At 72.8% G+C, this 57,671-nt stretch carries 34 protein-coding genes (2 of these 34 running past the window's edge); 16 read left to right on the top strand and 18 right to left on the bottom strand.

What is annotated here, in order from left to right:
- Together WMF19_RS14295 and WMF19_RS14290 are read right to left on the bottom strand one after the other, a co-directional pair.
- Positions 1 to 183, bottom strand: the 5' portion of a protein-coding gene (locus tag WMF19_RS14295; protein WP_437899628.1) for a hypothetical protein. 672 nt of this gene lie to the left of the window's left edge; 183 of the gene's 855 nt are visible here — the first part of the coding sequence; its start codon is at positions 181 to 183; its stop codon lies beyond the left edge, outside the window.
- A complete protein-coding gene (locus WMF19_RS14290) occupies positions 180 to 842 on the bottom strand; it encodes an RNA polymerase sigma factor (protein WP_272103245.1) in 663 nt (220 codons plus the stop codon). Before WMF19_RS14290 ends, WMF19_RS14295 begins: the two co-directional genes overlap by 4 nt.
- Before the next feature lie 322 nt (positions 843 to 1,164).
- Here WMF19_RS14290 and WMF19_RS14285 point away from each other — a divergent pair, with 322 nt between their 5' ends.
- The 3 genes from WMF19_RS14285 to WMF19_RS14275 all read left to right on the top strand — a co-directional run bounded on the left by WMF19_RS14285 (position 1,165) and on the right by WMF19_RS14275 (position 4,396).
- The gene (locus WMF19_RS14285) at positions 1,165 to 2,169 is read left to right on the top strand and encodes a rhomboid family intramembrane serine protease (RefSeq protein WP_437899627.1); all 1,005 of its coding nucleotides are present in this window, start codon (positions 1,165 to 1,167) and stop codon (positions 2,167 to 2,169) included.
- 93 nt (positions 2,170 to 2,262) lie between these two features.
- Positions 2,263 to 2,964 (top strand): PA14 domain-containing protein, encoded by a 702-nt coding sequence (locus WMF19_RS14280; protein ID WP_437329140.1) that lies wholly within the window; start codon positions 2,263 to 2,265, stop codon positions 2,962 to 2,964.
- Positions 2,965 to 3,094: 130 nt separating this feature from the next.
- Positions 3,095 to 4,396 (top strand): GTP-binding protein, encoded by a 1,302-nt coding sequence (locus tag WMF19_RS14275; protein ID WP_437899625.1) that lies wholly within the window; start codon positions 3,095 to 3,097, stop codon positions 4,394 to 4,396.
- A 21-nt stretch (positions 4,397 to 4,417) separates the two neighbouring features.
- On the opposite strand, the gene rodA is transcribed toward WMF19_RS14275, so the two are convergent.
- The 8 genes from rodA to WMF19_RS14235 form a co-directional block, all read right to left on the bottom strand.
- A complete protein-coding gene (gene rodA, locus WMF19_RS14270; protein WP_437899624.1) occupies positions 4,418 to 5,554 on the bottom strand; it encodes a rod shape-determining protein RodA in 1,137 nt (378 codons plus the stop codon).
- Complete coding sequence (gene mrdA / locus WMF19_RS14265; RefSeq protein WP_437899623.1) at positions 5,551 to 7,506, bottom strand: penicillin-binding protein 2; 1,956 nt, start codon at positions 7,504 to 7,506, stop codon at positions 5,551 to 5,553. Before mrdA ends, rodA begins: the two co-directional genes overlap by 4 nt.
- A complete protein-coding gene (locus WMF19_RS14260) occupies positions 7,503 to 8,027 on the bottom strand; it encodes a hypothetical protein (RefSeq protein ID WP_272103239.1) in 525 nt (174 codons plus the stop codon). The genes mrdA and WMF19_RS14260 overlap by 4 nt, the downstream gene beginning before the upstream one ends.
- Before the next feature lie 4 nt (positions 8,028 to 8,031).
- The gene (mreC, locus tag WMF19_RS14255; RefSeq protein ID WP_437899622.1) at positions 8,032 to 8,889 is read right to left on the bottom strand and encodes a rod shape-determining protein MreC; all 858 of its coding nucleotides are present in this window, start codon (positions 8,887 to 8,889) and stop codon (positions 8,032 to 8,034) included.
- A gap of 149 nt (positions 8,890 to 9,038) precedes the next feature.
- Positions 9,039 to 10,073, bottom strand: a complete 1,035-nt coding sequence (locus WMF19_RS14250; protein WP_276598056.1) for a rod shape-determining protein — start codon at positions 10,071 to 10,073, stop codon at positions 9,039 to 9,041.
- 113 nt (positions 10,074 to 10,186) lie between these two features.
- Entirely contained in the window at positions 10,187 to 10,348 is a 162-nt protein-coding gene (gene rpmG / locus WMF19_RS14245; RefSeq protein WP_012235039.1) for a 50S ribosomal protein L33, read from the bottom strand.
- 195 nt (positions 10,349 to 10,543) lie between these two features.
- Complete coding sequence (locus WMF19_RS14240; protein WP_437899621.1) at positions 10,544 to 11,476, bottom strand: RNA recognition motif domain-containing protein; 933 nt, start codon at positions 11,474 to 11,476, stop codon at positions 10,544 to 10,546.
- Between the two features lie 519 nt (positions 11,477 to 11,995).
- Positions 11,996 to 12,949: a prolipoprotein diacylglyceryl transferase gene (locus tag WMF19_RS14235; RefSeq protein ID WP_437899620.1), complete on the bottom strand. Its 954-nt coding sequence runs from the start codon at positions 12,947 to 12,949 to the stop codon at positions 11,996 to 11,998.
- Positions 12,950 to 13,204: 255 nt separating this feature from the next.
- On the opposite strand from WMF19_RS14235, the gene WMF19_RS14230 reads away from it, so the two are divergent.
- From WMF19_RS14230 to carB, 5 genes are all read left to right on the top strand, one after another.
- Positions 13,205 to 13,741 carry a MogA/MoaB family molybdenum cofactor biosynthesis protein gene (locus WMF19_RS14230; RefSeq protein WP_437899619.1) on the top strand — a complete coding sequence of 179 codons (537 nt, stop codon included), beginning with the start codon at positions 13,205 to 13,207 and terminating at the stop codon, positions 13,739 to 13,741.
- Complete coding sequence (locus WMF19_RS14225; protein WP_437899618.1) at positions 13,738 to 14,955, top strand: molybdopterin molybdotransferase MoeA; 1,218 nt, start codon at positions 13,738 to 13,740, stop codon at positions 14,953 to 14,955. Before WMF19_RS14230 ends, WMF19_RS14225 begins: the two co-directional genes overlap by 4 nt.
- 183 nt (positions 14,956 to 15,138) lie before the next feature.
- Positions 15,139 to 16,857: a carbamoyltransferase family protein gene (locus WMF19_RS14220; protein ID WP_437899617.1), complete on the top strand. Its 1,719-nt coding sequence runs from the start codon at positions 15,139 to 15,141 to the stop codon at positions 16,855 to 16,857.
- A gap of 367 nt (positions 16,858 to 17,224) precedes the next feature.
- Positions 17,225 to 18,391 carry a glutamine-hydrolyzing carbamoyl-phosphate synthase small subunit gene (carA, locus tag WMF19_RS14215; protein ID WP_437329132.1) on the top strand — a complete coding sequence of 389 codons (1,167 nt, stop codon included), beginning with the start codon at positions 17,225 to 17,227 and terminating at the stop codon, positions 18,389 to 18,391.
- A 2-nt stretch (positions 18,392 to 18,393) separates the two neighbouring features.
- The gene (gene carB / locus WMF19_RS14210; RefSeq protein ID WP_437899616.1) at positions 18,394 to 21,660 is read left to right on the top strand and encodes a carbamoyl-phosphate synthase (glutamine-hydrolyzing) large subunit; all 3,267 of its coding nucleotides are present in this window, start codon (positions 18,394 to 18,396) and stop codon (positions 21,658 to 21,660) included.
- A gap of 292 nt (positions 21,661 to 21,952) precedes the next feature.
- Here the strand turns inward: carB and WMF19_RS14205 are convergent, their stop codons facing one another.
- The gene (locus WMF19_RS14205; RefSeq protein ID WP_437899615.1) at positions 21,953 to 23,251 is read right to left on the bottom strand and encodes a collagen-like protein; all 1,299 of its coding nucleotides are present in this window, start codon (positions 23,249 to 23,251) and stop codon (positions 21,953 to 21,955) included.
- A gap of 760 nt (positions 23,252 to 24,011) precedes the next feature.
- Between WMF19_RS14205 and WMF19_RS14200 the strand changes: the two genes are divergently transcribed.
- A complete protein-coding gene (locus WMF19_RS14200; protein ID WP_437899614.1) occupies positions 24,012 to 24,164 on the top strand; it encodes a hypothetical protein in 153 nt (50 codons plus the stop codon).
- Between the two features lie 186 nt (positions 24,165 to 24,350).
- Here WMF19_RS14200 and WMF19_RS14195 read toward each other — a convergent pair whose 3' ends face one another.
- From WMF19_RS14195 to treY, 7 genes are all read right to left on the bottom strand, one after another.
- Entirely contained in the window at positions 24,351 to 24,962 is a 612-nt protein-coding gene (locus tag WMF19_RS14195; protein ID WP_437899613.1) for an HMA2 domain-containing protein, read from the bottom strand.
- Positions 24,959 to 25,243, bottom strand: a complete 285-nt coding sequence (locus WMF19_RS14190; RefSeq protein ID WP_437899612.1) for a hypothetical protein — start codon at positions 25,241 to 25,243, stop codon at positions 24,959 to 24,961. The genes WMF19_RS14195 and WMF19_RS14190 overlap by 4 nt, the downstream gene beginning before the upstream one ends.
- Positions 25,240 to 28,671, bottom strand: coding sequence for an HAD-IC family P-type ATPase (locus tag WMF19_RS14185; RefSeq protein WP_437899611.1), 3,432 nt, complete (start codon positions 28,669 to 28,671; stop codon positions 25,240 to 25,242). Before WMF19_RS14185 ends, WMF19_RS14190 begins: the two co-directional genes overlap by 4 nt.
- A 114-nt stretch (positions 28,672 to 28,785) precedes the next feature.
- On the bottom strand, positions 28,786 to 31,167 hold the full coding sequence (locus tag WMF19_RS14180; RefSeq protein WP_437899610.1) for a PAS domain S-box protein: 2,382 nt from the start codon (positions 31,165 to 31,167) through the stop codon (positions 28,786 to 28,788).
- A gap of 235 nt (positions 31,168 to 31,402) precedes the next feature.
- Positions 31,403 to 32,212 carry a tRNA (N6-threonylcarbamoyladenosine(37)-N6)-methyltransferase TrmO gene (gene tsaA / locus WMF19_RS14175; RefSeq protein WP_437899609.1) on the bottom strand — a complete coding sequence of 270 codons (810 nt, stop codon included), beginning with the start codon at positions 32,210 to 32,212 and terminating at the stop codon, positions 31,403 to 31,405.
- Positions 32,206 to 34,050, bottom strand: coding sequence for a malto-oligosyltrehalose trehalohydrolase (treZ, locus tag WMF19_RS14170; RefSeq protein ID WP_437899608.1), 1,845 nt, complete (start codon positions 34,048 to 34,050; stop codon positions 32,206 to 32,208). Before treZ ends, tsaA begins: the two co-directional genes overlap by 7 nt.
- A 1-nt stretch (position 34,051) precedes the next feature.
- Positions 34,052 to 37,246, bottom strand: a complete 3,195-nt coding sequence (treY, locus tag WMF19_RS14165; protein ID WP_437899607.1) for a malto-oligosyltrehalose synthase — start codon at positions 37,244 to 37,246, stop codon at positions 34,052 to 34,054.
- A gap of 602 nt (positions 37,247 to 37,848) precedes the next feature.
- On the opposite strand from treY, the gene WMF19_RS14160 reads away from it, so the two are divergent.
- The 7 genes from WMF19_RS14160 to WMF19_RS14130 all read left to right on the top strand — a co-directional run.
- On the top strand, positions 37,849 to 38,913 hold the full coding sequence (locus WMF19_RS14160) for a sigma 54-interacting transcriptional regulator (protein ID WP_437899606.1): 1,065 nt from the start codon (positions 37,849 to 37,851) through the stop codon (positions 38,911 to 38,913).
- 132 nt (positions 38,914 to 39,045) lie between these two features.
- The gene (locus tag WMF19_RS14155) at positions 39,046 to 41,019 is read left to right on the top strand and encodes a carbamoyltransferase C-terminal domain-containing protein (protein WP_437899604.1); all 1,974 of its coding nucleotides are present in this window, start codon (positions 39,046 to 39,048) and stop codon (positions 41,017 to 41,019) included.
- Between the two features lie 171 nt (positions 41,020 to 41,190).
- Entirely contained in the window at positions 41,191 to 42,432 is a 1,242-nt protein-coding gene (locus tag WMF19_RS14150) for an acyl-CoA dehydrogenase family protein (protein WP_437329119.1), read from the top strand.
- On the top strand, positions 42,426 to 44,429 hold the full coding sequence (locus WMF19_RS14145; protein ID WP_437899603.1) for a carbamoyltransferase family protein: 2,004 nt from the start codon (positions 42,426 to 42,428) through the stop codon (positions 44,427 to 44,429). Before WMF19_RS14150 ends, WMF19_RS14145 begins: the two co-directional genes overlap by 7 nt.
- Before the next feature lie 102 nt (positions 44,430 to 44,531).
- Positions 44,532 to 45,497, top strand: coding sequence for a 2,3-diaminopropionate biosynthesis protein SbnA (gene sbnA / locus WMF19_RS14140; protein WP_437329117.1), 966 nt, complete (start codon positions 44,532 to 44,534; stop codon positions 45,495 to 45,497).
- A gap of 15 nt (positions 45,498 to 45,512) precedes the next feature.
- The gene (gene sbnB, locus WMF19_RS14135) at positions 45,513 to 46,502 is read left to right on the top strand and encodes a 2,3-diaminopropionate biosynthesis protein SbnB (RefSeq protein ID WP_437899602.1); all 990 of its coding nucleotides are present in this window, start codon (positions 45,513 to 45,515) and stop codon (positions 46,500 to 46,502) included.
- 46 nt (positions 46,503 to 46,548) lie between these two features.
- Positions 46,549 to 57,671 carry the 5' portion of an amino acid adenylation domain-containing protein gene (locus WMF19_RS14130; RefSeq protein ID WP_437899601.1) on the top strand. Its footprint extends 1,423 nt past the window's final position, so 11,123 of the gene's 12,546 nt are visible here — the first part of the coding sequence; its start codon is at positions 46,549 to 46,551; the stop codon falls past the right edge of the window.

The following is a 57,671-nucleotide window of genomic DNA, read 5'->3' as shown; positions in this document are numbered from 1 at the left end:
GCGATCGAGCGCCTCCGCGAGCTCGCGCGCCGCGCGCAGCTCGTCGTCGGACGCAGGCGCGAAGGGCTCCGCGGCAGGCGCGACGAGCGCGAGCCGCCGGCCGCGATCCGCGCCGGCGCGGCGCTCCAGGGGGCCGTCGCCGGTCGGCGGCGAGCGCGGATCCGAGGGCGGCCGCGGCTTCATCGCGCTCCTTCCTTGCGCTCCGCGCGCGGCGCGGCGAGCGCCTTCTTCAGCGCGGTCATGGCGCGGTGCAGGACGACATCGAACGTCGCCACGCTGACGCCGAGCGCGAGGGCCACCTCGTCGCGGGGCCGCTCGTCGAGCACCCGTAGCCGGATGGCCTCGGCGTAACGGGGGTTGAGGCGCCCGAGCGCGTCCTCGACACGCGCCCGCGCGTCGGCGAGATCGCGCTTCTCGCAGAGCTCGGCCTCTCCACGCGCGGTGAGGTCGGTCTCCGCGGCGTCGATCTCGCGCTGAAGATCCTCGGGCTCGAAGAGCGCCTCGCGGCGGCGCGCGCGGAGCATGTCGAGCGCGATGCGCAGCGCGATGACGCGGAGCCAGGGATAGATGCCGCAGCTCTGCCACTGGAACTGGTAGAACCGCTCGATCACGCGCGCGTACGTCTCGGCCAGAGCGTCCTGCGCGGCCGCGTCGGAGCCGAGGCGGGGCAACAGCACCGCGCGGTACAGCGCCGGCCCGTACTTGCGGAGCAGCTGCCCGAGCGCGAGGCGATCGCCCTGCGCGGCGCGCTCGCACAGCAGGCGCTCCGCCTCGAGATCGGGCCTCGCTGCTGCCACCGCCGTCACAGCGGCGACGATACCCGGACGCAGAACGGAGCGCACCGGTGTCCGCCTCGCGCCCCTCTCGGGCCGGCGCGCCCCGCGGTCGAGGAGCCCCCGCGCGCCGCTGTCGGGCCGCCGCGCGCCCCCGGCGAGGAGGGCGCGCGCACCGGCAGGCGGAACCGCAGGCGAAACCGAGCGCGGGAGGGCCACGGCATTCACCCCTCGACAACGGCCCAAAGCCGTGGACCTTACGGCCAGGAGCCGCCACATTGTGCCGGCCTCCACGCGGAGCGTCCGACGTGAAAGGAGCCCAGGTGACCCTCGATACAGCGTTCAGGTCCCTCCAACACCCCGGCTTCGGGCAGCGCTTCGGGACCGCCCTGTGACGGCGGGTCCGTCCGGCGAACGGAGGCGCTCGCTGCACTGCGCGCGCTGCGGCGCCCTCAACGGCGGCGACTTCAGCCGATGCATCCGCTGCGGCGCGCCGCTCCTCGCGCGTCCTGCCCACGCCGCGCCGACCAGAGGACGCCTCGACGGGCGAAGCCTGCTCGCGACCAAGATCCTGGGCGGGCTCACGGCGTTCGTGTTCGTCGGCCAGCTGATGGCCGCGCACTCCCGCGATCTCGGCCTTCTCTCGCCGTGGGACGCGTCGAGCTACCTCCGCTTCGGCGCGCTCCTCCTCGTGCCCGGCGCGCCCTTCGAGCCGTTCCGGCTGCTCTCTGCGGTCTTCGTGCACATGGGCGTCCTCCACTTCGGCATGAACATGGTGACGCTCGGCATGCTCGCCCGCGCCGCCGAGCCCGCCGTCGGCTCGGCGCGGTTCGCGATCACCTACGTGCTCACGGGCCTGTGCGGCTTCGGCGCGAGCGCCGCATGGAACCTCGTCGTGCAGCCCGAGGTCGTGTGCACCGCGGGCGCGAGCGGCGCCGTGTTCGGCGTGATGGGCCTCCTGCTCGGCTGGCTGCTCCGCCGCCGCGACCCGCGATGGAAGGACCTCGCGCTCCAGGCCGTGTTTTACATCGTCCTCTTCGGCTTCGTCGTGAACGCATCGGGCACGGGCGTTCGCATCAACAACGCTGCGCACATCGGGGGCCTGGCCAGCGGCGCGCTGCTCGGGCTGGGCTACGCGGGCCCCGCGCGCGGCCGGTACGAGGGCGTGATGAACGCCGGCGCGCTCGCCAGCGTGCTCGCCTGCCTCGCCGCGCTCGTGCTCGCCCAGCGCTCGCCGGTCTGGCGCGCCGCGGAATCGCTCGACGGGAACGCGCGGCTGGAGGCGCCCGGGCCCGCGCTGCACGGCCAGTCCAAGCGGCCTCCCGAGGACGCGCTCGAGGCGCTCGGCCCTCGGCCGGCAGGCTCGCTCGCGCCGGGGGCCCCTGACGCGACGTGACGCTGATTGCGGCGCACGGCTCGAACGTCTAAGCGCCATCCTCGCATTCACGTGGGGACGGGCCAATCCGCCCGTTCCCTCCCAGGAGACGTCATGGTCCGAACCTCGTCGCACATCGCCTCGTGCGTGCTTGCCGCGTCTCTCCTCAGCGGCTGCCATGTCACCATCCAGAGCGGCAACACGCCGGCAGAGGCCTCGCCGCCGCCCCCGCCGCCCGCGAAGAAAGCCTCCCGGTCGCGCAAGCCGGCCAAGCCCGACCCGGAGCCGGAGCGCCGCAGGACCCAGAAGTGGCGCCTGCCCACGAACAACGCGCCGCGCATCACCGCCCCGAACGCGTTCGGCAACGGGGAAGGCGGCGCCTTCCGGGGGCTCGCCTACGTGCTCCCCGAGAACACCCAGAAGCTCCCGAGCTTCGACGGGCTCGTGCCGTTCGCTGTGCTGTACACGGACAAGTTCGAGGTGAAGTCGCAGGACTTCTCCGGCGGCTTCCCTGGCGCGCTCTCGCAGAACGAGTGGTTCGCGATCCGGTTCGAGGGCGAGTTCAAGGCGCCCCAGGAAGGCGTGTTCCAGCTCAGGCTCACCTCGGACGACGGCGCGATCCTCTACATCGACGACAAACGCGTGGTCGCGAACGACGGCGTCCACAGCGCGAAGACCGTGGACGGCGAGGCCCGCCTCACGGAGGGGACGCACCGGCTGCGGCTCGACTACTTCCAGGCGCAGCGGGGCCAGGTCGCGCTCTTGCTCCAGATCGGCCAGAAGGACAAGTTCGAGCCGCTCGTCGGGCTCCGCTGACGGAGCGCCGCGCGGGGCGCTCCGCCGGCGATCCGCCCTGGCGGGCACGCGGGGCGCGCGGCGGGCTTTCATGCGCCCGCGCACGCCCCAGCGCCCTCGTCCGCCTTTTCGTGTATCGTCGCCGGCGCCCATGGCGTCGGTGAACCCACTGTCGCGCGAGCTCGTCTTCAAGATCGTCTATTACGGGCCCGGCCTGGGCGGGAAGACGACCACGCTGGAGTACTTGCACGCCACGGCGAAGCCCGAGTACCGCGGCAAGCTCGTCTCCCTCGCGACGCCGGTCGATCGAACGCTCTACTTCGACTTCTTGCCGGTCCGGCTCCCGCAGCTGCGCGGGATGAACGTGAGGCTCCAGCTCTTCACGGTGCCAGGGCAGGTCTACTTCAACGCGACCCGAAAGCTGGTGCTCACGGGCGCCGACGGCATCGTGTTCGTCAGCGATTCGCAGGCCGTGCGCGCCGACGCCAACTTGGAGAGCATGGAGAACCTGCGCGAAAACCTCGCCGAGCAGGGGCGGGCGCTCGATCACGTCCCGCACATCTTCCAGCACAACAAGCGCGATTTGCCTGATTTGCTGCCGCTTTCGGAGCTCGACGCGATGTTGAACCCGTCGCGCGTCTCCTCGCTGGCCACCTCGGCGAAGACGGGGCTCGGCCTGTACGAGGGGCTCGAGGAGATCAGCGCCGCGGTCCTTCGCGCGTTCGAGAGCCGCCTGCCCGACGCGATGGGGAGCGGGCTGGGCGGGTTCGACGCGATCGAGGGCGGGCTCGCCACCGCCCTTCGCGACGCGTCGCCGCCGCCGTCGGCGCCGCTCGACGCGGTGATCTCGCGCCTCGCGCCGCCCAGCAAGCCGTGGTCGACGATGCCACCGGACTCGACGATCGGCGATCCGAGCGAGGGCGCGGCCGCGCCCGGCGCGAAGGCATCGCCTGGTGTCGAGCTCGCGCCGCGCAGCGCCGGCGTCAGGGATCCGGTGAGCCGCGGGCTCTCGTCGTCTCTGCAGCTCGCGGCCCGGAGGCTGGCCGCGCCGGCGGACGCTCCGGCGACCGCGCGCGCGGACGGCCCGTCCGCGGCGACGAAGCACCTCGCCCAGCCGGGCCTCTCGTTCGTCGCGCTCTGGCCAACCGCCGAGCGGGAGGCGATCGCGGAGATCGAGGCGGCGATCGCCGCGGAGGGGTATGCCGTGGCGATCGAGCGCTGCGACGCGCTCGTCGCGGCGATCTTCGACAAAGCGGCGGAGCTCGCGGGATCGAGCGGCACGGCGCGCGACCCCGCAACGGTGCCGGCGCTGCTCGGCCTGGACGGGCGCCGTTACCTCGGCTTTCGCGCCGTGGTCCGCAGAGCGCGCGCTGGCGGCGAGATCACCGAGCGCGACGCGCTCAAGGCCTTCGCGTTCGTCGTCGAAGCGCGGCTCGCCGAAAGCGCGATCTGACGCGGTCCGTACGGCGCGCCATCACAGCCGATCGAGCGAGGCGACGCCGGAGTAGCGGCGCATCGACACGCTCATGAGGAGCGCGATCGCCACCATCACCGTGGTCACGCTCGATCCGCCGTACGAGAACAGGGGCAGCCCGACGCCGACGACCGGCAGAACGCCCGAGGTCATGCCGAGGTTGATGACCGCGTGCCAGAAGATGATCGCCGCGCAGCCGACGCCGAGCACCGCGCCGAAGCGGTCCTTCGCCATCGACGCGATGCGGATCCCCCACACGACCAGGAACGCATACAGGCACACGAGCACCACGCCCCCGACGAACCCCCACTCCTCGGCGAAGACAGGGAACGGGAAGTCGGAGAACTGATCCGGCAGGAAGAGGAACTGGTTCTGCGTGCCCCGGAGGTACCCGTTGCCGAACAGACCGCCATTGCCGATCGCGACGCGCGAGTGGTGGGCGTGCCAGCCGCGGTGCAGGAGATCTTCCTCGGGGTGGAGGAACACGAGCACGCGCGCGCGCTGGTAGTCGAGCAGCACGTACTCCCAGACGATCGGGATCGCCACCGCGATGGACACGACGAACAGCGCGGCGCTCCTCCACCGCACGCGCGTGACCGCCGCGATCGTCAGGAAGACGAACACGAGGATGAGCGCCGTCCCCAGATCGGGCTGCTTGAGCACGAGGAGCGCAGGGACCGCCGTCAGCGCCGCCGGGATCGCCAGATCGCGGAGGGTGCGGCCCTCGTTGCGCGGATCGTCGTGCAGGAACTTCGCCAGCGCGATGACCAGGAACACCTTCATGAACTCGCTGGGCTGGAACCGGAACGCGCCGAACTCGATCCACCGGGCGGAGCCGCGCACGTCGCGCGCGAGCACGAAGACGAGCGCCAGCGAGAAGACGCCGAACGTGTAGAGCACGTAGCCGAGGCGCTCGAGGTGCCGGTAGTCGAGCGCGATCAGCACGCCGCCGATGATGCCGCCCACGAACAGCCAGTACACCTGGCTGATGTAGAGCTCCGCGCGCGCACCGGAGTAGACGCTCGTCGCGCTGTAGAGGTTGACGACGCCGAGCACCGCGATGGCCACCGCGGCGATGAAGAGCGGCCAGTCGAAATGATCGCGATCGCGCGAAGAGAGAGAGTCACCCCGGATCATGGCGCGCGCCCCGACGCGGCGGGCGCGCGGCCCGCGCTGCTCTTGCCCGCGCGCGGCCCCTCGTTCGGGCCGCCGCGGCGCTCCTTCGCGAGCTCCTGGTACGCGCGGACGACCTCGAAGGCGACCGGCGCCGCGTGCTTGCCGCCCGTGCCGCCGTGCTCGACGAGCACGACCACGGCGACCTCGGGCGAGCGCGCCGGCGCGTAGCCGGCGAACCAGGCGTGCTCGCGGTTGAAGTACCAGACCCGCTCGGCCTCGACGCCGCGGGTGAGCCGGTGCGAGACCTGCGCGGTCCCCGTCTTGCCCGCCATCTCCACGCCCGCGACGCGCGCCTTGAACGCCGTGCCGCCCTCCTCGTTCACGCCGGCGACCATCGCGCGGTGCACGAGGGAGAGGTTCTCCGGCCGGATGTCGATCTGGCGGCGCACGCGCGGCGTGAACTCCTGGACGACCGTGCCGGCGCTCGTCTCGACGGCCCGCACGATCTGCGGCTGGTACAGGGTACCGCCGTTCGCGAGCGCCGCGTACGCGAGCGCGAGCTGGAGCACCGTGACCGTCGTCGCGCCCTGGCCGATCGCCGCGTTCAGGCCGAACCCGAGGCGGAACTGGCCCTTGTTCCGGAGCGTCATCCACGCCCGGGTGGGCATCCTGCCCCCCGCCTCGGCGTTGATGCCGAGCCCCGTCCGCGCGCCGAGCCCGTAGCGCTGGCCCATCTCCGCGATGACGTCCATGCCGACGCCGTACTCCGCCGCGAGCCGGTAGAAGTAGACGTTGCACGACTCGGCGATCGCCTGCTGCATCGCGACCGGCCCGTGCACGTGCGTGCACCGGAAGGTGCGCTTGCCGAACGTCAGCGCGCCCCGGCACCGCGAGGACTGGCGGGGATCGATGAGCCCCTTCTCGAGCGCCGCCAGCGCGGTGAACGGCTTGAACGTCGAGCCGGGCGGGTACGCCCCGGACAGCGTCTTGTCGAGCGCGGGCTTCAGCGGATCGGAGTAGAGCCGCCGGAACGCGTCGCGGATGACCTGCTTCCCCGAGCCGCCGGAGAGCGCGTTCGGGTTGTAGCCGGGCTTCGAGTACAGCCCGAGGATCCGCCCGGTGCGCACGTCGATGACCGCGACGCCGCCGGCGAGCTCGCCGCGCATCGCCTTGTCGATCGCCTTCTGGATGTCGGCGTCGAGCGTCAGCCGGAGATCGCGGCCGGGGATCGGGTCCACCCGCCGCGGCTCCTCGATGATCCCGTCGCCGCCCGTCCTGCGCCGCCCCCTGGCGTCGACGAGCACCTTCTCCCAGCCGCGCGTGCCGCGCAGGTAGCTCTCCCAGGCGCGCTCGATGCCGGTGACGCCGATGCGATCGCCCTCGATGTACCCGATGCTGCGGAGCGACGGGAGCCGCTCGGCGTCCACCTCGGCCATGTAGCCGAGGACGTGCGAGCCGACCTCCTCGTATGGGTAGTAGCGCACCGGGACGGGCACCACGTCGACCCCCGGCAGCTCGGCGTCGTGCGTCGCCAAGGTCGCCACGGCGTCGCGCGAGATGTCCTCCTTGAGCAGGATCTGCTGGTTCTTGCGCGGGCCCTCGTCGGCGCGGATCGAGGTGATCAGCGCCTCGAGCCTCGCGCGCTCCTCGATCCCGACGCCGAGGTACTCGACGAGCTTCGGCCAGATCGTCTCCATGTCGAGGCGCCGCGGGACGACGTAGACGTTGTACGACGGCCGGCTCGCCGCGAGCACCTTGCCGTTCCTGTCCCGGATGATCCCGCGCGTGGTCGCGAGCGTCACGCGCCGGACGATGTTCTCGCGAGCGATGGCCTTGTTCTCGTCGACCTCGAGGACCTGCAGGTAGAACAGGCGCCCGAGGAGCACCATGAAGCCGACGACCATGCCGAGCGCGATCCACCGGAAGCGCCGGCGGAACTCGCTCACGTCGGAGCGCTGGACGAGCAGGCTCACCGCGGGCTCTCCCCTGGCCGCGGGACGTTGATCGTCGCCTGGTGCACGCGCTCGGCCAGCCGGAAGACGAACGGCGCGAACAGCGCCGTGGAGACAGCGTGCGGCGCGACGAGCCGGGCGAGCGCGCGGGTGCGCGCCGCGTCGCCCCCGAAGATGGCGGTGAGGATCACGATGAGCACCCCCTCGACGAGGCCGAAGACGAAGGCCAGCGCGATCTTCGTGAGGAGCGTCTGCGCGGCGAGCCGCACGCCGGCCGCCCGCGACACGACGAAGGTCGCGACGGTGATGAAGGTGAACAGGCCGACCGGCGCGCCGGTGAAGAGATCGAGCAGGTACCCGAGCAGGAACGCGAGCGCGGCGCCCCGCGCGATCGAGTACTCGTGCACCCCCATGAACACGACGAGCGGCAGGAGAAGGCTCGGCGTGGAGCCCGGGATGTTCAGCTTGCCGATGAGACGGAACAGGTTCGACTGAAGGATCAGCAGGGCGGCCCCCATCGCCAGGAACGCGGAGTTTCTCATCGCGTCACCTCCGCTGCGCCTGGGGCGGCGTCTCCTCCGGCGGCGTCGTCGTCACGATGAGCACCTCCTCCAGGCGCGAGAAATCGACCGCGGGCGCGACGTACACCTGCTGGTAAATGCCGAAGTCGCGGCGGACGACCTGCGTCACGGTCCCGACCGGGATCCCCTTCGGGAAGCGCCGGCCGACGCCGCTCGTCACGAGGAGGTCGCCGACCTCGATCTCGTCGGTGCGCTGCACGTACTCGACGTTGCAGGAGTACTTGCTCTCGTCGCCCGTTCCGCGGACGAAGCCGCGCGCGCCGGTGCGCTCGACCACCACGTCGACGCCGCTACCCCCGTCGACGACGAGCCGCACGTCGACCGTGTCGCCGGCGCTCTTCAGCGTGGTGCCGACCACGCCGTCCGCGGAGAGGACCGGCAAGTTGGAGACGATGTCCCGCGCCTCGCGATCGAGCGTGACGCGAACGACCCGGAAGAAATCGTTGGTGCTCTTGCCGACGACCTGGGCGCTCACCACGTCGGTCCGGAGGCTCTGGCGCAGGTCGAGCAGCCTGCGCAGGCGGCGGTTCTCTTCCTCGAGCGCCTCGAGCTTCCGCACCCGCTCTCGGAGGCGGGCGACCTGCGAGGCCTGCCTGGCGTTGTCTTCCTTGACGTCGACCAGGTAGATGTAGTCGCCCCAGAGGTTCGAGATCCCACGCGCCAGCGTCGCGGCCGCGTACTGGATCGGCGCCGCGATGCCGATGATGATCCGGTCGGCCCCCGTGTTCTGCTTGGGGTCGCGCATGCTGGCGCGCAGGAACCAGAACGGCACCGCGAGCGCCAACAGCACGATCACGAAGTCGCGGTAGCGTTTGAGGTTCACCGTGGCTCCCGGACCCAGGTAGTACGAGGCGCCCCGCGAGGCCACCCCTCTCGACGCCGCGCGCGGCGCCCACCCCGGCGCGGGGCGGCTCGCCGCGCGCCGCAAACACCCCCGCCGGCGTGCTCACGGGCGGGACACGAAGACGACCCTCAGCTGATCGTGACCTCTTTCAAGAGCTCGAGGTGATCCAGCGCCTTGCCGCTGCCGAGCACCACGGCGCTGATCGGGTCGTCGCACACCATCACGGGCAACCCCGTCTCCTCGCGGAGGAGCACGTCGAGGTTCTTGAGGAGCGAGCCGCCGCCGGTGAGCACGATGCCCTTGTCGACGATGTCGGCCGCCAGCTCGGGCGGCGTGCGCTCCAGCGCGATGAGCACGGCGTCCACGATGGCGTTCGTCGGCTCGCTCAGCGAGTCGCGGATCTCGTCCGAGTTGACGACGACCGTCTTGGGGATGCCCGCGACCATGTCGCGCCCCTTGACCTCCATCGTGAGCTGCTGCTCGAGCGGGTACGCGTTGCCGATCGTGATCTTGATGCGCTCCGCGGTCTGCTCGCCGATGGCCATGTTGTACTTGCGCTTCATGTACGCCATGATCGACTCGTCCATCTTGTCGCCGCCGACGCGCACGCTCTGCGAGTAGACGATGCCGGCGAGGGAGATCACGGCGACCTCGGTCGTGCCGCCGCCGATGTCGACGACCATGTTGCCGCTCGGCTCGGTGATCGGCAGCCCGGCGCCGATCGCCGCCGCCATCGGCTCCTCGATGAGGTAGACCTCGCGCGCGCCAGCGCCCTCGGCGCTCTCCTTCACCGCCCGCTTCTCGACCTCGGTGATGCCGAAGGGGACGCAGATGATGATGCGCGGCTTGACGAGCGTGCGGCGGTTGTGCGCGCGCGCGATGAAATACCGGAGCATCGCCTCGGTGATCTCGAAGTCGGCGATGACGCCGTCGCGCAGAGGTCGCACCGCCTGGATGTTGCCTGGGGTGCGACCGAGCATCTCCTTCGCCTCGCGGCCGACGGCGAGCACCTTCTTGCCGCCGCGAGCATCGCGCTGGACGGCGACCACCGAGGGCTCGCATGACACGATGCCCTTGCCCTTCACGTAGATGAGGGTGGTTGCGGTGCCGAGATCGATCGCGAGATCGTTCGAGAACAGGCCGTAGAGCCAGTCGAAGATCATCGCTTCGCCCTAGAAAGGAAAGAGGTTAAGCCGAGCACCACGGAGGACGCAGCAGCCCGACCCGAGGCCCGCTCGCGCGGGCCCGGCGGCAGCGGCCAGCGGTGCAGCGTGGCCTAGCCCTTCGAGATCTTGCCTTCTTTGTGCTCGGTGTGCTTGCGCTCGGTCGGGCAGAACTTCTTGATGACGAACTTGTCCGTCATCGTCCGCTTGTTCTTCGTCGTGTGGTAGTTCGCGCGGCCGCAGTTGCCGCACGTCAGCTTGATGATGTCGCGCATCGGAGGTCTCCGAAGACAGGGCCGACCTGTTTCCACAGGCGGCCCTGGTTGAACCTAGGCACGGGCAGCACGGGAAGCGCTAGCACCGCAACCGGCGGGGGGCACCAGAGGACGTGTGCCGGATCAGCGACGCCCGACCGCCCGTCTGGAGGGCGCTACCCTACGAGAAACGATGCAGTTGTCAACCGGGAGCGCTCATTCGTCGTCCCAGTCGTCACCGGTCCGGCCGCGATCCCAGTTCTTGTTGTTGCTGCGCCGGCCGCCACCACCACCGGCGCCGCCACCGCCGCCGGGAGGACCATCCCCGTCGTGACCGCCGCGCCGCCGGCGATCATCGAACGTCTTGCGCGCAGGCGGCGGAGGAGCTCCGCCGCCACCACCACCACCGGCGAAGCCGCCGCCGCCACCACCAAAGCCGCCGCCGCCGCCGCCGAAGCCGCCACCACCACCGCCGAAGCCGCCGCCTCCACCGCCAAAGCCGCCCGGGCGGTCCTCGCGCGCCGGCCGCTCACCCTTCGGGTGAGCGAGGTTGACGACGAGCCGACGACCGCGCACGTCCACGCCGCGCAGAGCATCGATCGCGGCGCGCGCCGCCTCGGCGCTCGCCATCGTCACGAAGCCGAACCCGCGCTTGCGACCGTCAGGATCCATGGGGAGGTGGACCCGCACCACCGGACCGGCGCCCGTCGCGCCGATGAGCCCCTCGACTTCCTCGACGCTCGCGTCGTAGGGGAGATTGCCGACGTAGAGGGTGCGATCAGGCGCTGCAGCCGGGCCGCCGCCGCCCATACCGCCACCGCCGCCAGGGCCACCGGGGCCAGCGCCGGGACCACCGCCGGGGCCCATCGGGCGCCCCTCGCGCCGCGGCGGCTCGGCCTGGAAGGGGCGGACTGAGATGGACTTGCCGCCCTGAAATGAACCGTCGAGCGACTCGCGCGCGGCGTTGGCTTCGCCGGTCGTCGAGAGTGTGACGAAACCGAAACCGCGCGGCCGACCGGTCGCGCGATCTTTCGGAAGACTGACCTCGACGACGTTGCCGCCGGTGGCCTCGAAGAGCTGCCGCAAAACGTCTTCGGTGATGGAGTCGGGCAAGCCCGCCACGAACAACTTACGCGAATCTTCAGCCATTGTAGAAAAACCTGGGGTTGGCCCCTGCGTTCCCTCTTATTTTGGTCCACTCGCTCCGTGATCGATGTCGATGATGCGGAGCCTTTCGCGAGCGCGCCTCGATCGCCCCTCCGTCGGCGGAAGGAGCGACCGAGCTCAATCGAGCGAAGGTCGGCGGGCCGACCCTCTGGTGCAAACTCCACCCCACGATATCTGGCGCCCCAGGCGCGTCAAGGGACCCGCCACGGGCGGGCGAGCCAAATGAAGGCCCGGAAGGAGCTGTCCCGGGCCCCCACGCGCCTCGGGGGCCTTACGCCCCTCACGCGAGCGCCGGGCCGGAAGACCGGGGGCGCAGGTCCAGGCGATCAGGGGCTCCGCAGCGCGCGCTCCGTCACAGGCGGGCGTCGCCAGGCCGGCGCTCGGGACGCCCGGCGCTCGGGAGGGCCGAGCGCTCCAGCGCCGACCAGCGCATGAGCGCATCGCGCGGCGTGGATCTGTCCGAGCTCCGAAACGGACGGTCCACGGCGCCCAGCTGCGGGCTCACCTTTCGGCCCGGGCGCGGGAGGCCCGAGACGCCTCGGGCTCATCGTCCTCGTCGGACGGGTCGTCGTCGGCGACGCGCGGCGAGCCGTCCAGCGGGTCCGCGCCGGCGCTCGACGGCTCGCCGCGGGCCGCCATGCGCAGGAAATAGAGCCCCACCGCGAACAGACCGAAGCAGGCCCACTGCGCCGGAGTGAGACCGCCATAGCGCGGATCGCCGCCGACGACCGTGCCCTCCCGCTCGCGCAGGAAATCCAGCGCGAACCGCACCGGGGCGTACGCGGTGCACATGATCCCCGTGTAGAAGCCGAGCGGGCGATGGGGGTTCCGGCGCCAGAGCACCACGAACGCGATCGCGAGCGGGATCGCGAGCACACACTCATACAGGCCGAGATCGAACCGGCCGACGTGCCCCGTCCCGAGCGGGTATTGGACAGCGAACCATGCGTCGGACATGCGGCCCGGATGATCGTGGACCGACGCGCAGCCTGCGCGCCCGAAGACCCACGCGAGCGGAAACGCGCTGTTGACGACCTCGCAGTAGGGCAGGATCCGCTCGCGGCGATAGAAGCGCCACGAGACGGCGCCGATCAGCGCGCCGGTGAAGCCGCCGAAGCTCGACAGGCCGTCCCAGAGCGCGAAGAGATAGAGAGGATCCCGGGCGACGCGCTGCGGGTGATAGAAGATCGCGTCGAGGACGTGCCCGCCGATGAACCCGGCCGCCACGACCCAGAAGATGAACTCGCTCATCTTCTTTTCGTCGAGGCGCCGCTCGCGGGCGTGCCGCGTGGCGACCATGGCGCCGATGTAGACGCCGAGCGCCACCAGCGTGCCGAACGGCTTGATCGACGGCGGCTTCGCCGGGTCGATGAGCTGCCCCACGAGCGGGATGTGCTCCAGGAAAGCGAGCGGGATCTCGGGGAGCTCGATGTAAGGGATCAGAGGGCCTGACACGACGCTCCCCTAGCGCAGCGACGAGGCGAAAGCCATCCGCCGTCGATGACGTCGGAGCGACAAGGCCCCGCCGCGCGCCGCGGACGGCTCGCTGGGCGCGGCGGGGGCGCCAGGGACGCAGCGAGGCCGCCTTCGCTCGTCGGCCGTAGCGCCGTAGCGCCGTAGCGCCGTCGCGCTCGCGCGAAGTCGGCCGCGACGTCGCGCCGGTGTCGTCAAGAGTTCGCCAACCGCCGGGGACAGGCGTAAATCTGCCGCATGAGCCGCTCCCCCGTGCGCGTCGCCACGCTGACGCTCAGTGACACCCGCACCCTCGACGATGACGAGGGCGGACAGCTCCTCGGCGAGCTCCTGAAGCGCGCCGGCTTCTCCGTGACATCCCACGCCGTCGTCCGCGAGGAGCCCGAGCTGCTGCGAGCCGCGATCGTCCAGATCGCGGACGCCGGCTCGGCCGACGCGGTCGTCACCACAGGCGGGACCGGGATCGCCCCGCGCGACCGGACCCTCGAGGCGCTCGCGCCGCTCTTCGAGAAGACGCTCGACGGCTTCGGCGAGGCGTTCCGGCGCCTGAGCTGGGACGCCATCGGGCCGAACGCAATCCTGTCGCGCGCCGCGGCGGGCGTCGCGCGAGGGCTCGTGGTGATCGCGCTGCCCGGCAGCCCGAAGGCGGTGGAGCTCGCCGTCACGCAGATCATCGGCCCCGTCCTCGCGCACGCGGTCACGCTGGCGTCCGGCAAGGGCGGGCACCACCACCGACACCCGCAGCCCGCGCAGGGCGAGGAGCAGCGCGGATGATCCCCTTCGAAGAGGCGCTCGATCGTCTGCTCGCGACCGCGGTCCCGGTCGGCCCCGAGCGGGTGCCGCTCGACGACGCGGCAGGGCGCGTGCTTGCCGAGGACATCGCGGCCGCCGACGCGATGCCGGCCTTCGACTACAGCGCGATGGACGGCTTCGCCGTCGCCTCGGCCGACCTCGCGGGCAGCGGGCCCTTCAGGCTGCCCGTCCGCGGCGAGAGCGCGGCCGGCCGCCCGCTGCCGGCGCTCCACCCGGGCACGGCGTGTCGGATCTTCACCGGCGCGCGGCTGCCGCCCGGCGCCGACGCGATCGCGCCGCAGGAGGACGCCGTGCGCAGCGGCGACGAGATCACCCTGCAGGAAGCGCCGCGAGCGGGCGCCTGGGTGCGCCGCCGTGGCGCGGACCTCGCGGAGGGCGCCGTCCCGCTGCGCCGAGGGGCGCGGCTCACGCCGGGGAAGGTCGCGCTCGCGGCCGCGCTCGATCGCCCGAGCGTCCTCGTCGCGCGCCGCCCCGTGGTCACGGTGATGTGCTCCGGCGACGAGCTGCGCGCGCCCGGCTCGCCAGGCCCCGCCGGCACGATCCCGGAGTCGAACAGCTACTTCATCGCCGCGACCGCGCGCGCGGCGGGCGCTGCGGTCCGCGTCTCGCCGTTCGTCCCCGATGACGCGGCGCGCGCCGCCGAGGCGGTGTCGACGGCGCTGCGCGGGTCCGATCTCGTGGTGACCGTCGGCGGCGTGAGCGTCGGCGACCACGACATCGTCCGCCCCGCGCTCGAGGCAGCCGGCGTGTCGCTCGATTTCTGGCGCGTCGCCATCAAGCCGGGCAAGCCGCTCGCGGTGGGGCGCGCCGAGCTCTCGCGGTGCGGCGTCGTCCACGTGCTCGGGTTGCCAGGCAATCCGGCCTCGGCCTCGCTCACGTTCGTCCTCTTCGGCGTGCCGCTGCTCCGCGCGCTCCAGGGCGACGCGGCGCCGCGGCCCCCCCGCGTGATCGTCCGCGCGGACAGCGCGCTCAGGCGCCAGACCGGTCGCGCCGAGTTCCTCCGCACCCGCCTCGACGTCTCGAGCGGCGAGCTCGTCGCCCGCATCGCCGCGAACCAGGCGTCGGGCGCCGTCACGAGCTTCGCCGAGGCCGACGCGCTCGTCCTCGTGCCGGCCGATCGGGAGCGCATCGACGCGGGCGATCGCCTCGAGGCCATCCGCCTCGCGGAGATCTGAGCGCACGCCGCGCCATGCCGCGCTGCGCGCCGCATTGCCGCGCAGCGGGTGGCATTGCCTGCAACGCGCCGCATTGCCACGCGACCGCCGAAATTACGTCACGAACCCGCGCTCCATCACGCCGCGCTCGCGCGGAGGGCTCGCCTTGACCCTCGCGCGGGGGCGCCGGAAGATGGCGGAGCCATGCTCATCCTCGGGATCAACGCCTATCACGGCGATGCGTCGGCCGCCCTGCTCGTCGACGGCCAGCTCGTCGCGGCGGCGGAGGAGGAGCGGTTCAGCAGGATCAAGCACTGCGCGGGCTTCCCGCGGCTCGCGGTCGAGTACTGCCTCGGCGCCGCCGGCGCGCGGGTCGAGGACATCGATCACATCGCGATCAGCCGCGACACGAGGGCGCACCTCGGCGACAAGCTCCTCTACGCGCTGACGCGGCGCTCGCCGGCAGGGCTCCTCAAGGGCTCGCTCGGCGCGAGCGACCCGAAGGTGCACCTCGGCGCCGCGCTCGGCGTCGATCCGAAGCGCATCCGCGCCGCGTCGCACAGCGTCGAGCACCACCGCGCGCACCTCGCCTCCGCGTTCTTCCCCTCGGGCTTCGATGAGGCGGCGGTCCTGTCCATCGACGCCTTCGGCGACTTCGTCAGCACGATGTGGGCGCGCGGCCGCGGCAACAAGCTGGAGATCCTCCGGCGCGTCGGCTTCCCGCACTCGCTCGGGCTGTTCTACTCGGGCCTGACGCAGTACCTCGGCTTCCCGAAGTTCGGCGACGAGTACAAGGTCATGGGGCTGTCGGCTTACGGCCAGCCGGATCTGCTCGACAAGCTCCGGCAGGTGGTGCGCGTCAAGGACGGGGCGTTCGAGCTCGGGCTCGAGTACTTCCAGCACCACACGAAGGGCATCGCGATGACGTGGGAGGGCGAGCCGCGCTACGGCCCCATCCACTCCGAGCGCCTGATCGACCTGCTCGGCCCCGCCCGCAGCCCGAAGAGCCGGATGGAAGATCGCTTCATGGCGATCGCGGCCTCGACCCAGGCGGCGTTCGAGGAGGTGTACTTCGAGCTGCTCGCGACGGCGAAGCACCTCACCGGCTCGACGCGCCTCGCCCTCGCGGGCGGCTGCGCCTACAACAGCGTGGCCGCCGGGAAGATCCGGCCGAAGGGGCTGTTCGACGACGTCTTCATCCAGCCCGCGGCCGGCGACGCGGGCACGTCGTTCGGCGCGGCGCTCTACGTCCACCACCACAAGCTCGACAACCCGCGCGGCTTCCACCAGACGCACAGCTACTTCGGCCCGGCCTTCTCGCAGGAGACCATCGACGAGCTGCTCCGGAAGGAGCAGGTCGCGTTCGAGACCCTCCCCGACGAGGACCTGATCCCCCGCGTCGCCAGGGCGCTCAGCGAGGGCAAGGTGGTCGGCTGGTTCCAGGGGCGGATGGAGTACGGCCCGCGCGCGCTCGGCAACCGCAGCATCCTCTGCGACCCGCGGCGGGTGGACATCAAGGACGTGATGAACGAGCGGATCAAGCGCCGCGAGCTGTTCCGCCCCTTCGCGCCGGCGCTCCCCCTCGAGCGCGTCGGCGACTACTTCGAGCAGACCTCGCCGGATCCGTTCATGGTCAAGGTCTACAAGATCAAGCCCGAGCGCCGCGCGGAGATCCCCGCCGTGACCCACGTCGACGGCACGGGGCGCCTCCAGACGGTGACCGCCCAGGAGAACCCGCGCTACCACGCGCTCATCAGCGAGTTCGGCCGGCAAACCGGCACGCCCGTCCTCCTGAACACCTCGTTCAACGCGAGCGAGCCGATCGTTTGCACCCCAAAGGAAGCGCTCGACTGCTTCCTCCGGACCAAGATGGACGTGCTCGTCCTCGAGCGGGCCTACCTCGAGCGCGCGCCGGCCCTCTAGCAGACCCGCGCGCGCTCCGGCGCGCTCCGGACAGGCCGCGAAAAGCGGGCTGGAAGCGGCCGAGAAAGCTCGGCCGAAAGTTCGTGGTTGACGTGGAGCGAGGGGACGGCAAATGGGCGTCCCCGGCATGTGGAAGAACGGGACGCCGGGCGCCCTGCCCCACCTCGACGGAGCGCCGGAGCAACCGGTGCCGACGAGCGGGGGTGCTTGGACGCCTTGCCTCGAGCATGATGCCGGCCCGCCGCGCGGCGTGCGCGCGGACCTGGTACCCCATGGGCCCACGGCGCTGCATGCGCTCACGGCCCCTCCTGCGTAAGGGTCCGCGCCGCGGCGGCCCAGGCGGTCAAAGAGGATGGATGCGAATCGGATGAAGCTCGTACTCGAAGACGGGACGACCATGACGGGCCGGTGCTTCGGCGCCCCGCGCGCGGTGAGCGGCGAGGTCGTCTTCAACACCGGCATGACGGGGTACGTCGAGACGCTCACGGATCCCTCGTACAGAGGCCAGATCCTGACGATCACGTACCCGCTCGTGGGCAGCTACGGCGTGCCCGCGCCGCGCAGAGCGGGCAGCGTCGACGGGCCCTACGAGGCCGACCGCATCCAGGTTCAGGGCCTCGTGGTCCAGAGCTACGTGGAGCGGTACAGCCACCACGCCGCGGTCCGCTCGCTCGGCGCCTGGCTCGCCAGCGAGGGCATCCCGGCGATCACGGGGATCGACACGCGCACGCTGACGCGGCGGCTCCGGGAGGTCGGGACGATGAAGGGCTGGCTGTTCCCGGCCGAGATGGACCTCGAGCGGGTGAAGCGCTCGGCCGAGGCCGTGGACATGCGCGAGGAGGTGTTCCGCCTCGTTTCGCCCCGCGAGCCCATCACGTACGAGGGCGGCCCCCTGAAGGTGCTCCTCATCGACGCGGGCGCGAAGGACAACATCGTCCGCTCGCTCCTGCGGCGCGGGGTCACCGTCATCCGCGCCCCCTACCACGCGCCCATCGCCGAGCTCGCCGAGAGCGCCGACGGCATCCTCATCGGCAACGGCCCCGGCGACCCCAAGGACCTCGGCCAGCTGGTCACCGCGCTGCGCGGCCTGCTCGGCACGTACACGAAGCCGATCTTCGGCATCTGCCTCGGCAACCAGATCCTCGCGCTGGCCGCCGGCGGCGACACCTTCAAGCTGCCGTACGGCCACCGCGGCGTGAACCAGCCGGTGCAGGACCTCCTGAGCCGCCGCTGTTACGTCACGAGCCAGAACCACGGGTACGCGGTGAAGCACGAGTCGCTGCCCGCCGAGTGGGAGCCCTGGTTCGTCAACATCAACGACGGCACCAACGAGGGCATCCGCTCGCGGCTCCGACCCTTCTTCAGCGTCCAGTTCCACCCCGAGGCGACGCCTGGGCCCGAGGACGCAAGCTACCTCTTCGACGACTTCCTCCGCCTCTGCGGCGCGATGAAGGGGTCCTCCGATTCGCGACTCAAGACCGCGGGGGCCGCTGCCGTGGATCCCCGCTCTACCCCCACCGCAGGAAGGAGCTGAGCATGTACGGCGCCTATCTCCCCAAGAAACCCCGGCGCGTCCTCGTGCTCGGCTCCGGCGCGCTCCAGATCGGTCAGGCCGGCGAGTTCGACTACTCGGGGTCGCAGGCGATCAAGGCCCTCAAGGAAGAGGGGATCGCCACCGTCCTCGTGAACCCCAACATCGCCACCATCCAGACGAGCGAGGGGCTCGCCGACCGCATCCACCTCTGCGCGGTCACCCCGGAGTTCGTCGAGCGGATCATCGTCAAGGAGGAGGTCGACGCGATCGCCCTCTCCTTCGGCGGGCAGACCGCGCTCAACTGCGGGCTCGAGCTCCACGACTCGGGCATCCTCGACAAGTACGGCGTGCGGGTGCTCGGCACGCCGATCAAGGCGATCCGCGACACCGAGGACCGGCGGCTCTTCATCGAGCGCCTCGACGAGATCGGCGTGAAGACGGCCCGCAGCCGCGCCTGCCGCTCGCCGGCCGAGGCCATGGCGGCGGCGCGCGAGATCGGGTTCCCCGTGATGCTCCGCGGCGGCTACGCGCTCGGCGGCAAGGGCAGCGGCATCGTCGAGAGCGAGCGCGACCTCGAGGACGCCGTGCGCCGCGGCTTCGCCGGCGGCGTGCCCCAGGTGCTCGTCGAGGAGTGCCTCCGGGGCTGGAAGGAGATCGAGTACGAGGTCGTCCGCGACGGGCGCGACAACTGCATCACCGTCTGCAACATGGAGAACCTCGACCCGATGGGGATCCATACGGGGGAGTCGATCGTCGTCGCCCCGTCGCAGACGCTGAACGACGAGGAGTACCAGCTCCTCCGCTCGGTCGCGCTGAAGACGATCCGCCACCTCGGCATCGTGGGCGAGTGCAACATCCAGTACGCGCTCGACCCGCACAGCGCCGATTACCGGGTCATCGAGGTGAACGCGCGCCTCTCCCGGTCGAGCGCCCTCGCCAGCAAGGCGACGGGCTACCCGCTCGCCTACGTCGCCGCGAAGATCGCCGTCGGCTACACCATGCCGGAGATCGCCAACGCGATCACCCGCAGGACGACCGCGTTCTTCGAGCCGGCGCTCGACTACCTCGTCTGCAAGGTCCCGCGCTGGGATCTCGGCAAGTTCCGCGGCGCGTCGATGCGGATCGGCAGCGAGATGAAGAGCGTCGGCGAGGTCATGGCCATCGGCAGGACGTTCCCCGAGGTCATCCAGAAGGCGCTCCGCATGCTCGACATCGGGGTGAAGGGCCTCGACCCCGACGCGTTCACCTTCCAGGACCTCCGCGACGAGCTGAAGAACGCGACGCCGCTCCGGATCTTCGCCGTGGCCCGCGCGCTCCAGGAGGGGATGGCGGTCGACGAGATCCACGACCTCACCAAGATCGACCGGTGGTTCTTGAACCAGATCGAGCCGATCGTGCGGATGCACCGGGACCTGAAGGCGCTCAAGGTCGCCGTCCCCGCGCAGGCCGACAAGGCCGCGCAGGAGCCGGCGCTCGAGGAGGCGACCCTCCGGGAGGCGAAGCAGCTCGGCTTCAGCGACCGGATGATCGGCACGCTGACCGGCGCGCCGCGGGGTTCGATCCGTGAGGCCAGGAAGCGGCACGGCGTCGTGCCGCACCTCGCCCAGATCGACACGCTCGCGGCCGAGTTCCCCGCCGAGACGAACTACCTCTATTCGAGCTACCACGCGTCGGCCACCGACGTCGCGCCGTCCTGGCGGAAGAAGATCATGGTGCTCGGCTCCGGCGCCTACCGCATCGGATCGAGCGTCGAGTTCGACTGGTGCTGCGTCAACGCGATCCGCGCGGCCTCGGAGCTCGGCTACGAGACCATGATGCTGAACTACAACCCGGAGACGGTCAGCACCGACTACGACACGTGCGACAAGCTGGTCTTCGACGAGATCAGCTTCGAGACGGTGCTCGACATCTACGAGCGGGAGCAGCCCTACGGCATCGTGGTCAGCATGGGCGGGCAGGTCCCGAACAACCTGGCGCTCCGGCTGCACGAGGCGGGGGCGCGCATCCTCGGCACGAGCCCGGGGAGCATCGACACCGCCGAGGACCGGAAGAAGTTCAGCGATCTGCTCGACCGGCTGGAGATCGACCAGCCGCGCTGGGCGCACGTCGTCGACGCGGGCCAGGCGGGCGAGATCGTGAACAAGCTCGGCGGCTTCCCCGTCCTCGTGCGGCCGAGCTACGTGCTGAGCGGCGCGGCCATGAGCGTGGCGCACGAGCCCAACGAGCTCGATCGCATCCTCGCCCGCGCGAAGGCCGTCTCCCCCGCCTACCCCGTGGTCGTGTCCAAGTTCGAGACCCACGCCCGCGAGGTGGAGATCGACGCGGTCGCCGATCGCGGTGAGATCATCCTCTGGGCGATCAGCGAGCACATCGAGAACGCCGGCGTCCACAGCGGCGACGCGACGCTCGTCCTGCCCCCGCAGTCGCTCTACATCGCGACGATCCGCAGGATCAAGCAGATCGCCCAGCAGGTGGCGCGCTCGCTCTCGATCACCGGGCCGTTCAACATGCAGTTCTTGGCCAAGCACAACACGGTCAAGGTGATCGAGTGCAACCTGCGCGCGTCGCGGAGCTTCCCCTTCGTGTCGAAGGTCACGGGGAACAACTTCGTCCGGGAGGCGATGCGCAGGATGCTCGGCGTGTCGCAGCCGGTCGAGAACCGCGGGCTCGACCTCGATTACGTCGGGGTGAAGGCGCCGATGTTCTCGTTCTCGCGCCTCGTGGGGGCCGATCCGATGCTCGGCGTGGAGATGGCGAGCACCGGCGAGGTCGGCTGCTTCGGCGACGACATGCACGAGGCGCTCCTGCACTCGCTGCTCGCGACCGGCTTCAGGTTCCCGAAGAAGGGCGTGCTGCTCTCGCTCGGGCCCCTCGAGGACAAGTACTGGTTCGCCGACGAGGCCCGCGTCATCGCCGAGCACCTGAAGCTCCCCATCTTCGCGACGCCGGGCACGGCCGAGGCGCTCCGGGCGCTCGGGCTCGAGTGCACGAGCCTCGCGAAGCAGCCCGACGAGGGAGAGACGGCGATGAGCGCCATCGAGCAGGGGAAGGTGGATCTCGTGATCAACATCCCCCGCGAGTACGACCAGCTCGGCCGTCCGGACGGCTACCTGATCCGGCGGCGCGCTGTCGACGCGAACATCCCGCTCCTCACGGACCTCCAGCTCGCGCGGGCGGTCATCGGGGCGATGCGCGCGAAGAGGATCGAGGATCTGCGGACGCTGTCCTACGACGAGTACCTCGCGCGGAGCCCGGTCGCGCTGAGGTGACCTGAGGCGCCGGCGCGGCGAGGGAGGCTCCGGGTGGCTCGGGACGTCGTGCCGAGCTGCCCGGCCCCGCGGCGGACACCGCCGCACGGGGCCGGCCGCCTTCGTGAGAACAGGACGAACGCCGGCCCTCTCCGCGCCCCGTGACGGACACCCCTGCATGGGGTCTGTCACCTTCCTGACAGCAGAACGAACACCGGTCCCCTCCGCGCCCGCGACAAAACACCCCTGCACGGGGCCGGCTGCCTTCCTGAGAGCAGCGCCGGGCTCACGACCCCTGACGGCGGGCTCGCCGTCAGTCGTTCGTGACGATGAACCAGCCGTTCACAAAGCCGTTGCCGGTCGTCGAGGTCGATCCCTGGATCGGGCTGGTCCCCTCGTTGCGGAGGCACATGCCGACATTCCATTCGCCCTCTGTCAGCACCGTCGTGGCAGAGACCGAGTAGGTTGTGCGGGTCGGCGTGAAATAGTGGCTCGTAAAGATGCCTCCGAAGAAGTTGACCAGCTCGCCGCCGCTGCGGCGCTGGTAGCAGAGGCCGAGCGGAGCGACGAACGCAGCGCTGGACGACCGCAACCCGAGCGGCGCAGAGGCCGATCCGGTCACGCGCTGGCTGCCGGTGATGGTCACCGACCCCGGGGGGCCGACGAAGACATACGCGGAGCTGCCACCGTCAAAAAGGGGAGCAATGTTGCCCGCAATCGCGATCGTGGCGACCACCCCCGTCGGCCCCTGGGGCCCCGTCGGCCCCTCGGGTCCCCTCGGGCCATCGAGCCCCATCGGGCCCTCAGGGCCCATCGGGCCCTCGGGTCCCATCGGGCCCTCAGGCCCCATCGGGCCCTCAGGGCCCATCGGTCCCTCAGGGCCCATCGGTCCCTCAGGGCCCATCGGCCCCTGGGGCCCTGTCGCGCCCGTGGGCCCCGTCGGTCCCTCGGGCCCCATCGGTCCCCTTTCGCCGGGCAGGCCAGCCGGCCCCGCCGGCCCCTCGGGCCCTGTCGCGCCCGCGGGTCCCGTCGATCCCTGGGGCCCCGTGGGCCCTGTCGGCCCCTCAGGCCCTGTCGGACCCGCCGGCCCCTCGGGCCCTGTCGGACCCGTCGGTCCCCTCGGCCCCGCGATGCCGCTCGAGTCGCCCACCCAGTTGCCGCTCTCGTCGATGACGACCCGGCCGCCGATCTTCACCAGCTTCGGCGTGATCTCACCAACGGCGTTGTTCGCGACCATCGCATACGGGACGCTCCCTATCGAAGCGCGAGGCTCCATCTCCTGGTCGTCCCCGACCGCGATTCCGATGTAGCGAACCGAGCCGTCAAAGACCTTCTCGGCCTGCTCCTCGGTGAAGTCGAGCACCGTGGAGAAATAGCCTTCATCGAACGAGAGCGCGATCACCTCGCTCCAGAGCGGCTCGTCGTCGTCCTCGGCGGCGTAGATGGCGAACGTCACCGAGAGGACGTCATTGACCGGCTCGCCGTTGGCCGTGAAGAGCCGCCCCTGATGCGATATCTGCATCGGCACGGCGGCTGCCGCGCCGCGCACGAGGCCGACGGAGGCGGCGAGAAAAACACCCATCGCGAGGACACGCCGTCCCATCCCGTTCATGGCAAGCTCCCGTTCGCCCCGACCAGACCGCCCTGCACGCGGTAACTCGGTGAGGTCGCCTTTCCCTGCATCTGCGTCGGCTGACCGAGCGTGAAGACCATGCGATAGCTCGGACTCCTCACGACCTTCCCCGCGCTGACCATCTCGCCCGCACCGATGCCCCGCTCCCCGACCTCGGGCCGCCCACCTGCGCCACCCCCGCCCGCCGAAGCCACAGGATCGCCTGCACCAGCCCCGCCAGCACCCCCGAGACCCTCACCCCCCGACGCGGCCCCAGGCACGGACACGTCGGGACTGCCGCAGCTACAGCCCGGAAACACGGCGAGCGATGCAACAGTCAGGCCTAGCCACACCGGGAATTGCAGTCGCACCATCAACGTGTTCCCCTCTGCTTCCGGGGCTTACGATCCGGACCAAGAGGGTACGCGCCCCGCCACCAAGGTTCAATCTATTCCCGAGCCATCGTGAGACATCGCCGCTTTACGTCGGGGTCGACAGGAGGCGCCACGAGCTCGAAAGCGCACCGACACGATCACGCCGCGATCACAAGGAGATGTCCGAGGCGAGGTGACCGCCGAGAATCCTGGCCCCGCCGGCGGAATGCCCTCGTCCCGCGCTCTCCTGCCCTCCGCGCGAGCGCCACGGGGGCAGCTCCCGCCGAGCGCTGCCCCCGTGCGCCGAGCCGACGAGCCCGCCTTCGACCGCGCCCGGAGCGCCCCGACCGAGGGGCGTCCGCGAAAGGAAGATGTTTTTCCGAACCGTGGTCTTGCTGAGCACGCTGATCCCCGTCGCGCTCGCCGAGGTGGTGAACCCGCGCCTGAACCCGCGCTGGACTCAGGGCCTCGCCGGCGCCCTGCTCACCGTGATGGGCGGCATCTACCTGGTCGGCGCGCAGCGCCAAAGGTCGAGCTAGCCGCCCCGGCGGCCCCCGATGCTCTACAGCGCTCTCCGCCTACCTCTGCACCACGCCGAGCAGAGCGGCGGTCACCCGCACAGGAGACGGGCCCAGATCGGCGTTTTCGGCGCGCAAGCGCACTCCGGTGCGCTGAGCACCGAAAACGTCGAGGTGGGCCCGTATCCGAAGCGGGTGACCGCCGCTCTAAAGATCGTCGCATACGGGGGCCGCTTCGCCGGGCCCCTCGCCCGCGACGCCCGGCTGGCCCTCCGCCCCGCCGCTGTGCAGCTCCTCCGAGATCGCCCCGGGGTTGAACGTCATGAACCACCGGAGCGACCACCAGAGCAGGTTGAACCAGGCCGGCACAGGCAGCCTGCGCGTCGCCCCGACCTCGGCGAGCCCCGCCGCCGCGAAGACGACCGGCAAGATGGTGCCCAGATCCGCGCGGTAATCCATCGCCTCGCGCACATCGGCGTTGATCCCGGCAAAGGCGTGCGCGACCGCGCGGGCGACGCGCGTCGGGCCAGGGTGGCCCTCGGGCCGCGGCGCGCCGATCGGGTGGCCGTCGTCGTCGCGCGCCCCGTCGACCAGGCCGGCGAGCAGGGCGCGGAGCCGCTCCGGCTCGAGCCTGCCCTCGGAGCGCTCGACGATCACCGAGCCCGTCATCGGACGGATCGAGACGACCTCGCACGCAGGATCGGCGGCGAGCTGCTCCGCGATCCGCTCGCACACGCGGCGATGGCCGGCCAGCGCCGGCGCGCGCAGGCGGACGCGCCGCCCCAGGGCGTGGACGACGAGGACCGGCGGCGACGTCATGACGACGGCTCGCCGTGGAGCTCCGAGGCGCCGTTGCTCTTGTGCGCAGCCGGCTGGCCGCGCGCCCCGCCCGCGGCCTTCTGGCGCACCCGCTCGGTGACCTCGGCGAAGAGATCCTCGACGTGCTCCCGCTGGCGCTCGATCAAGCCGAGGCCCAGCCTGCCCAGGTGGAGCCCGAGCGCCGCGATCTCGACGACCACCGGCCGGAGGTGCTGCTTCTTGCCCATCAGGAGGACGGCAGTGCCAACCCCCAGGGCGAACGACGGTGGATGGAACTTCATGATGCCATGTCTCCCTTGCGCAGCCCGGCGACGCGCGTGGCGCGTACGCCTTGCTTGGGTCTCTCGGCCGCCCCCGCCCCCTCGCCTGTGCCCTCGTCCGTTGCCTCTTCTGCTCTCGCTTCTGCTGCTTTCGCTTCGGCTTCTGCTGACGCGTTCGATGCCGATGCCGATTCCGCGCGCCTGCCGTTGACGAACACGATCTCGCGGCCGGCGCTCGCGGAGCGCCCCAGAGGACCGCGGAGCAGCGCGGGCAGCGCGCCGACGGCCACGGCGAGCGCGAGCTCCCCGGCGCTTAGGCGCTGCGCCCCGAGCAGGCGGCCGAGGGACCGGGAGCCGAGCGCGAGCGCCTGGAGCGCGGACGTGGCGGCGAGCGCGCGGGCCACGTGCGGGCTCTCCCGGCCGAGCGCGGCCCCGGGCGCGAGATCCCCGGCGCCGGCGCGGCAGGCCAGCATGTGGAGCAGCTGCGCGGTCACCAGCGCCGTGAACGCCCTCGTCCCCGCGGTGGCCCGGCCGCCGAGCGCGTACGCCGACAGCGACGCGCCGGACATCGCGGCCGCGTCCACGCCCAGCGCGCGGAGATCGGCCGCGCCGAGCAGCCGCGCCGCAGGGTCGCGCGGAGGGCGCCGCATGACGCCGGGCTCGGCGGGCTCGAGCGCGAGCGCGAGCGCCGGCGCCACGTCGGTGAGCAGGTTGATCCAGAGCAGCTGCATCGGCGTGAGCGGCGAGGCGCCGCAGAGGGCGCCGACCAGCATCGCGAGGACCTCGCTCGCGTTCGTCGCGACGAAGTAGGCGATCGCCCGGCGGACGTTGTCGTGGAGCCGCCGGCCCTCGCTGACCGCCGCGGTGAGGCTCGGCAGATCGTCCTCGGCGAGGACCACGTCGGCCACGGCCCGCGCGATGTCCGTGCCGCGCTTACCCATGGCCACGCCGACGTCGGCCGCCTTGAGCGCGGGGCCGTCGTTCACGCCGTCGCCCGTCATCGCCACGATCGCGCCGCCCTGCTGGAGCGCCCGCACGATCTCGAGCTTGGCCTCCGGGGTGACCCGGCTGTGCACGGCGTCCGGCGGGATGCCGAGCTCGGCGCCGATCGCGCGCGCGGTCCGCTCCTGGTCGCCCGTGAGCATCAGGGTGCGGATGCCGGCGCCAGAGAGGGCCTCGAGCGCCTCCCGCACGCCGGGGCGCGGCGGGTCGCGGAGGCCGACGAGGCCGGCGAACTCGAGCGGAGCGTCGTTGTCCTGCCGGCCGTTCTGCCGCCAGGCGAGCGCGAGCACGCGCAGCCCCCGCGAGGCCATCGCGTCGTTGTGCCGGAGCGCCTCGCCGCGCTCGTCGCCGACCGCCTCGCCCCGCGGCGGCGCGTCGCAGCGCGCGACGACCTGCTCGGGCGCGCCCTTCACGAGCTCGATGTGCCCGAGCTCCGGGTGGTCGTGGACCGTCACCATGAACGCGCGCTCGGCCGAGCGTCGCGCCTCGCTCACGCGCCGGGCCGCGAGGCGCCGCGCCGACACGGGGTAGCCGGCGGCGAGCGCGAACTCCACGAGGGCGCGCTCGGTGCCGCTGCCCTGGACGACCTTGCCCGCCTCGCTCAGCTCGACGTCGGCGTTCAGCGCGGCGATGCGCGCGAGCGCGTGCACGCGCGGGGCGGCGGCGTTGACCTCGCGCCCGTCCTCGCCGATCAGCGCGATCCGGCTCCCAGACCCCGCGCCGTCGCCCCGGCGGGCGCCGCGCTCCACCCGCAGCGCGCCCTCGCCGGGGAGGAAGATCTCGGCCACCTGCATCCGGTTCTCGGTGAGCGTGCCGGTCTTGTCGGCGCAGACGACGCTCACCGCGCCGAGCGTCTCGGCCGCGGCGAGGCGGCGGATCACAATGCCGGAGCCGCGCAGGCGGCGGCTCGCGAGCGCGAGCGCCGTGGTGCCCACGGTGGGGAACCCCTCGGGTATGGCGGCGACGCCGAGCGCGACGGCGCTCCGCAAGAGCGCGTGGAGCGGCCTCCGGCGCGCGAGGCCGACGACCATCACCGCCGACGAGCTCGCGAGCGCGAAGGTCGCGAGGCGCTGGCCGATCCAGGCGAGCTCCTGCTCGAGCGGCGGGGTGCGATCGGACTCGCGGGAGAGCGCGCGCTGGATGTCGCCGAGCGCGGTCCACCGGCCCGTCGCGACGACCACCGCGGCCCCCTCGCCCGAGGCGATCGTGGTGCCCGCGTACACCATGCTGCGGCGCTCGGCGAGCGGCGCGACGCCGCCGACCCTCGCGGCGCGCTTCTCGGCGGGCTCGCTCTCGCCGGTCAGCGTGCTCTCGTCGGCGGCGAGGCCGTGCGCGTCGACGACGCGCGCGTCCGCCGCGACCGGCTCGCCTGCGCGCAGCGCCAGCACGTCGCCCGGCACGAGCTCCGCGGCGGCGAGCCGCTGCTCGCGCCCGTCGCGCACGACGCGCGCCCACCCGACGCGGAGCTCGCCCCACGCGTGCAGGAGCTCCTCGGCGCGCGACTCGGTGTACGTGCCGATCGCGGCGTTCGCGCCGACGACGAGGAGGACGGCGCCGGCGTCGATCAGGTCGCCGAGCGCGAGCGACAGGCCCGCCGCGCCGAGGAGCATCGCCGTGGGCACCGTGAAGATCTGCCCGGCGAGGATCTCGATCGACGAGCGGGTCGCGACGCCGGCGAGCTCGTTCGGGCCGACCGCGCGGAGGCGGCGGCGCGCCTCGGCGGCGGGGAGCCCCTCGCGCGGATCGACGCCGAGCGCGCGGGCGACCTCGCCCGCGTCCTCCGCGTGGGCGCGGAGCGCCACGTCGACGCGGCGGGCGCGCTCGCCTCCGCCCTGCCCGGCCGGCGCGCCTTCACCCTGCCCGGCCGGCGCGCCTTCACCCTGCCCGGCCGGCGCGCCTTCACCCTGCCCGGCCGGCGCGCCTTCACCCTGCCCGGTCGGCGCGCCTTCACCCTGCCCGGTCGGCGCGCCCTCGCTCACCCAGGCCCGCGCCTGCCACGCGCGGCGGTCGCCCTCGCCCGCCGCGCTCTCGCGGGGTCGCGCCCAGCGACGCGCCGCGTGCACGAGCGCGCCCACGCCTTCGGCCAGGGCCCGCGCGGCGCGGCGCGCGGACGGCGGCGGCGGGGCGCCGGGCACGGCGTGGGCGCCAAGCACGAGCGCAGCCTCGTCGGCCGCCTCCTCCCCCACGCGCACGAGCACCCGCCCGGTGCGCGCGCTCGCCCGCGCGGATACGACGCCAGGGATCGCCGCGAGGTCGCGCTCGATGCGCGCGGCGCGCGCAGCGTCTCCGAAGAGGCCGGCTACCTCCGCGCGCACCCGCGCGATCCCGGCGCGCGCGTGCAGATCGCGCGCAGGCGTGCGATCTGCACGCGCGCGCCGGCGCGCGCCGCCGCTGCGGCCCCTGCGCCTGCCACGAAGATCGATCCAGCCCGTACCCCGTCGCTCCATGATCCTCCGCGCTGAGGCGGAGGCCTTTTCAAAGGTCGAGCCAGCGCCTGTGTGCGAGCGAGCCACATCGAGCCGCCGGGCCGGCGCGGCGGCGCGCCGGCGCCCTCGTCGCCGTCACGCCCGCGTCGCCACGGAGGCCAGGAGGCTCTGCAACGAGCCCGGATCGATCGGCTTGATGAAGTGCATATCGAAGCCGGCCTCGCGGACCCGGCGCTGGTCCCGCTCCTGGCCATAACCCGTCAGCGCGATCATCAGCGACGGGGCGACGTCCGCGCTCTCCTCCAAGGCCTTCAAGGCCCGCGCCACGCCGCAGCCGTCCATCCCGCCGGGGAGGCCGATGTCGCACAGGATGACCTCCGGCCGGAACGAGCGGGCCGCTTCCACCCCCGCGACCCCGGACAGGGCCACCTCGACCTGATGGCCGTTCATCGTGAGGAGCACCTGCAGCATCTCGGCGGCGTCCTCGTTGTCCTCGATGATCAGGACGCGCAGCGACCTCGCGGCGCCGGCCGGCCTCGAGTCGGGGCGCGGCGGCGGCGCGGCGCGCTCCGGGGACGCCTCGGGCCCGCGCGCGAGCGGCAGGCGGAGGGCGATCTCCGTCCCGTGGCCGACGCCCGCGCTCTCGGCCGACGCCGCGCCGCCGTGGAGTTCGACAAGACCCTTCACGAGCGCCAGCCCCAGCCCGAGCCCGCCCCGGTTGCGGTCCAGGCTGCGCTCGGCCTGGCTGAACGGCTCGAACATGCGCGCCAGCGTCGCCGGCTCCACGCCGATGCCGGTATCGCGGACGCGGATCGCGGCGGAGCCGTCCGACGTCGCCGAGAGCGCGACCGTCACCCGACCGCCGGCGTCGGTGAACTTGTTGGCGTTGTGCAGCACGTTGCTGACCGCCTGCGACAGGCGCGTGGGATCGCCGGAGACCCAGAGCGGCTCGGCCGGCAGCTCCAGCTGGAGCTCCAGGCCGCTCGCCTCGAGCGTGCTGCGGTAGTCCTCGGCGGTCTGCCGGACCAGCCGGGACAGGTCGCAGCGCTCCTTCCTCAGCTGGATCCTCCCGCGCGCCACGCGCGACACGTCGAGCAGGTCGTCCACCAGCCGGGCCATGTGCGCCACCTGCCGCTCGATCACGCCGCACGCCCGCCGGAGCGATGGCTGCTCCATCCCGGTGCTCCGCAGGATCTCCACCGCATGGCGGATGGGCCCGAGCGGATTGCGCAGCTCGTGCGCCAGCATCGCCAGGAACGCATCTTTGTTCTGGTCCGCTTCCCTCAGCGTCGCCTCCCAGGCGTCGCCGGCCCGCTTCCGCTCGGTGATGTCGTGGGCGATGGAGACCAGGAGCCGTCGGCCCGCCGCGTCCTTCCCCAGCGGCGCCGCGCTGAAGACCCACGTCCGCCTGGCGCCGCTCGCCGTGATGATGGTGAGCTCGTTCTCGTCCGAGGCCGCCTTCAGATCGAACAGGGACGCCACCCTGGCGCGGACGGCGGCCCCCGTCGCCCCGTACGCCCTGTCGTACCACGCCGTCACGGTGGGGATCTGCTCGTGGGTGTACCCGCTGATGTCCGTCCACGCGCGGTTGACGCAGACGACCTGCCCGTCCTCGGCGTGGATCATGATGGGGAACGGGGTCTCCATGATGGCGCGGCGCAGCCCCTCCTCCCGCTCCTGCAGCTGGAGCTCCGCCTCCTTGCGCTCGGTGATGTCGATGATCGAGCCGACGTAGCCGAGGAACTCGCCGCCCGGGCCGAGCCGCGGAGCGGCCGAGTCGATGCACCAGCGGTACACGCCGTCGCGGCGGCGCACGCGGAAATCCATCCTGTAGGCGTCGCGCCGCTCGTGGGCTCGCTGGAACGCCTCATCGGCCGCCGACCGGTCCTCGGGGTGCACCGCCTCGAGCCAGCCGGTGCCCAGGGCGGCCGCCTCGGTCTGGCCCGAGAAGTCCAGCCAGCCCCGGCTCGCGTACGTGCAGCCGCCGTCGATGCCCGTCATCCAGCTCATGACGGGCGCGTGATCGGCCATGTTGCGGAAGCACGCCTCGCTGTCGCGCAGGGCCTCCTCGGCGCGCCGCTTGGCGGTGCTCTCGCGCCCGGTCTCCAGGACGAGCCGCCGGCGCTCCACCCCTTCCACGAGCCGCAGGCGGCTCTCGACGAGGATCTCCCGGCCGTCGCGGGTCGTACGCCGGAGCTCGCCGTCCCAGAGGCCGTCACGCAGGAGCGCCGCCTCGATCTGCGCGAGCGGCGCCGGCAGGGCGGTGCGCAGGAGATCGTGGCTCGACCGCCCGAGGGCGTCGCGCGCCTGGAAGCCGTAGAGCTGCTCGGCCCCGGCGCCGAAGTACACGATCGCGCTCGATCCGCCGAGCTCCCACGCGAGGGCCGCCTCGCCGAGCCGGTCCAGGAGGGCCGCCTTCAGCTGCAGCTCCCCCGCGATCTGCCCCCTGTCGCCGCGGCCGTCGTCCGGCGAGGCCGCGTACAGAACCGGCGAGGGCGCGCAATGAAGGGGGCTCACCCCCTGGTCAGCCGAGCTGCAATGACGCTCCGGCCGCACCGTCAGCAGGCGTCTCCGTCGGGCCCGCTGGCCCGATAACCACCCGAGATGTCCCCGATGAGCACACTCAGCATTTGTCCGCCTCGAGCGCATGCTGCAAGCGGCGCGCGCGTGAATCGTCACGCGAGATCCGCGGAAAACCAGGCGATCTGCGCGTGGCTGGCGAGCAGGCGGCGCGCCGGTCGATCGCCGATCGCTAGCCGCGGCCGAACCGCTCCACGAACCGCCGGTGCGCCTCGAGATCGGGGCCCTCGCCGCCGACGAGCTCCTTCTCGCGGTAGCCCGTCGCCACCGACAGCACGTCGATCCGCCGCCCATCGGCCCTGAACCGCACACGCCACGACGTCACGGCGAGGCGCATCGCGTCCCCGTCGGCGCGGATCCGGCGGTAGGGGTGCGGCTGCGGGCCGAGCGCGAGCACCCGGTCCACGCGCTCGCGCAGCGCGAAGCCGTGCGCCTCCTCGATCCACGCGGCCTGCTCGGCGGCGCGCGCGCACCACGCCACCTCGAAGCCGGGCTCGGGATCGACCGGCGCCCCGCCGCCCGGCTCCTCCGCGAGCGGCGTGAGCCAGCCGGTGCGCGCGTGCGGGTGGGCGTCCGCGTACGGCACGTAGGGCTTGAGATCGAGCACCGGCGTGCCGTCGATCATGTCCACGCCGCCGACGCGCAGGGTGAGCCCGTCCACCGCGAGGAGCCTCACCGCGCTGAGGCCGATGGGGTTCGGGCGGTGCGGCGAGCGCGTCGACAGCACGCCGCGCCGCTTGCCGGCGCTCCTCGGCGGCAGCACCTTCGGGCGCCAGCCCTCGTTGAGGTGGAACCAGAACACCACCCAGAGGTAGTCCCACCCCTCGATGTCCGAGAGCGCGTGCTCCAGCCCGAGGCCCGGCACGAGCTCGATGGTCCCCTCGGCGCTCCCCGCCGCGTGGGGCTGCCGCGGCGCGCTCACCTTGTCGGAGAACGGCGTGCGCACCACGCCGATGGGCGTGAACGTGACGGGCTTCAGCACGGCGCCCCGGAAGGATCGGGCACCTCGACGATCAGGACCGCCGGCCCCTCGATCTCCACCCGGCCGCGCTCGAGCGGCGGCCGCCGCGCCGCGCCGCCGAACCGCGGCTCCTCGCTGAACGCGAGCGCCCGCGCCTCCGGGCGGCCGAGGTCGAGCGAGAGCGCGCCCCGGAGCGCGCAGAGCGCGATCACGGCGACGCCGCCGCCGCGGCGCTCGACGCAGATCGCGTCCGGCGAGAGCGCGTCGGCCGAGAAGGCGCCGCGCGCGCGGCTCCGCAGCGCGGGGTGCGAGGCGCGGAGGCGGAGGAGCTCGCGGTACCACGCGAGCACGCCGGCGTGCTCGGGCCGCCGCCGCTCGGCGTGATCGAGCTTCGAGCGCTGGAACGTCCGCGGGTCCTGCGGATCCGGCACCTCCTCGCCGGCGAACGCCGCGAAGTACTGGAACTCGCGCCGGCGGCCCTCGGTCACGAGCCGGCCGAGCTCGGCCTCGTGATCGGTGAAGTACTGGAACGGCGTCCGCGCGTTCCACTCCTGGCCCATGAACAGGAGCGGCGTGTACGGCGTGAGCAGGAGCAGCGCCGACATCGTCCGGAAGGCCGCCGGGCTCACCTTGTCCCCGAGCCGATCGCCGACGGCGCGGTTGCCGATCTGATCGTGGTTCTGGATGCAGTGGACGAAGCGCGGCGGCGGCACCGGATCCGCGGGCGTGCCCCGCGGCTTGCCCGCGTGCTTCGAGATCTGCCCCTCGTAGAGCCACCCCTTGCGGATCGTCGCCGCGATGTCCTCGGCGGTGCCCGTGTGATCCTCGAAGTAGCCGTCGCGATCCCCGGCGAACAGGACGCGCAGCTCGTGGTGGAAGTCGTCGGACCACACAGCGTCGAGGCCGTACCCGCCCTGCTCGACGGGCGTCACGAGGCGCGCGTCGTTGTGGCTGTCCTCGGCGATCACCAGGACGCGCCGCCCCTCGCCGGCCGCCCGCGCGCGCTCGCCGATCTCCCGGAGGATGTGCGGCTCGGAGTCGTCGACGATCGCGTGGGTCGCGTCGAGGCGGAGGCCGTCGATGTGGAAGTCGCGGATCCACATCTCGACGTTCTCGAGGACGAGCGCGCGGACCTGCTCGGCGCCCGCGCCGTCGTAGTTCACCGCGTCGCCCCAGGGCGTCTTGTGCCGATCGGTGAAGTAGCGCGTCGCGTAGGCGCGGAGGTAGTTCCCGTCGGGGCCGAAGTGGTTGTAGACGCAGTCGAGGATCACGCCGAGCCCCGCGGCGTGGGCCGCGTCGACCAGGCGGCGCAGGCCCGCCGGGCCGCCGTAGGCCGCGAGCGGCGCGAAGAGGTCGACCCCGTCGTACCCCCACCCGCGCTCGCCCGGGAAGCTCGCGACCGGCATGAGCTCGATCGCCGTGATCCCGAGCTCCCGGAGATCGGCGAGCTGCCCGATGAGCGCGTCGAACGTGCCCTCCGGGGTCGCCGCGCCGACGTGGACCTCGTAGAGGACGAGATCCTCGAGCGCGACGCCCCGCCACCCCGCGTCCGTCCACGCGAACGAGGGGTCAAAGGCCGCCGACGGGCCGTGGACCCCGAGCGGCTGCGCGCGGGAGTACGGGTCCGGGAACGGCCCCTCGCCGTCGATCCGCACCTTGTAGAGCGCGCCGGCCCCGAGGCCCGGCGCCGTCGCCTCGAAGTAGCCGTCGCCGGTCGGGGCCGCCGGCAGCGCGCCCGTGACCTCCTGGCCGTCGGCCCCGTAGGTGACGATCTCGATCCGATCGTGGTCGGGCGCCCAGACGCGGAAGCGGACCGCGCCGCCCTCGATCCACGCGCCCATCGTGCGCATCGCCTTCATGTCACTGGCCTCGCTGCGCCGCCCGCAGGAGCAGGGCGACGGGGAAATCGGAGAGCACGCGGTCGAGCGGGAGCGCCGCGCCGCCGCCCGGCTCGGGCGGCGCGTCCGAGCCGGGCGGCGGAGCGGCGGAGGGCGACGCCTCGAGCTCGGCGCCGGTGAAGAGATCGGTGTAGAGGCCGGGCTCCACGTCGACCGACGTGCCCGCCCAGGCCGCGCCGATCGGCGGGGAGCAGGCGCCGCCGAGCAGCCGCGCGCTGAACCGGGGCGCGACAACGACGATCGAGCGCCCGTCCGGCGCGCGGCGCGCGAAGGAGACGACGTGGGCCTCGCGCTCGCCGATCACGGCGCGCGGCGCGTAGTCCCCGTCGGCCCCGAAGAGCTCCGGGTGGCGCCGGCGCAGCTCGAGCGCGACGTGCGTGACGAACAGCTTCACGCGGCCGTCGCGCGCCTCGGCGCAGAGCTCGCGCGCGAGCGCGCGGCCCCCGCCGCTCGATCGTCGGCGCGCGCGGAGCTCCGCGAGCGCCCGCTCGCGCACGGCGTAGTCGACCGGGCGGCGGTTGTCCGGGTCGACGAGGCTGAAGTCCCACACCTCGTTGCCCTGGTAGATGTCGGGCACGCCCGGCGAGGTGAGCTTCAGCAGCGTCTGCGAGACCGAGCCCCACATGCCGTGGTACGCGACCTCGCGCGCGAGCGGCAGGAGCGCGCCCAGGACCTCCGCGGACGAGAGCGCCTTGCGGACGAACGCCTCGACGGCCGCGTCGTACTCGGGCTGCGCGTCGATCCAGGACGTGTTGACCTTCGCCTCCTTCGTGGCCTTGCGCATGTACTCCACGAGGCGGTCCGCGTACGCCGAGAGCGCGTCCCCCTCGGGCGCGCGCGGGCCGGGTGGCTCGCGTTCGCCGCCGAGCAGCGGCTCGATCGGCAGGCTGCCGAGGAGGGTCTGGTAGAAGAGGTACTCCTCGTTGCTGTCCGGCGCGAGGCGGCCCTCGATCTCGGCCTTGAGCGGCGCGGCGGCGGCGGCGGCGCGGTGGAGCGCCTCCTCCCAGGCCGACGGCAGCTCCGAGAGCACGCTGATGCGCGCCCGCACGTCCTCGCTCCGCTTCGTGTCGTGCGTCGACGTCGCGAGCATCGAGTACGGCCACGCCCTGTGCCGCTGCACGTTGCCGCGGTGGAACGCGAGGACGCTCGATCCGTAGCGCTCGGGCTCGCCCCCGACCTCGTTCAGCGACACGAGCCGGTTGTAGATGTAGAACGACGTGTCCTCGAGCCCCTTGGCCATCACCGGCCCGGTGAGCTGCTGGAACTTCATCACGAAGTCGCAGAAAAGGTGCCGGTCCTCGTCAGGGAAGAGATCCGTGCCGTCGAGCATGAGGACCGAGCGCACGAACGTGAAGATGGATCCCTCCATCGTCGGGTTCTGCCGGCGCGCGAGGGCGACGGCGCGGCCGATGGCGACGCGGTCGTGATCGGAGATCGCCGGCGTCCGATCGTTGATGTAGGTGCGGTAGACCGGGAAGCACGCGATGACCTCGCGCAGGGCCTCGTTGAGCGAGCCCAGGGTGAAGTCGCGGAAGCGGCGGTCGCGCTCGGTGAGCCGGTTCAGGGCGTGGGTGAGCACGTTGAGCTCGCTCGCCAGGGCCGTCCGGAGGATCACCTTCTTCTTCTCGTAGACGAGCGCCTCGAACGCCATGTGGTCCCCGATGAACCGCTCGTAGATCGCGTTCATCTGCCCCTCGCTCGAGGCGTCGACGAAGAGCTCGCCCACGAGCGCGGTGAAGTCGTAGCCGCTCGTCCCATGGACGGGCCAGGCCTCGGGCAGCGTCTCGCCGCGCGCGAGGATCTTCTCGACGACGACGTAGAGCGGCCGCGCGTCCAGCGCGCCGCGCGCGGCGCGCTCCGAGAGGGCCGCGCGGAGGGCCGGCTCCAGCCGGGCGAACCGGGCCTCGGGGCGGCGGCGCGGGTCGTGCCGCAGCTCCGGCTCGCCCGCAGCCTCGGCGAGGAAGCGGCGCCGGCAGCGCTCGATCACGTAGCCCTGCTGGAGATCCTCGAAGTAGCCGATCGGGTCCCAGAGGCCGTCGGGGTGGTCGATGCGCAGCCCCGTGACCTGGCCCCGCTCGCAGAGCTCGAAGACGAGGCGGTGCGCCTCGGCGAACACCGGCCGGTGCTCCATCCGGATCGCGGCGAGGTCGTTGATGTCGAAGAACCGGCGGTAGTTGATCTCCTCGGCGGCGGTGCGCCAGAAGCTGAGGCGGTAGGCCTGCTCCTCGAGCAGCGCCTCGATCGGATCGAAGCTCCGCGGATCGCCCGCCTTGCCGTTGATGCGCAGGACGCCCTCGGCCACGGCCGCCGCGATGTCGGGCGAGTCCGCGACGAGCGACGCGAGCCGCCGCCTGAGGATCTCCTTCTCCCGACGCCGCTCGATCACCTTGGCCCGCTGCGTCTCGGTCCGCGGCGGCATGTTGCGGAGCCCGGTGAGGATGCTCTGCAGCTCGAGGAGCGCGTCGTGCTCCTCGCCGAGCGCGGCGACGAGCCCGGGCACGAGCGGCCCGATGATCATGCCGTACGTCCGCGGGTTCACCGGGAAGACGTGATCGAAGTACCGGAGCACGAACGCGCCGTTGTCGAACTCGATCGTGAGCTCGCCGCGCTCGAGCACGCGCCCGAAGTGGTCGCCGAGCACGGGGAGCAGCACCTTGTGCTTGAGCTCCGACTTGAGCGGCGCCCAGTCGATGTCGAAGAACGGCGCGTAGAGCGAGCTCGGGCCGTTCTGGAGGACGTCGCTCCACCAGGCGTTCTCGGCGGTGCCGATGCCCATGTGGTTGGGCACGAAGTCGAGCAGCAGGCCCATGCCGTGCGCCGCGAGCTCGCCGGTGAGCCGGTCGAGATCGGCGCGCTCGCCGATCGCGGGGTTGAGCGCGTTGTGGTCGACGAGGTCGTAGCCGTGCATGCTCTCGGGGCGCGCCTTGAAGAACGGCGACGAGTAGAGATCGCTGACGCCGAGGGCGTCGAGGTAGGCGACGACCCGCCGCGCCTGCTCGAAGGTAAAGTCCTTGTTGAGCTGCACGCGGTAGGTGGCGCGCGGCAGGCGAGGCGCCACGCCCTCGCACGCCGCGTCGACGAGCCGCGCTGCCATCGCCTGCAGGTTGGCGCCGTCCACGTGGCCGCTCGTCTGCTGTTCGTCCGACGTTCCGGTCATCCCTCGGTTGCCTCCGGCGGCAGAATCTACTGCGAACGAAGCGACAGGCATCCGCGGATCTGCGCAGCTCGCGCGGCTCCTGCGGCTCCGGCTTGCGGCACGAAGGAAAGGCCTGATGCGCCTACGGGGAACGCAGCAGCGCTGGCATCAGGCATAGAAAGGTGACGGGCTCAGCCGCTGTCGGGCGCGCGCCAGGCTCAGCCGTCGTCGAAGGAGCCGCCGTCAGCGCGCCGCGCTTCCCGCGGGAACGCTCGACCCCCTCATCGCCACCGTTCTCCTTTGCTGTTCCACCCCTCCGCGCATGGCCGCACCGATACACGAATAACAAGCGCCGTTCAGGCGGCCGACTCCATGTTTCCGGAGCCGCCCCCGCGAACATCATGGCGAGCGCGTTCCTGCTCCGGCGTTCGTTTGCACCGCCCGCCCGCGCGCGCTCGTCGCGCGTCCCCTGGAGCCCGCCGTCGAGATGGCTCGGCCGGCGCATGCGCGGCGGCGCGCGGCCGGAGGCGCGCGCTCGGGAAACGATATGTTGCCAAATGCCCGTACTCGCGGGCGGAGTGAGACAACAACTGTTTCCGTCATGAAGAATCAGGAGAGGATCGATGACCAGCTCTTGGAGATTCGTCGCGCACTCGGAGGCGCGGCGCAGGGCGCTCGGGTTCGCGAAACAGGCAGCGTCCGCAGACTGCTCGGTCCTGATCGTCGGGCCGACCGGAGCGGGGAAAGACATCCTCGCGCGCGACATCCATCAGCACAGCAAGCGTTCGAAGCACCGACTCATCACCGTCAACTGCGCGGCCCTCACGCAAACGCTGTTCGAGAGCGAGCTGTTCGGCCACGTGCGCGGCGCGTACACGGGGGCGACCGTATCGAAGCGCGGCGTGGTCGAGCTCGCGTCCGGAGGCAGCCTGTTCCTCGACGAGATCGGCGAGCTGCCGGCGGAGGCGCAGGCGAAGCTCCTCCGCTTCCTTGCGGACGGCTCGTTCTGGCCCGTGGGCGGCAGCGAGGAGAAGAGCGTCGACGTCCGCGTCCTCGCCGCCACGAACCGGGACCTCGCCGCCGGTCTCGACAAGACGTTTCGAGCCGACCTGTTCTTCCGGCTCAGCGTGCTCACCATCGTCGTGCCGCCGCCCAGCCGGGAGGACCTGCGCAGCCTCTCGCGGGTCCTCGCCCTGGAGCTGGGGGAGCGCTACCGCACGCTCCTCCCCGCGCGCGAGGTGAGCGCCATCGGCGAGCTCGCGAGCAACGGAGTGTACAGGGGCAACGTCCGCGAGCTCCGCAACGCCGTCGAGCGGTACTTCCTCGTGCGAGACCCGGAGCGGACCGTCGAGCAAAACTGGCGGGCCGCGTGCGCGCTCGACCTCCTGGCCCAGCAGGCCGCGCCCCCCCACGACGACACAGCGGCGGTATCCCAGGTGCACCCACAAGAGGTCGAGAAGCTCTACGACCTCCTTTTCCTGACGTGGGCCAGCGAGACCAGGAACGCGCGCGAGCTGTCGCGGCGAATCGATCGCTCGTTGCCGTACGTTTACAGCCGCCTCGCGAAGCTCGGTATCAAGCCGAAGGATCTCCAGAGCACCGAGATCCTCGAGCGCGCGTCGGCGAAGATCCGCGCGGCGCTCGCCCCCCATCGCTCCACATTTCTCCAGCTTCTTAAAGAATCTTAACGAAATAGATCACCCCCTCCCGAGGGCGCCGCCGGAACCGTCGCGCCGTTCGATGGAACGACCCTTGCGAAACGGCTGAGACGGAACCCGGGAGGGCGGTAGACGTCCCGACCGAGAAGGATGGAGGAGCGCATGCTGACTCTGGGCCTCGCAGGAGGCTTGGATCCCGTCTACGACTGCCGCTACGACTCGCCGCAATTCTTCACGTACGACGCGGCGGCCGTGCTGGTCGAGGACGGGCAGGTGGTGGCCGCCATTGAGGAAGAGCGGCTGAACCGCGTCCGGCGGACGAACAAGTTCCCGTTCGACGCGCTGCGCGCCTGCCTGAGACAGCGAGGCGTCGCGCTCTCGGACGTGGACCGGATCGCCTATTATTCAGGCGAGGAGACGGCCAACCTGCTCGTCGGGCGCCTGCGCGCGGCGTTCCCGGAGCTCGCCGGCGTGCCGGACGCGCGCGGGCTGCTGCACGCGGCCATCCAGCGGGAGATGCGGTGCGCGATCGATCCGGCGCGGCTCGTCTTCGTGCCGCACATGATGACCCACGCGGTGAGCGCCATCGCGGTGTCGGGCTTCGATCAGGCGCTCGTCTACGTCATCGACAACGAGGGCGGGGTCCTCGCCGGGACGTCGGCGAGCGGGAGCCGGTCGTGCCTCACGTCGCTCGCGGCCTTCTCACCGCAGAAGTCGCTCGGCGAGCTGTGCCATCGCACGATCCGCGCGCTCGGATACAGCCCGTTCGAGGAGGCCGAGGCGATGGAGCTCGCCCCGCAGGGCGACCCTGCCGCGCTCCGCGGCGCGATGCGCGAGGTGTACAGGCTGCTGCCGGACGGCGACTACGATCTCGCCTTCCAGAACCTCGCGGCGGTGCTCTCGAAGGCGCCGGGCAGGCTGCGCGGCGACCCGGTGGAGCAGGCGCACAAGGACGTGATCGCCGCGCTGGAAGAGGCGATCTCCGAGATCGTGCTCCACGTGCTGCGCCACCACCGCACGAAGAGCGGGCTCCGGCGGCTGTGCCTGGCCGGCGGGGGGGCGCAGATCTGCGCCGTCAACTCGCGCGTCCTCGCGAGCGGCCTGTTCGACGAGGTGTTCGTGCAGCCCGCGGCGCACGACGCGGGCTGCGCCCTCGGGGCCGCGCTCTTCGCGAGCGACGCGCCGCCGCGCCGCGCCCCGCTCGACAACGTGGCCTGGGGGACGGACATCGGGAACGCGGACGCGGTGATCCCGGCGCTCAGGCGCTGGGGCGCGCTCGTGACGGCGGAGCGTCCGGCCGATCCGGCCCGCGAGGCCGCGGAGCTGATCGCCGGGGGCGCCGCCGTGGGCTGGGCGAACGGGCGATCGGAGATGGGGCTCGTTGCGCTCGGGCGCCGCGCGATCGTCGCCGATCCGCGGGACGAGCGGCGGCGGGAGGCGCTGAACGAGCTGAAGCGGCGCGCGCCGCACCGGCCGCTGTCGGTCGCGATGCTCGCCGAGGACGCGGCCGAGTGCCTGATGCTGCCGTGCCCGGCCGAGCAGCTGCGCTGGAAGAGCTTCGCCCTCCGCGTGAGGCGCGAGCGCCGCGCGGCGCTCGCCGCGGCGCTGCACGCGGACGGCACGGTCCGCGCGCAGGTGGTGCTGAAGGAGGCGGATCCCCGGCTGTTCGCGCTGCTCTGCGCGTTCAAGGAGATCTCCGGGGTCGGGGCGCTGCTCGCGACGTCGCTCGATCACGGGGCGGAGCCGCCCGCCGAGACGGTCGACGACGTTGTCGCGCTGCTCCTGACGAGCCGCCTCGAGGCCGCCTTCGTGGACGACGTGCTCGTCCGCGGGAAGGGCCCGTCGCTGGAGGCCAGGCTCGGCATGGTCGTGGAGATCCCGCGCTCGACCCAGGTGTGCCGCACGCGCGGGTGGCTCGACGGCGCGCGCATCGGCGACGCGTGGGAGCTGCGGACGAGCTACGACCGCGGGATCCGCCGCAAGATCTCGCGCCCCGCGTACGAGGCGCTGGTGAAGGCCGACGGGAGCCGGCCGCTGTCGTCGCTGCTCGACGGCGCGGGGGCCGACGTCGCGGGCGAGCTCTGGGCCCTCTGGACGGAGCGGCTGGTCCGGCTCGCGCCGGCCGAGCGCGGGTGAAGAGCGGGCGCCGAAGCCAGACGCGCGTGAAGAGCGCGCCGGCCTCACGGACGTGCAGTGAGCGCGCCGGCCGGGCGCACAGGGAAGAGACGACGCAGGCCGGAGCGGCCGCGGGGCTCGGGACACGACGGGTGCAAGGAGAAGAGCGCTGTGAGCTCGGATGACATGACCATGAGCGCTGGACGCAAGGCGCGCCCGAGGATCGACCTCGATCGGCAGACGCAGCTCGCGGCAGAAGCGCTGAAGAAGGCGCTCGCGGAGCGGGATCTGCCGGCCTTCTACCGGGTGTTCCGGTCGACGGATCTGCCCTTCTTGGGGCGCATCTACGAGGGAGACGCAGCAGGCCTGTTCCGCGCGTGCGCGCACGTGCTGCACCGGCTCGCGGGGATCTCCCCTGCTGTCGCGCTCGCTGTGGAGAACCATTTCTACGTGACCTCCGCGATAGCCACCTTCCCCATCGCGGACGACGCGCGGCTCGACGCGCGGCGGCGCGCGCTGCTCTCGGAGGTCGTCGAGGGGCGCCGGCTCGTGGCCAACACGAACTCGCGGGTCCACGCGGACCGCGTGAACGCGGTGGGGACGCGGGCGCGGAAGGTGCCCGGAGGCCACGTGGTGAGCGGCGCCGCGTCGTACACGTCCCTCGCGACCGAGGGAGATCTCCTGATCTTCACGACGGCGCTGGAGGAGGGTTTCCCCGCGGTGTTCATGACACGCCCGCGGGGCAACCCGGCCGTCGAGATAGGCCCGTACCTGTTCCCGGACGCGATGCTCGACTCCGATACACGCCGGATCGTGTTCCACGATCTCTTCGTGCCGGAGGAGGACCTCCTGCTCGGCGGCCCCGGGCCGGAGGTGGTGCAGCTCCTCCTGTTCGAGATGGTGTGGCACCAGGTGCTGATTCCATCGCTGTACCTCGGCGCCGCGGCGCAGGCGATCGACGAGTCGCGCCGGTTCCTCCGTACGGTGCGCGGCCGGGACGGGGCGCCGCTCGCCGAGCTGGACGGCATGGTCGTGGATATCGGCCGCCTCGTGATCCGCTACCGCGCCGCGTGCGCGGCGGTCCGCGAGGCGGGCGAGGCGATGGGCACGATCGCCTCCGCGAGGGACCGCGCCGAGCGGCTGCCGCGGCTCTACGAGCTGGCCGGGGCCGCGAAGTACACGGGGACGAGGTGCGCCGAGGAGACCGTCTCGGCGGCGCGCGGCATCGTCGGCGCGCGCGCGTACGCGGGGGACGGCGCCCTGGAGCGCCTGTGCAAGGAGGTCGTCTTCGGCCCGCTCGGGCCGGAGGTGAACGCCGTCATCGAGCGCGCCCACGGGCGACGAGCGCTCGGAGAGGGCGAGTTCGACGGCGCGGCGTCGTCGCCGTGGCTCGATGGCGCGATGAGCGCGAGCGGCAAGGAGGAGACATGCTGACGCTGGGCCTATCCGGCGGGTTGAGCTTCGCCCACGAGGAGATGTACGACATCCCGAAGAGCTTCACGCACGACGGCGCGGCCGTGCTCGTCGACGGCGGGGAGGTCATCGCGGGGATCGAGGAGGAGCGGCTCAACCGCATCAAGCACTCCAACAAGTTCCCCATCGAGGCGATCCGCTTCTGCCTCGCCCGGGGCGGCGTCGACATCGATCGTGTGGACCGGATCGCGTTCTACGCGAGCGAGGAGTACTGCAATGCGCTCCTCGGGCGGGTGCGGCTCCTGACCGGGGGCGCGCTGCCGCGGATCGACGCGCGCACGCTGCTCGCGGCGAAGCTCGGCCAGGGCCTGGGGCGCCCGATCGACCGCGACAAGATCGTGTTCGTGCCGCACCACCAGGCGCACGCGGCGAGCACGTACCTGCTGTCAGGGTACGACGACAGCCTGATCGTGGCGATCGACGGGTCGGGAGACTTCCTGTCTGGCCTCGTGGCCGTGGGCTCGGGCGACAGGATCGACGTGCTGAAGACGATCCCGGAGTCGAAGTCGCTCGGGAACTTCTATGTCTCCGTCATCGCGCTCCTCGGATACGGGGTGTTCGACGAGTACAAGGTGATGGGGCTCGCGCCCTACGGCGATCCGGCGAGGTACCGCGCGCTGATGAGCTCGCTCTACACGCTCTTGCCGGACGGAGACTACGAGATCCACCGCGACCGCGTGGGCGCGCTGGCGCAGGCGATCGAGGTGCGCAGGAAGGGCGGGCCCTTCACCCAGCAGCACCGCGACGTCGCGGCGTCGCTGCAGGAGGCGCTGGAGGCGCTCGCGCTGCACGTGATCCGCCACGAGCGCGAGGCCACGGGCAAGACGCGGCTCTGCCTGGCCGGCGGGGTCGCGCACAACTGCACGATGAACGGGAAGATCCTCTATTCGGGGATGTTCGAGCGCGTCTTCGTGCAGCCGGCGGCGCACGACGCGGGCTGCGCGCTCGGGGCGGCGCTGCACACGACGCTCGCCGCGGGAGCGCTGAAGTCGCGGCGGCGGATCGAGCACGTGTTCTGGGGCCGCGACGTGGGCGGCGAGGCCGAGATCGAGCGCGAGCTCTCGGCGTGGTCCCGCTTCCTCCGCCACGAGCGCGCCGAGGATCTGCCGGGGCGCGTCGCCGAGGTGATCGCCGCCGGGGCCGCCGTCGGCTGGGCGCAGGGAGGATCGGAGTTCGGGCCCCGGGCGCTCGGGCACAGGAGCATCCTGGCCGACCCGAGGCCGGCCGCGAACAAGGACCTCGTGAACGCGATGGTCAAGAAGCGAGAGGCCTATCGGCCGTTCGCGCCGGCCGTCCTCGCGGAGGACGCGCGCGAGTTCTTCGAGCTCCCGCCCGGTGAGGACGAGTTCCCGTTCATGATCTTCGTGCTGAAGGTCCGAGAGGACAAGCGGAGCGTCCTCGGGGCGACGACGCACGTGGACGGCACGGCCCGCGTCCAGACGGTGGCGCGGGGCTCGAACCCGCATTTCTGGGGCGTCCTCAAGGCGTTCAAGGACAGGACGGGCGTGCCGGTGCTGCTCAACACCTCGTTCAACAACAACGTGGAGCCGATCGTCGACTCCGCGCACGACGTGGTAACGAGCTTCCTGACCACCGGGCTCACCTACCTCGCGATCGGCGGCTTCTTCGTCGAGAAGCGCGCGTGGACGTGGGAGGACGTGGCGACGCTCGCTGTCGACATCCCGAGGCACGTCCGCGTGGACCAGATCCGCCGCTTCGTGGCGATGGATCGCGCGGCCACGGTCTTCGAGCTCCGGAACACGTACGACGCCGGCGCGCGGGTGAGCGTGTCGGCCGACCTGGGCGAGGCGCTGATGCGCGCGGACGGGGCGCGCTCCCTGGCCGAGCTGCTCGCGGACGCCGGCGTGGACGAGCCCGCGCGCGCGCAGAAGGCGGCCCAGGAGCTCGAGGGCCTCTGGGCGGAGCGGCTCGTCTCCCTGCGCCCGCGAGGAGCCTAGCGCGAGAGCGCCTGTCCGTCGTCTCGTGGTGAGCCTTTGGCGCGAGGGCCCTCGTCCGCTCGCGCGTCGCCTGTCCGATGTCTTGAGGGTGGTGAAGCTTGCATGCTTAAACAAGAGCAACTCCTGGCGCGGGCGGCCACGCTCGTCAGCATGCTCCGTGGGACGCCGGTCGTGAAGCTCGAGCACGAGCGGCTCGATCTCTCCGTGAAGCTCGAGTACTGCAACGCGGTCGGGAGCATCAAGGACCGCCCCGCGCTCTGGATCCTGAAGACGGCGATCGAGCGCGGCGAGGTCGACCCGCGGACGACGGTCGTGGAGTCGTCGTCAGGCAACTTCGCGATCGCGCTCGCCGCGTACGCTCAGCTCCTCGGGCTCGACTACATCCCCGTGATCGATCCCCACATCTCCGCGGTGAACGAGCACGTGCTCCGCTCGCTCTGCGCGAGGGTCGTGAAGGTGGAGGAGCGCGACGACACCGGGGGATTCCTGAAGACGCGGCTCGCCCGGGTGCAGTCGCTCTGCGCCGCGCTCCCGAGCTCTTACTGGCCCAACCAGTACAAGAACCCTGACGGGATGATGGCCCATTTCCACACGACGGGGCGGGAGATCTGCGAGGCGTTCACGGCCCTCGATTTCGTGTTCGTCGCCGTGAGCTCGGCGGGGACGATCGCGGGGCTCTCGCGGCGCCTGAAGGAGCACTTCCCGGGCGTGAAGATCGTCGCGGTGGACGCCGAGGGCTCGGTGATCTTCGGCGGCCCGCCGCGGCCGCGGCGCATCCCGGGCATCGGCGCGGGGGTCGTGCCGGATCTGCTCCGCGAGGCGCTGATCGACGATGTGGTGATCGTGCCCGAGGTCGAGTCGATCGCCGCGTGCCGGACCCTCCTCGACCGCCACAAGCTGCTCGTCGGCGGCTCGACGGGGACGGTCTACGCCGCGATCCAGCGCTATTTCAGCAAGGCGACCGGCCTCGTGAGGCCGAAGGTCCTGTTCCTCTGCGCGGACCGCGGCGTGCCTTATCTGGACACTGTTTACAACCCTGCTTGGGCGTCGCGTTACGCCGAGGGATGAGCGATGCGCTTTGGTGTGGTATCTGGCAATGTCATCCGCCGCCTCATCGAGGAGAGCCCCGAGGAGTGCGTCAAGGCGGTCGAGGACGTGTACCTCGCAGGCCACCGGGGAGAGGTGGTCTGTCCCAACAGCTATTTCCTCCGCTTCCCCGACCGGCCGGACGCGCGGATCATCGCGCTTCCAGCCCACCTCGGCGGTGGTGAGCCCGTGTCGGGGATCAAGTGGATAGCCAGCTATCCGGCGAACATCCGGCAAGGCATCCCCCGGGCGTCGGCGGTGATCGTCCTCAACCGGGCGGACAACGGCTATCCGTTCGCTTGCCTCGAGGGCTCGATCATCTCGGCGGCGCGCACCGCGGCGTCGGCGGTCTCGGCCGCGGCGGCGCTCTCCGGGGGGCGGCGCGCGGGCACGCTCGGCATCGTCGGGACAGGGCTCATCGCGCGGTACGTGGTGTCCTTCCTGTCGCGCCTCGGCTGGGAGATCCCGGAGGTGCTCCTGTTCGACACGAACCCCGCGGAGCCAGAGCGGTTCCGCGAGGTCGCCTTCGCGCCGGAGCGGCGCCGCGACGTCCATGTGGCGAAGGACCTGGAGTCGGTGGTGCGGCGGAGCGATCTCCTCGTCTTCACGACCTCGGCCGCCACGCCGCACGTCCACGATCCGGCCTGGTTCTCGCACGCGCCGGTGGTGCTGCACCTGTCGCTGCGCGACCTGTCGCCGCGCATCGTCCTCTCCTCGTTCAACGTCGTGGACAGCGTCGAGCACGTGATGAGCGCCGGGACGTCGCTGCACCTCGCAGAGCAGGAGTCCGGCGGGCGCGAGTTCGTCACGGGGACGCTCGCCCAGGTGCTCCTCGGGCAGCGCGCGGCGCCGCGGACGAAGCCGATCGTGTTCTCGCCGTTCGGCATGGGGACGCTCGACCTCGCCGTGGCGAGGTGGGCTTACGCGCGCGCCGAGGCGGCGGGCGACGTGGTGTGGATCGACGACTTCTTCGACATGACGCGCTGACGCCAGGCGGGCTTCGCAGAGCGCGACAGGGCGCTGGAGAGCTTCGATGAACGGTGATGTGTTGTTGGGCGGTCTGGATCGCTGCGAGACCCTCGTGGATCTCCTCCGGCTGCGCGCGGAGGCCCAGGGCGACGCCCTCGCCTTTCGGTTCCTGACCACCGGAGACGTGGACGGCGGCTCCGAGGAGTGGACGTTTCGAGATCTCCACCTCCGCGCGATGGGCATCGCCGCGTCGCTGCAGGCGGCGGGGGCCGCCGCGGACCGCGCGCTGCTCCTCTACGCGCCCGGGCTCGACTTCATCGCGGCGTTCATGGGCTGCGTCTACGCCGGCGTCGTCGCCGTCCCGACGTACCCGCCGAACCCGGCGCAGCTGGATCGCACCCTGCCGCGCCTCCGCGCGATCGCCCGCGACGCCGGCGCGAGGTTCGTGCTGACGACCGGGCTGATCGCCTCCCTCTCGGAGGCCCTCCGGGCGCAGGCGCCCGAGCTCTCGGAGCTCCGCTGGATCGCGACGGACGCGCTCGATCCCGGGGCGGCCTCGGCGTGGCGCGCGCCGGACATCTCCGGGGAGACGCTCGCGTTCCTCCAGTACACGTCGGGCTCCACCGGGCACCCCAAGGGGGTGATGGTGAGCCACGCGAACGTGATCGCCAACGAGCGCGCCATCCGCGCCGGCTTCGAGCACGACGCGGGCTCGTCGGGCGTGGGGTGGCTGCCGCTCTTCCACGACATGGGGCTCATCGGGAACGTGCTGCAGCCGATCTTCGTCGGCTTTCCGTGCACGCACATGTCGCCGCTCGCGTTCCTGGAGAGGCCGCTCCGGTGGCTCAAGGCGATCTCCCATTTCCGCGCCACGACGAGCGGCGGGCCGAACTTCGCGTACGACCTCTGCGCGCGCAAGGCGACCCGCGAGGATCTGGCGGCGCTCGACCTCCGCTCGTGGACGGTCGCGTTCAACGGCGCGGAGCCGATCCGCGCCGAGACGCTCGACCGGTTCGCGGCGGTGTTCGCGCCCTGCGGCTTCCGCCGGGAGGCGTTCTACCCGTGCTACGGGCTCGCAGAGGCGACGCTGTTCGCCTCCGGGGGCCTCCGCGACGCGCCGCCCACCGGCGTGAGCGTCGACGCCGGCGCGCTCGCGCGAGGGGTCTCGCTCCCGGTGGAGCCGGCCGCCGCGGGGGCGCGGCGGCTCGTGTCGTCCGGGGCACCCCGGGCGCGCGTCGCCGTCGTGTCGCCGGAGCGCGGAGAGCGCGTCGCGGACGGGCAGATCGGCGAGATCTGGATCGCCGGCCCGAGCGTCGCGGGGGGGTACTGGGGCCGCGCCGAGGAGACGGCGCGCGCGTTCGGCGCGCGCCTCCAGGGCGACGGCGAGGCGTCGTACCTGCGGACGGGGGATCTCGGCTTCCTCTCGGGAGGCGAGCTGTTCGTCACCGGGCGCATCAAGGACCTCATCGTCATCCGGGGGCGAAACCTGTACCCCGACGACATCGAGCGGACGGTGGAGGCCGCGCACCCGCGCGTTCGCCCGGGCTGCTGCGCGGCGTTCTCGATCGAGGTCGGCGGTGAAGAGCGGCTCGGCGTCGCGGCCGAGCTCGACGGCCGCGGCGGCGACCCGCCGCCGGACGTCGTGGAGGCGCTGCGTTCGGCGGTCGCCAGGGAGCACGACGTGCAGCCGCACGCGGTGCTGCTGCTCCGCCCCCGGACCCTGCCGAAGACGTCGAGCGGCAAGGTCCAGCGGCACGCGTGCGCCCAGGGCTTCCGCGAGGGGACGCTCGAGACGCTCGCTGTGTCCGTGGCGCAGGAGGCGCCGGCGCCCGCGGGAGCCGAGGGCGCGCGCGCGGCGGCCGACCCGGCGCGGGTGCTGCGCCTCGCGCTGCGCGCGGTGCCCGCCCCGGGGAGGGTGGGCCTGCTCGTCGAGGTGGTGCGCGAGGAGCTCGCCCGGCTCGCGCGGGTGGACCTCGGGAGCGTCACCCCGACCTCGAAGCTGATGGCGCTGGGGCTCGACTCGCTCGCGAGCGTCGAGCTCCAGGCGCGCTTCGAGGAGCTGCTCGGCGCCGCGGTGCCGCCGCAGCTGCTCTGGCAGGCGACGACGGTCGAGGAGCTCTCGGCGGCGCTCTCGGCGGCGGTCGACGCGCCGGCCGCCGGGCCGGCCCCCGCGCCCGCCGCGGCGGACGGCGAGCCGGCGGAGCTCTCGTCGCACCAGCTCCGCCTGTGGTTCTTCTGCCGCTTCGCTCCGGAGAGCCCGCTCTACCACGTGGTGTTCGGCGCGCGGATCGTCGGGGCGCTCGACGAGGCGCGGCTCGAGGAGGGCCTCGCGGCCGTCGTCCGCCGGCACCCGGCGCTGCGCACGGTGTTCCGCGAGATCGCCGGGGAGCCCCGGCAGATCGTGCTGCCGGAGGTGGCGGTGCCCCTCGCGCGGGCGCGGGTTGTCGACGCCGCGGGCGCCGAGGAGCGCGAGGAGCGCCTGCGCGAGCTCGCCGCGGCGTGGGGCCAGGCGCCGTTCTCGCTCGAGGAGGGGCCGCTCCTCCGGGTGTGCCTGGTCTCGCTCGGCGAGCGCCACCACGTGCTCCTCTTCGCGCAGCACCACCTCGTGACCGACGGCCGGTCGATCGAGGTGCTCGTGCGCGATCTCGCCGCGAGCTACGCCGCGCGCGGCGCCGGCCGCGCGGACGCGCCGCCGCACGCGTACGGGTACGCCGACTACGCGCGCGCTCAGCGGGCCGCGCTCGCGCGCATGGACGCGGCGCGCGCCTACTGGAAGGCGAAGCTCGAGGGGCTGCCGCGGCTCGAGCTGGGCGCCGAGCGCCGGCGAGCGGCGGCGTCGCCGTTCGCGGGCGGGACGGTCCGCTTCGCGCTCTCCGCGCCGCAAGTCGAGGCGGCGCTCGCCGTCGCCCGGGCGGAGAACGCGACGCTCTTCGTCGCGCTGGCCGCCGTCTACGCGGCGCTGCTCCACCGCACGACCGGGCAGGAGGACCTCGGGATCGGCGTCGTCGTCGCCAACCGGAGCCGCCCCGAGCACCAGGGGGTCGTCGGCTTCTTCGCGAACACGGTCGTCCTGCGCGTGGATCTCGGCGGGAGGCCGACGTACCGCGAGCTCGTCCGCCGCGTGCGCCGGACGATGGCCGAGGCGATGGAGCACGCCGAGCTGCCGTTCGACGAGGTCGCGCGCGCCGCGGCCCCGGCAGCGGGGCGGGACGGGGAGCGGGACGCGCTGATCCAGGCGAGCTTCGTGCTGGAGAGCGCCTCGGAGCCGCCGGCGGAGGTCGAGGGGGCGCTGTGGCGGCCCGTGCTCTGGGCCCCCGACGGGGCCGTGGAGGGCACGGCGAAGTTCGATCTGGGGCTGAGCGTGGCGCGCCTCCACGGCGAGCTCGCCGCCGCGCTGGAGTTCCGCGCGGACCGCTTCGCGCGCGACGAGATCGAGCGCATGACGGGCCACCTCGGGGAGCTCCTTCGCTCGGCCGGGGCGGAGCCGGACCGCCCGATCGACGAGCTCCGGCTGCTCCCGCCCGAGGAGGAGCGCTACCTGATCGCGGGCTGCAACGACACGGCGGCGGCCTTCCCGCGGGACGCCTGCTTCCACGATCTCTTCAGGGAGCAGGCCTCCCGGACGCCGGAGCGGATCGCCGTCGCGTGCGGCGATCAGCGGCTCTCGTACGCGGAGCTCGACAGCGCCACCGACCGCGTGGCGCGGGCGCTCTCGGCGCGCGGCGTCGGGCCCGATCGCCTTGTCGCCCTGCTGACGCGGCGCGACCTCGACTTCATGCTGCTCGCGCTCGGCGCCTTCAAGGCCGCGGGCGCGTACGTGCCGCTCGATCCCGCGCACCCGGCGCGGCGCAACGCCGACATCCTCGCGCGCGCGGGCGGCCCTCCCCTCCTCGCCGGCGCCGCGATCCCGGGCGCGCTGCTGGACGAGATCGCCGCGGCGGGCGCCGGGGCGATCGAGGTGCTCCCGGCCGGCGCGCTGCTCGCCGACGCCGCGGCGGAGCGCGGGGCGCTTCCGGCCGCGCGCGCGGAGCACCTCGCCTACGTCATCTTCACGTCCGGATCGACCGGCGCGCCCAAGGGCGCGATGGTCGAGCACCGGGGGATGCTCAACCACCTCTTCGCGAAGGTGCGCTCCCTCGGGATCGGGCCCGAGGACGTCGTCGCGCAGACCGCGCCGATCACCTTCGACATCTCGGTGTGGCAGCTGCTCTCCCCGCTGCTCGCCGGCGGGACGTGCCGCCTCGTTCCGGACGAGATCGCGACGGATCCCGTGAGGCTGCTCGACGCCGTGGGGGAGCTCGGCATCACCGTCCTCGAGATCGTGCCGTCGCTCCTGCGCGGGGCGCTCGACGAGCTCGAGGCGCGCCCGGCGTGGCGGCCGCGCCTCGACGGCCTGCGGTGGCTCGTGCTCACCGGCGAGGCGCTCCCCCCCGATCTCGCGCGCAGGTGGCTCGCGCTCTACCCGCGGATCCCGCTCATGAACGCCTACGGCCCGACGGAGTGCTCGGACGACGTGGCCCAGCACGTCATCGCCGAGCCCCCGGCGGAGGACGCGGCGTACGTGCCGATCGGCAGCGCGATCCAGAACACGCAGCTCTACGTGCTGGATCGACGGCGGCAGCCCGTGCCGCTCGGCGTCGCCGGCGAGCTGTACGTGGGCGGCGACGGGGTCGGCCGGGGGTACCTCCTCGACCCGGAGCGCACGGAGGCGGCGTTCCTTCCGGATCCGTTCTCCACAGCGGCGGGGGCGCGCCTCTACCGGACGGGCGATCTGGTGCGCCGGCTGCCCGGCGGCGAGCTCGTGTTCCTGGGGCGCATCGATCACCAGATCAAGCTCCGCGGCTTCCGCATCGAGCTCGGCGAGATCGAGGCGGTCATCGCGCGGTGCGCCGGGATCCGCGATGTCGTCGTGGTCGCCCGCGAGGACGCGCCGGGGGATCCGCGGCTCGTCGCCTACGTGGTCCCCGAGGCGCCGTCCTTCGAGCCGGGCGCCCTCAAGGACCAGCTCTCGTCGCGCCTGCCGGGCTACATGATCCCGGCCGCGATCGTCGCGCTCGACGCCCTCCCGCTGAGCGCGAACGGCAAGGTGGACCGCAAGGCGCTGCCCGCGCCCGCGTGGAACGCCCCGGGCGAGCTCGCGGCGCAGACGGCGCCGCGGACCGGCCTGGAACAGGCGATCGGCGAGGTGTGGCGCGCCGTCCTCGGCCTCGATCGGGTCGGCGTCCACGACGACTTCTTCGCGATGGGCGGGCACTCCCTCTCGGCCACGCGCGCGGCGGCCCGCCTGCGCGACGTGCTCGGCGTCGACGTCGGCGTCCGGTCGCTCTTCGAGGCGCCGACGATCGCCCGGCTCGCCGCGCACATCGAGCGGTCGACCCGCGGGGAGGCGCGCCGGGGGCAGGCGCCGCTCTCGCCGGCGCCGCGCGCGGGCGCTGGTGAAGAGGCGCCGCTGTCCTTCGCGCAGCAGCGGCTGTGGTTTTTGGATCAGCTCGATCCCGAGAGCGCCACATACAACGTGCCCGCGGCGCTCCGCCTGCGCGGCGCGCTCGACCTCACGGCGCTCGCGCGCGCGATCGCCGAGGTCGTGCGGCGGCACGAGGTGCTGCGCGCGACGATCCACGCGGTCGACGGCCGCCCTGTCCAGCGCTTCCAGGGCGCGGGCCAGACGCCCGACGCGTGGCCCCTCCCCCTCGTCGACCTCTCGGAGGTCCCCGCGGGCGATCGGGAGGTGGCTTTACAAAGCGACGCATCGCGAGAAGCAGCGAGGCCGTTCGACATGGAGAAGGGGCCGCTCCTGCGCGCGACGCTCTTCCGGCTCGCGGCCGACGAGCACGTGCTGGTCGTCACGCTCCACCACATCGCCTCGGACGGGTGGTCGCTCGGCGTGCTCGCGCACGAGCTCACGGCGGCTTACATCGCGTTCGCGAGAGATGCGGCGCCGGCGCTCCGCCCGCTGCCTGTCCAGTACGCCGACTACGCCGCGTGGCAGCGGCAGGAGCTCACCCCGGAGGCGCTCCAGGCAGAGCGGGAGATCTGGCGCCGGCGGCTCGACGGCGCGCCGCCGCTCGACCTCCCCACGGACCGCCCGCGCCCCGCGGCGCGCTCGTCGCGCGGGCGCACGCACCGGTTCGCGCTGCCGCAGGACCTCGCCGCCGCGCTCCGGCGCCGGAGCCAGGAGCTCGGGGCCACGCTGTTCATGACGCTCCTCGCCGCCTTCGAGGCGCTGCTCCACCGGTACAGCGGCCAGCAGGACTTCTGCGTCGGCACGCCGGTGGCCGGCCGCGGGCGGACCGAGCTCGAGCCGCTCATCGGGCTGTTCGTCAACACCCTTGTCCTGCGCGCGCGGCTCGACGGGGACCCGACGTTCGCGGAGCTCGTCGGCCGCGTGAAGGCGGACGCGCTCGAGGCGTACGCCCACCAGGATCTGCCGTTCGAGGCCGTCGTCGACGCGCTCGCCGTGGAGCGGGATCTCAGCCGGAACCCGCTGTTCCAGGTGATGTTCGCGCTCCAGAACGTGCCACCGCCCGCGCTGACGCTGCCGGGCGTCGAGGCGTCGCCGGTCCCGCTCGACGTGGAGCGGGCGCGGTTCGATCTCACGCTCTTCCTCACCGAGTCGGGCGACGCCATCGAGGGCGCCCTCGAGTTCGATCTCGATCTGTTCGACCTCGAGACCGCCGCGCGGCTCGCGGGGCACTACGAGACGATCCTCCGCGCCGTGGCCTCGGACCCGGGGGCGCGGGTCGCCGAGCTCCCGCTGCTCACGGCGGGCGAGCGGCGCGAGCTCCTCATCGCGTGGAACGCGACGAGCGCGCCGCCGCCGCCCGCCGCGTGCCTGCACGAGCTCTTCGACGCGCAGGCAGAGCGGTCGCCCGACGCCGTGGCCGTGGCGTCCGAGGCCGGCGAGCTCACGTACCGCGAGCTCCGCCGCCGCGCCGACGCGCTCGCCTTGCGGCTGCGCGCGCTCGGCGTGCGGCCGGAGACGCGCGTGGGCCTGTGCGTGCGGCGGACGCTCGACATGGTCGTGGCCCTCTGGGCCATCTTCAAGGCCGGCGGCGTCCACGTGCCGCTCGACCCGGGCTACCCGCGGCAGCGGCTGCAGGTGATCCTGGAGGACGCTGCGGCGCACCTGCTCGTGACCGAGAGCGCGCTGTCGGGGCTCGTGCCGGCAGGGTCGGCCGAGGTGCTCCTGCTCGACGAGATCGTCGCGGGCGCCGACGACGCAGCGGACGCGCAGGGCGGGCCGCGCGACGCGCTGCCGGCGGGGCGGCCGGACCAGGCGGCGTACCTCATCTACACCTCCGGCTCGACGGGCCGGCCCAAGGCCGTCGTGATCGAGCACCGCCAGGCCGTCGCGCTCGCGTGGTGGGCCAGGCGGGAGTTCTCGGACCAGGAGCTCGCGGGCGTTCTCGCGTCCACGTCCACGTGCTTCGATCTCTCGGTCTTCGAGCTCGTCGTCCCGCTCTGCTGGGGCGGCAAGATCGTCCTCGCCGACGACGCGCTCGCGCTGCCCGCGCACCGGCGCCGCGACGAGGTCACGCTCGTCAACACGGTGCCCTCCGCCGCGGCGGCGCTCCTCGCGGTGTCGGGCATCCCCGGGTCGGTGCGGACCGTGTGCCTCGCCGGCGAGCCGCTCCGCGCCTCGCTCGCGCGCGACGTGCTCGCGCTGCCGCACGTCGAGCGGCTCCTGAACCTCTACGGCCCCAGCGAGACCACGACGTACTCGACAGGCGCGACAGTGACCGCCGCGGCGCGCCCGACGATCGGCAGGCCCATCGACCACACCCAAGTCTACGTGCTCGACGCGCGGCTGCAGCCGGTGCCCGTCGGCGTCGCCGGGGAGCTCTACATCGCCGGCGCGGGCGTCGCGCGCGGCTACCTGGGGCGCGACGAGCTGACGGCCGAGCGGTTCGTCCCCTGCCCGCTCGAGGAGGCCCGCGGCGCGCGGATGTACCGCACCGGCGACCGCGCGCGCTGGCTCGCGAGCGGAGAGCTCGAGTACCTCGGGCGGCTCGATCATCAGGTGAAGATCCGCGGCTTCCGGGTCGAGCCGGCGGAGACCGAGGCCGCGCTCGCGGCGCACCCGGACGTGCGCGAGGCGCTCGTGCTCGCGCGGGACGACGGCCCCTCGGGCCGCTGGCTCGTCGCCTACCTCCTCGTCCGGCGGCCGGTGGACGCGCAGGCGCTGCGGGCGCTCGTCGCCGAGCGGCTGCCTGAGCCGTTCGTCCCGTCCGCCTTCGTCGAGCTCGACGCCTGGCCGCTCAACGCCAACGGCAAGGTCGACAGGAAGGCGCTCCCGGCGCCCAGTCGACCGGAGATCGCCCCGGAGATCGCGCCGGACATCGCGGGCGAGGCGCGGCGCGCGCCGGCGACGCCGACCGAGCAGGCCCTCGCGGGCGTCTGGGGCGAGGTGCTCGGCCGCGGCGCCATCGGAACGACCGACGACTTCTTCGCGCTCGGAGGGCACTCCCTCCTCGCGGTCCAGGTCATCGCGCGCGCGCGGCGGCTGTTCGGCGTCGATCTGCCGCTGCGCGCCGCCTTCGACGCGCCGACGGTCGCGGCCCTCGCCGAGCGCATCGACAGGGCGAGGCTGGACGGGCGCCGCGGCGCGCCCGAGCCGCTCCGCCCGGCGCCCCGCGGCGGCGACGCGCCGCTGTCCCACGCCCAGCAGCGCCTCTGGTTCATCGAGGCGCTCCAGCCGGGCACGGCGGTCTACAACATGCCGATCGGGGTGCTGCTCCGCGGGCCGCTCGACCGCGCCGCCCTGGAGCGGAGCCTCGATCGGCTGGTCGCGCGCCACGAGGCGCTGCGCACCCGGATCGAGGCGCGCGACGGCCAGCCGTTCCAGGTCGTGCTCCCCGAGGCGCGCCTCGAGCTGCGGCTCGTCGACCTGTCCGCCGTCCCCCGGCACGAGCGGGACCGGGCAGCGCAGCGCGCCGCGGAGGACGAGGCGCGCCGGCCGTTCAATCTCGCCTCGGGCCTGCCGATCCGCGCGGCGCTGATCCGCCTCTCCGACGAGGCGCACGTGCTGCTCGTCACGGCGCACCACATCGCCTGCGACGGCGGCTCGATCCCCGTCCTGTTCCGCGATCTGTCCGCTTTCTACGAGGCCGCGCGGGCTGGCCACGCGCCGGATCTGCCGCCCCTCCAGGTGCAATACGCCGACGTCGCGATCTGGCAGCGCGCCCAGGCCGACGCGTGGCGGGAGCAGCTCGAATACTGGAAGCGGCAGCTGTCCGACCTGGAGCCGCTCGAGCTCCCCACCGACAGGCCGCGCGGCAGCGCCCTCTCCCACCGCGGCGACACCGTCCCGGTGAGCCTGCCCGCGCCGCTCGTCGAGGCCCTCCGCGCGCTCGGCAGGCGCGAGGGCGCGACGATGTTCATGGTGCTCCTCGCCGGCTTCGTCGCCCTCCTGCACCGCTACACGGGCCGCGCCGGCGTGGCCGTCGGCTCGCCGGTCAGCGGCCGCACGCAGGTCGAGATGGAGCCGCTCGTCGGCTTCTTCGTGAACCTGCTCGTCCTGCGCGTCCGCGTCGACGACGACCCCACGTTCGTCGAGCTCGTGCGGCGGGTCCGGCAGGCGACGCTCGAGGCCCAAGAGCACCAGGACGTCCCGTTCGAGCAGGTCGTGGACGCCCTTCAGGTCAAGCGCGACCTCGGCCGCACCCCGCTCTTCCAGGCGGCCTTCGCGTTCCAGGGCGCGCCGGAGCGCCCGCGGAGGCTCGGCGACCTCGACGCCTCGCCGTTCGAGGTCGACACGGCGACAGCGAAGTTCGACCTCCTGCTCGCGCTGGAGGAGGACGACAAGGCCGTCTCCGGCGGCATCGAGTTCAGCGCCGACCTGTTCGACAGGGCCACGATCGAGCGCTGGCGGGGCCACCTCGAGGCGCTGCTCGCGGCGAGCGCCGCGCAGCCCGATCTGCGCGTCGGCGACCTGCCGCTGCTCGGGCGCGACGAGCGCGACCTCGTGGTGCACGCGTTCAGCGGGGGCCGATCGGCGCAGCCCGCCCCGGAGGCCGCGTGCGCGCACCGCCTGTTCGAGGCGCAGGCCACGGAGGCGCCCGGGCGGGCCGCGCTCCTCTTCGAGGGGGCGACGGTGAGCTACGGCGAGCTCGACCGCCGGGCCAACCAGCTCGCGCACCACCTCCGCGCCCGCGGCGTGCGGCGCGGCGCGCTGGTCGGCGTGTGCCTGCCGCGCTCGCCCAACATGATCGTCGCGCTCCTCGCGGTGCTCAAGGCCGGCGGCGCGTACGTGCCGCTCGACCCGACGTACCCGCGCGAGCGGCTCGCCTTCATGATCGAGGACGCGCGCCCCGCGCTGCTCATCGCCCAGCCGGAGCTCCTCGCCGCGCTGCCCGCGGCGCTGCCGCCTGTCGTGCGGCTCGGGGAGAGCGAGCCCGCCTTCCCGCACGAGCGGACCGACGCCCCCGACGCCGGGTCGCTCCCCGAGGACCTCGCGTACGTCATCTATACCTCCGGCTCGACAGGGCGCCCGAAGGGGGTGCTCATCGAGCACCGCTCGCTCTCCGCCTTCGCCGTGGCGCAGCGCAAGCTGCTCGGCGTCGAGCCGGGGACCCGCGTCCTCCAGTTCACCCGGCTGAGCTTCGACGTCTCCGTGATGGAGATCTTCGTGCCGCTCTCCGCGGGCGGCGTCGTGTGCCTCGCGCGCGCCGAGGCGCTGATGCCCGGGCCCGGGCTCGTCGACCTCCTGCGCGAGCAGCGGATCCAGGTGGCGTCGCTGACCCCCTCGGCGCTCATGGCGGTCGGCTTCGACACGCTCCCGGACCTGCGCGTGCTGTGCGTTGCCGGCGAGGTGTGCCCCGCGGAGCTGCCGCGGCGGTGGGCGCGCGGCCGGCGGTTCGTCAACGGGTACGGCCCCACCGAGGCGACGGTGCTCGCGACCGCGGCCGAGTACGCGCCCGACGTCGCGCGGCCCACGATCGGTCGCCCGCTGCCGAACACGCAGACGTACGTGCTCGACCCGCGGGGCCAGCCGGCGCCCGTCGGCATCCCCGGCGAGCTCCACATCGGCGGGATCGGCCTCGCGCGGGGCTACCTGAACCGCGACGACCTCACCGCGGCGCGCTTCGTGCGCGCGGCGTTCCCCGAGGCGCAGGGGGCGCGGCTCTACCGCACGGGCGATCTCGTGCGGTGGCTGCCGAGCGGCGAGATCGACTTCCTCGGCCGGCT

Source organism: Sorangium sp. So ce124 (assembly GCF_051525235.1).
GTDB classification, from domain to species: Bacteria; Myxococcota_A; Polyangia; order Polyangiales; family Polyangiaceae; genus Sorangium; species Sorangium atrum.
This window is presented reverse-complemented; position numbering and strand designations above follow the sequence as displayed.

What these genes read in the sequence shown, in the direction of transcription:
- WMF19_RS14220 (WP_437899617.1), top strand. Translation starts at nt 15,139, where the DNA reads ATGCTCATCCTCGGGATCAACGCCTATCACGGCGATGCGTCGGCCGCC.
- rodA (WP_437899624.1), bottom strand. Translation starts at nt 5,554, where the DNA reads ATGATCCGGGGTGACTCTCTCTCTTCGCGCGATCGCGATCATTTCGAC.
- WMF19_RS14280 (WP_437329140.1), top strand. Translation starts at nt 2,263, where the DNA reads ATGGTCCGAACCTCGTCGCACATCGCCTCGTGCGTGCTTGCCGCGTCT.
- treZ (WP_437899608.1), bottom strand. Translation starts at nt 34,050, where the DNA reads ATGAAGGCGATGCGCACGATGGGCGCGTGGATCGAGGGCGGCGCGGTC.
- WMF19_RS14260 (WP_272103239.1), bottom strand. Translation starts at nt 8,027, where the DNA reads ATGAGAAACTCCGCGTTCCTGGCGATGGGGGCCGCCCTGCTGATCCTT.
- WMF19_RS14205 (WP_437899615.1), bottom strand. Translation starts at nt 23,251, where the DNA reads ATGAACGGGATGGGACGGCGTGTCCTCGCGATGGGTGTTTTTCTCGCC.
- carA (WP_437329132.1), top strand. Translation starts at nt 17,225, where the DNA reads ATGAAGCTCGTACTCGAAGACGGGACGACCATGACGGGCCGGTGCTTC.
- WMF19_RS14160 (WP_437899606.1), top strand. Translation starts at nt 37,849, where the DNA reads ATGACCAGCTCTTGGAGATTCGTCGCGCACTCGGAGGCGCGGCGCAGG.
- WMF19_RS14190 (WP_437899612.1), bottom strand. Translation starts at nt 25,243, where the DNA reads ATGAAGTTCCATCCACCGTCGTTCGCCCTGGGGGTTGGCACTGCCGTC.
- WMF19_RS14150 (WP_437329119.1), top strand. Translation starts at nt 41,191, where the DNA reads ATGAGCGCTGGACGCAAGGCGCGCCCGAGGATCGACCTCGATCGGCAG.
- WMF19_RS14185 (WP_437899611.1), bottom strand. Translation starts at nt 28,671, where the DNA reads ATGGAGCGACGGGGTACGGGCTGGATCGATCTTCGTGGCAGGCGCAGG.
- WMF19_RS14250 (WP_276598056.1), bottom strand. Translation starts at nt 10,073, where the DNA reads ATGATCTTCGACTGGCTCTACGGCCTGTTCTCGAACGATCTCGCGATC.
- WMF19_RS14275 (WP_437899625.1), top strand. Translation starts at nt 3,095, where the DNA reads ATGGCGTCGGTGAACCCACTGTCGCGCGAGCTCGTCTTCAAGATCGTC.
- WMF19_RS14155 (WP_437899604.1), top strand. Translation starts at nt 39,046, where the DNA reads ATGCTGACTCTGGGCCTCGCAGGAGGCTTGGATCCCGTCTACGACTGC.
- sbnA (WP_437329117.1), top strand. Translation starts at nt 44,532, where the DNA reads ATGCTTAAACAAGAGCAACTCCTGGCGCGGGCGGCCACGCTCGTCAGC.
- WMF19_RS14240 (WP_437899621.1), bottom strand. Translation starts at nt 11,476, where the DNA reads ATGGCTGAAGATTCGCGTAAGTTGTTCGTGGCGGGCTTGCCCGACTCC.
- treY (WP_437899607.1), bottom strand. Translation starts at nt 37,246, where the DNA reads ATGACCGGAACGTCGGACGAACAGCAGACGAGCGGCCACGTGGACGGC.
- WMF19_RS14230 (WP_437899619.1), top strand. Translation starts at nt 13,205, where the DNA reads ATGAGCCGCTCCCCCGTGCGCGTCGCCACGCTGACGCTCAGTGACACC.
- WMF19_RS14145 (WP_437899603.1), top strand. Translation starts at nt 42,426, where the DNA reads ATGCTGACGCTGGGCCTATCCGGCGGGTTGAGCTTCGCCCACGAGGAG.
- carB (WP_437899616.1), top strand. Translation starts at nt 18,394, where the DNA reads ATGTACGGCGCCTATCTCCCCAAGAAACCCCGGCGCGTCCTCGTGCTC.
- WMF19_RS14195 (WP_437899613.1), bottom strand. Translation starts at nt 24,962, where the DNA reads ATGACGTCGCCGCCGGTCCTCGTCGTCCACGCCCTGGGGCGGCGCGTC.
- WMF19_RS14225 (WP_437899618.1), top strand. Translation starts at nt 13,738, where the DNA reads ATGATCCCCTTCGAAGAGGCGCTCGATCGTCTGCTCGCGACCGCGGTC.
- rpmG (WP_012235039.1), bottom strand. Translation starts at nt 10,348, where the DNA reads ATGCGCGACATCATCAAGCTGACGTGCGGCAACTGCGGCCGCGCGAAC.